Here is a 57206-nt window from a genome sequence, read left to right as displayed (position 1 = left end):
TCGAGGCGACCCTGCTCCGGATCACCGAGGAGGCCCTGTCCAACGCCGCCCGGCACGCCCGCGCCGCCCGCCTCGGCGTGACCCTGTCCTTCATGGCGGGCGAGGTCACCCTCGACGTGCGCGACGACGGCCGCGGCTTCGACCCGCTCGCCCTGCCCGCCAGGACCGGCAGCGCGGGCTTCGGCCTCGACGGCATGCGGGCCCGCGCCGAACGCCTCGCGGGCGACGTCACCATCGAGTCCGAGCCGGGCGGCGGCACGGCGATCTCCGCTCGCGTACCTTTGGTGCCCCATGACCAGTGACAGCAGCGCCATCACCCTCCTGATCGTCGACGACCACCCGGTCGTGCGCGACGGCGTCCGCGGCATGTTCGAGTCCGCCCCCGGCTTCACGGTGCTCGGCGAGGCGGCGAGCGGCGTGGAGGCGGTCGCCCGGGCCGGTGAGCTCGACCCGGACGTCGTCCTGATGGACCTGCGCATGCCGGGCGGCGGCGGGGTCGACGCCATCAGGGAACTGGCCCGCCGCGGCGCCCGCGCCCGCGTCCTGGTCCTGACCACGTACGACACGGACTCCGACACGCTGCCCGCGATCGAGGCGGGCGCCACCGGCTACCTCCTCAAGGACGCCCCGCGCGAGGAGCTGTTCGCGGCCGTGCGCGCCGCCGCCGAGGGCCGCACGGTGCTCTCCCCGGCGGTCGCCTCCCGCCTGGTCACCGCGGTCCGCACACCCGCCGCGCCCGCCGACGAGACGCTGTCCGCCCGCGAGCGCGAGGTCCTCGTCCTCGTCGCCCGGGGCACCTCGAACAAGGAGATCGCGCGCGAGCTGTTCATCAGCGAGGCCACGGTCAAGACCCATCTCACGCACATCTACGGCAAGTTGCGCGTCAAGGACCGCGCGGCGGCGGTCGCGGTGGCGTACGACCGCAAGATCCTCGGCTGAGCCGCGCCGGCCGTTCAGGCGATCTGCTCCGGCGTCACCGTCACCCAGCCCCGCCCGGCCGTCACCGGCAGCCCCAGCGCGCGCTGGCTGCGCTCCGCGTCCGCCGTCAGCCGCGCCAGCTCCGCGCGCGGGCCGTCGCCCCGGTCGACCCACAGCCGGACACCGCCGCGGTCGACGTCCACCGACCGCAGCAGCATCGGCCCGTCGCTCGCGGGCGTGTCCCCAGCGGCGAGCACCGGGCCGCGCCAGGCGTCGATGTGCGTACGGATGGCGGCCGGCTTGCCCTCGTACCAGGTCAGCGGCGCCAGCAGCGTCGACGTCAACTCCCGTCCGGCCAGCGCCCGCCGGTCGTAGGCGCCGGCCGCCAGCTCCTTGCGGGAACTCGTCACGTGCCCGGTCGCCGGGTCCCTGAGCAGGGCGGCGGCCCCGATGACCCGGCCCGGCGGCAGGCCGTACCCGTACCGCGGATCGCACAGCAGCATCCGTACGAGGTCCTCGGAGGCGGCGCTCACCACGTACACCTCGATGCCGTGCGCGCGCAGCGTGCGGTACAGCTCCTGCATGCCGCGCGACACCCGGGGCGGCCGGGCCCCGCCGGGCAGGGCGCCCCCGAACGCCAGCAGCGCGTCGACGTGCTCCTTGAGGCGGCCCAGCGTCAGCCCGGCGAAGATCTGCGCGGCCCACGGATAGGCGACCAGGTCGTCGATGGCGCAGAGCCGCGCGTAGTACGCGGTCAGCGTCTCGCGCCCGTCCGCCGTGTCCCGGAACGGGACCACTTCGAGCGACGGGTCCATCGTGTCCCGGGTCAGCACGCCCCGCAGCTCCAGGAAGGGCAGCAGCGACTCCTCCAGATCGCCGCGGTACGTGGTGTTGTCCGCGTCGAAGGTCGCGTAGGCCCCCGTGTGCGCGTGGGCGGCGACGAGCCGGGCCAGCTCCGCGGCCTGCGGGCGCGGCCAGTGCGGCAGCCCGGCGGCGATCTCGTCGGCTTCGGCGGGGCGCGGGGCGCGGGGTGCGGTACGGGTCACGCCGGACCATCCTAGGCGGGGCCGCACCCGCCCCCGCGGCCGCGTCCGCCCCCGCCCGCCCTCAGGGCCGCACCCGCAGCAGCAGCACCGTCCGGGCCTCCACCGTCACCGTGCCGCCCGCCGGGTGCAGCACCCCGGGCGCCGCCTCCTGCGCCTCCGCGCCGGTGTCGACGACCACCTCGTACCGCGTGGCCCACGGCTCGCCGGGCAGCACGAAGCGCTCCGGGCGGTCGCCCGCGTGCAGCACCGCGAGGAAGCTGTCGTCCTCCACCGGCTCGCCGCGCGCGTCCCGGCCCGGGATGTCCCGCCCGGACAGGTACATGCCGAGCGTCGCCGCCGGGGCGTACCAGTCCCGCTCGGTCATCTCCGTGCCCCGGGACGTGAACCAGGCCAGGTCCCGCAGCCCGTCCGCCGAGTGCGCGCGCCCCGAGAAGAACGCCCGGCGGCGCAGCACCGGATGCGCGTGGCGCAGCGCGATCAGCCGGGACGCCAGGTCGCACAGCGCCCGCCAGCCCGGCTCCTCCAGGAGCCCCCAGTCCACCCAGCTGATCTCGTTGTCCTGGCAGTAGGCGTTGTTGTTGCCGCGCTGGGTGCGGCCGAACTCGTCGCCCGCGACCAGCATCGGCACGCCCGTCGACAGCAGCAGCGTCGTCAGCAGGTTCCGCAGCTGCCGCCTGCGCAGCGCCGTCACCGCCGCCTGCCCGGACTCGCCCTCGGTGCCGCCGTTCCACGACCGGTTGTCGTCCGAGCCGTCCCGGTTGCCCTCGCCGTTCGCCTCGTTGTGCTTGCGCTCGTAGCTCACCAGGTCGCGCAGGGTGAAGCCGTCGTGCGCGGTGACGAAGTTGACCGACGCGTACGGCCGGCGCCCGCCCCACGCGTACAGGTCGCTCGACCCCGACAGGCGATAGCCCAGATCCCGTACGTCGGGCAGCGCGCCGCGCCAGAAGTCCCGCACGGCGTTGCGGTAGCGGTCGTTCCACTCCGTCCACAGCGGGGGGAACGCGCCCACCTGGTAGCCGCCCGAGCCCACGTCCCACGGCTCCGCTATCAGCTTCACGCGGCGCAGCACCGGGTCCTGCGCGATGACGGCGAGGAACGGGGAGAGCATGTCGACGTCGTGCATGGAGCGGGCCAGCGCCGCCGCCAGGTCGAAGCGGAAGCCGTCGACACCCATCTCCGTCACCCAGTACCGCAGCGAGTCGGTGATGAGCCGCAGCACGTGCGGCTGGACGACGTGCAGGGTGTTGCCGCAGCCCGTGTAGTCGCTGTAGCGGCGGGCGTCGTCCTGGAGGCGGTAGTAGCCGCGGTTGTCGATGCCCTTCAGGGACAGCGTCGGACCCAGCTCGCCCGCCTCCGCGGTGTGGTTGTAGACGACGTCGAGGATGACCTCGATGCCCGCGTCGTGCAGCGCCCGCACCATCCGCTTGAACTCGCCGACCTGCTGGCCGGCGGTGCCGGACGCGGCGTACGCGGCGTGCGGGGCGAAGTAGCCGATCGAGTTGTAGCCCCAGTAGTTCTTCAGGCCGCGGCGCAGCAGGTGGTCCTCGTGGGCGAACTGGTGCACCGGCAGCAGCTCCACGGCCGTCACCCCGAGCCGCACCAGGTGCGCGATCGCCGCCGGGTGCGCGAGACCCGCGTACGTGCCGCGCAACTCCTCCGGGACGCCGGGGTGCCGCCGGGTGAAGCCGCGCACGTGCAGCTCGTAGATGACGGAGTCGGCCCACGGCGTCTTCGGCCGCCGGTCGTCCGCCCACTCGTCGTCGGGCGCGTCGTCGTGCACCACGACCCCCTTGGGGACGTGGGGCGCCGAGTCCCGGTCGTCGCGCACGGTGTCCGCGACGTGCTGCTCCGGCCAGTCCCGTACGTGGCCGTAGACCTCCGGCGGCAGCCCGAACTCGCCGTCCACGGCGCGCGCGTACGGATCGAGGAGCAGCTTCGCCGGATTCCAGCGGGCGCCCGTCCACGGGTCCCAGCGGCCGTGCACCCGGAAGCCGTAGCGCTGTCCCGGACGCACCCCCGGCACGAACCCGTGCCAGATCTCGTGCGTCGACTCGGCCAGCGACGACCGGCTCTCGCGCCCCTCCGCGTCGAACAGGCACAGCTCCACCCGCTCGGCGCCGCCCGCCCACAGAGCGAAGTTGGTGCCCGCGACCCCGTCGGGGCCGACCCGGTAGCGGGCCCCCAGCGGCGTCGGCGCCCCCGGCCACACCGGACCGGCCGGGGGCGTGAACTCCCGTTCCCGGAAACGGTCCCGGCCCCGCCCGACCAGCGCGGACGGCACCGGCCGTACCTGACCCGCCGTACCGTCCGGCACGGCTGTCCCCGTGCCGGACTGCACGGCCTCCTGCTCGGCTGCGCTCGACACCTGTCAGCCTCCCGCGGCTCCACGACTGGCGGGCCGGACCGGGGCGCGCGGCGTCCCGGTCGCGCTCCCCTCATGCCCTCCCCCCTGTTCTGCCCAGAGCGCGGCTCGCACTCACGTTTCCCCGGCGGGGTGCCCGTCGTTGGCCTGGCGTGAAAACTGCTGTGAGGCGCGCGCGGCGCGCAGGGGCGACACTGGGCGCCGTACTGGCATGGGCGGGACTCGTCGGCGCGCTCGCCGGCTGCGACTCGGACGAGGTGCTCGGCAAGCCGCGCGCGCCCGAGGACTTGATCCGGGTGACCCCGGACGACGCGAGCAAGGGCGTGAAGGGCGACGGCAGGCTCCGGGTCGAGGTGCCCGAGGGCCGGTTGCAGTCCGTGAAGGTCGTGCGGATCCAGGACGCGCAGGAGGAGGCGGTGCCGGGCCGGCTCGACGCGGACGGCACCCGGTGGCGGCCGACGGGCGCGGACGCCGACGGGCTCGCGCTCGCCGCGCAGTACACGGTCGACGCGGTGGCGGTCGACGGGCACGGGCGGCGCATGGCGCGCCACACCACCTTCGCGACGGCCGTCCCCGACGAGCGGTTCATCGGCTACGTCACGCCGGAGAACCGGGCCACGGTCGGCACCGGCATGATCGTGAAGCTGGCGTTCAACCGCGCGATCGAGAACCGGGCCGCCGTCGAGCGCGCCGTCCGCGTCACGTCCCGGCCGGCCGTGCCGATCGCCCCGCACTGGTTCGGCAGGGAGCGGCTCGACTTCCGGCCGCAGAAGTACTGGAAGCCCGGCACTCAGGTCACCGTCGACCTGAACCTGCGGGACGTGGAGGGCGCGCCGGGCGTCTACGGCCTCCAGCACAAGACGTTCACCTTCACCATCGGGCGCGGCCAGGTGTCCACCGTCGACGCGGCCGCGCACACCATGCGGGTCGTCCGCGACGGGGAGCTGATCGACACCCTGCCGATCACGGCGGGGGCGCCGGGCTCGACCACGTACAACGGCCGGATGGTGGTGACCGAGATGCACGAGGTCACCCGCATGAACAGCCGCACCGTCGGGTTCGGCGGCGAGTACGACATCCCCGACGTGCCGCACGCGATCCGGCTCACCGACTCCGGCACCTTCCTGCACGGCAACTACTGGTCGGGCGGCGCCTTCGGGTCCGCCAACGTCAGCCACGGCTGTGTCGGGCTGCGCGACGTCAAGGGCGGCAGTTCGCTCACGCCCGCCGGCTGGTTCTTCGACCACACGCTCATCGGGGACGTCGTCGAGGTGCGCCACAGCGCCGACAAGAAAGTGGCTCCTGACAACGGGCTCGGAGGATGGAACATGGACTGGGACGCCTGGAGGGCCGGGAGCGCCGCGCACGGGTAGCGGCCCGGCGGCGATCCGGTGCCCCGCGGGCGGGCGGGCGACGGTCCGAAAGGGGGTTCGGCCGACGGTGGTTGGGACTAAACGGTGACATAGTCCGGGGCTCCGTTCTCCCAGGTCGTGTGGTTATCTTTCGCAGTGCGCGCGCGGACGCGCCGGGGTGCAGGCCCTGGACCCGGGCCTGTTGAGGGGAGAGACATCTTGAACGGGCGACGGCCGATATCGGCGGCTCTGCTGGGCGCGGCACTGCTGCTGGTCACCGCTTGCGGTGGCGGCGGGGGTTCGGACGCGGGGAGCGACGACAAGGGGACATCCGACAGGGCGGGGGCGGACACCAGGGAGTCGGCCGCCGTGGTGACCGTGGCGCCCAAGGACGGCGCGGACGACGTGGCGACCAGCGGGGCGCTCAAGGTCACGTCCGCCCGGGGGAGACTGAGCGCGGTCGAGGTCGCGGACAGCAAGGGCAACAAGGTCGACGGGAAGATCACCGGGGCGGGGACCTCCTGGACCCCCGACCACCACCTGGCCTCCTCCACCACGTACAAGGTGCACGCGGTGGCCAAGGACGCGGACGGCCGCGAATCGGCCAAGGACACCAGCTTCACCACGCTCACCCCGAAGAACACCTTCATCGGCACCTTCTCCCCGGAGGACGGCTCGAAGGTCGGCGTGGGCATGCCGTTCTCGATCCGCTTCACGCGGGGCATCACGCATCCCGAGGACGTGGAGAAGGCCATCTCCATCAGGACGGAGCCCGCCGTAGACGTCCAGGGCCACTGGTTCGGCAACGACCGGCTGGACTTCCGCCCCGAGAAGTACTGGGCGGCCGGCACGAAGGTCACCGTCAAGCTCGACCTCGACGGGGTCGAGGGCCGCGACGACGTCTACGGCAAGCAGGTCCGCACGGTGAGGTTCACCGTCGGACGCAGCCAGGTCTCCACCGTCGACGTCAAGACGAAGACGATGACCGTCAAGCGCGACGGCCGGACCATCAAGCGGATCCCGGTGACCACCGGCAAGGCCGGTTACGAGACCTGGAACGGCCAGATGGTCATCAGCGAGCGTCTCCAGGTGACCCGCATGAACGGCGAGACGGTCGGCTACGGCGGCGAGTACGACATCAAGGACGTCCCGCACGCCCAGCGCCTGACCACGTCCGGCACCTTCATCCACGGCAACTACTGGGGCGGCGACGCCTTCGGCAACTACAACGCCAGCCACGGGTGCATCGGGCTGCGCGACGTGCGCGGCGGGTACGACGGCAAGGTCGCGGCCGCCTGGTTCTTCAACCGGTCGATCATCGGCGACGTCGTGGTCGTGAAGCACTCCAAGGACCGCACGGTCTCCCCGGACAACGGCCTGAACGGCTGGAACATGTCCTGGGCCGACTGGAAGAAGTAGCGGGAGCGGGCCGGTGCCCGCGCCCCCCGCCGGGGGCGCGGGCACCGGTGCGACCGGCCCCGGTGGAGGGTGCTCCGGCGGCGGGGCCGGTGGGTACTGTGCGGGCATGACCGTGAATCTGGAAGTCGCCGACCGCGTGGCCACCCTCACCCTGGACCGCCCCCCGATGAACGCCCTGGACATCGCCACCCAGGACCGGATCAAGGAACTCGCCGGGGAGGTCACGGCCCGCGACGACATCCGGGCCGTGGTCGTGCGCGGCAGCGAGAAGGTGTTCGCGGCCGGCGCCGACATCAAGGAGATGCGGGCGATGGACCACGCGGCGATGGTCGCCCGGTCCCGCGCCCTCCAGGACTCGTTCACCGCCGTGGCCCGCATCCCCAAGCCGGTGGTCGCCGCGATCACCGGTTACGCCCTGGGCGGCGGCTGCGAGCTGGCCCTGTGCGCCGACTACCGGATCGCGGGCGAGAACGCCAAGCTGGGCCAGCCGGAGATCCTGCTCGGTCTGATCCCGGGCGCGGGCGGCACCCAGCGCCTGGCCCGTCTGGTCGGCCCGTCCCGCGCCAAGGACCTGATCTTCACCGGCCGTCACGTGCGGGCCGACGAGGCGCTGCGGATCGGTCTTGTCGACCGGGTCGTCCCGGCGGAAGAGGTGTTCGCCGCCGCCCACGCCTGGGCCGCGAAGCTGGCGCAGGGTCCGGCGATCGCGCTTCGCGCCGCGAAGGAGTCCGTGGACGCGGGCCTGGAGACCGACCTCGACACCGGCCTCGCCCTCGAACGGAACTGGTTCGCGGGCCTGTTCGCCACCGCCGACCGGGAGGCCGGAATGCGCAGCTTCGTCGAGGACGGCCCGGGCAAGGCCACCTTCGGCTGACGACCGCGCGGACGGTGCGTCAACTCCCTTGCGGGCCCGTCGAATTGCTCGGGTACCTCGTTGGAGCGCATTATCCCCGCCTTAAGAGAACCTTAAGCAATACGCCCCGGTGACGATCAACAGCCGTCTCCGCGCGGTGGATCGGTGCAGGTCGGACCGGCTGTAAGGGTTCTCTATCTGCCTCCGGCATATGCCGGACGAGCCCCCCGGAATGAGGCGTTCCGGGGGGCTTATTCAGCCGGAACGGTCCCAAGACCCCCGCGGTGCGGCCATCATGGTGGGCATGGCGGGGCTTGAGGGTGTCGAACAACCACGGCGGCACGGCGGGGCGACCGCCGCGCGCTGGTCTCCGGCGGTGGAGGACGAGCACGGGCTGCGGGCGCTGGAGTTGTTCGGAAATCCCACCGAGGCGGAGGTGCCACTGCCGTCGCGCCCGGAATCGGCGGCGACCGCGCGGCGGATCGCGCAGGTCGTCATCCTCCGGCACTGGGGCCTGTCCCCGAAGATGACCGAGGACGCGGTGCTGCTCGTCTCCGAACTCGTCGGCAACGCGGTACGGCACACCGGCGCCCGCCACTTCGGTCTGCGCATGCTGCGCCGGCGCGGCTGGATCCGCATCGAGGTCCGCGACCCGTCCCGCGGCCTGCCCTGCCTCATGCCGGTCCACCCTCTCGACCTCTCCGGGCGCGGCCTCTTCCTCGTCGACAAGATCTCCGACCGCTGGGGCGTGGACCTGCTGCCGCGCGGCAAGACCACCTGGTTCGAGATGCGCGTCGCCGACCGCTGACCCGTCCCCGCTTCCGGGCTCCCCCCTCCCGGAACGCACGAAAGCCCCCGTTCTCGCCGTGGTACGGCGCCGCGGGGGCTTTCGTGTGGTGCGCCGCGGACATGGGGGGTGGGTTCCGCGGCGGCTGTGGACGACCGGCCCGGGTCAATGGAGGTCGTAGCACCGATCATGGCAGATGCGACCAGGAAGGGCCAAATGAATCATTGGTGACAAGGGTCATCAGCCTCGTAAATAAAGGAAATGTGCAGACCGTGTTCAGTAATCGTTAAGGCCCCCGGGTCGGTAGGAGGCTTTCGCCCTGGATCGCCCTTAAATAAGGCGGGTGACTCAGGCAGAACCGATCCGACGCCGCTCGGCCCTGCGCGCGGGAGCCGGACTCACCGCCGCTCTCGCCGCCGGCTGCGCCGCCCCGGCCGAGCAGGCCGCCACCACCACCGCCCCCGCCCCGAAGCCGGACCGCACCGGCCTCACCACCCGCGCCGCACCCGGCCCGCGCCGCTTCCCCGGACAGCCCGGGCAGATCTCCCACGGCCCGCGCTCCGGCGACCGGGTCGCCCTCACCTTCCACGGGCAGGGGGACCCGGACATCGCCCGCGCGATCCTGAGCCGGGCGGAGCGGGCCCACGCCCGCATCACCGTCCTCGCCGTCGGCACCTGGCTCGACGCCCACCCCGAGCTGGCCCGGCGCATCATCGACGGCGGCCACGACCTCGGCAACCACACCATGCGCCACATCGGCATCAGCGACCTGCCCGAGGCCGAGGCCCGCGCCGAGATCACCGGCTGCGCGGACCGCATCCGCCGGCTGACCGGCTCCATCGGCAGCTGGTTCCGCCCCTCGCGCACCAGGACCGCGACCCCGCTCGTCGCCCGCCTCGCCCACGGCGCGGGATACCCGCACGTCCTGTCGTACGACGTCGACTCGCTCGACTACACCTCGCCGGGGGCGGACGCCGTCGTCCAGAACGTCGTCCCGGCCGTGCGGCCCGGCTCCATCGTCAGCCTCCACTTCGGCTACGCGGACACGGTCAGGGCCCTGCCCTCCCTCCTCGACCACCTCGACCGGCGCGGCCTGACCGCGGTGACCTGTACGGAGCTGCTCTCGTGAACCCCACCCGCCGCACCGGCCTCCTGCTGACCGGGGCCCTGGTCCTCGCCGCGCTGACCGGCTGCGGCAGCGGGTCGCCGGCCGGCCACACCTCCCGCGACGCGATCAAGCCCGCCCGACCGGCCGCACCGCAGCGCCAGGCGGTGTACGGGCTGCCCGGCATGCCGCCCGTCCTCGACACCGAGGACGTGTACGCCGCCGACCGCCCCGGCAGGCTCTCGCCCGTGGTCAAGGACTTCCCCTCCCGCGTCTACGTGCCCAACACCGAGTCCGACACCGTCACCGTCATCGACCCCAAGACGTTCCGGGTCACCGAGACGATCAAGGTCGGCCGGCAGCCCCAGCACGTCGTCCCCTCCTGGGACCTGAAGACGCTCTGGGTCAACAACGACAAGGGCAACACCCTCACCCCCATCGACCCGCGCACCGGGAGGGCGGGCGCCCCGGTCGACGTCCACGACCCGTACAACCTCTACTTCACCCCCGACGGCAAGCACGCCGTCGTCATGGCCTCGCTCGACCGCGAACTGGTCTTCCGCGACCCGCACACCATGAGGATCCAGCACACCGAACCCGTCTCCTGCTACGGCGTCAACCACGCCGACTTCTCCCTCGACGGCCGCTACTTCATCGTGAGCTGCGAGTTCAGCGGCGAACTGCTGAAGGTCGACACCGCCCGGATGAAGGTGGTCGCCCACCAGAAGCTGCCCTTCGACGGGGCGATGCCGCAGGACGTCAAGATCTCCCCGGACGGCAAGCGGTTCTACATCGCCGACATGATGGCCAACGGCATGTGGGTGCTCGACGGCGACGCCTTCACCACCCCCGAGCTGCTGCCCACCGGCAAGGGCACCCACGGCCTGTACGTCAGCCGCGACTCCCGGGAGATGTACATCTCCAACCGCGGCGAGGGCACCGTCTCCGTCTTCGACTTCCCGCAGCACCGGCTGACCAAGAAGTGGCGGCTCCCGCAGGGCGGCAGCCCCGACATGGGCGGCGTCTCGGCGGACGGCAACACCCTCTGGCTGTCCGGCCGCTACGACTCCGAGGTCTACGCCATCGACACCCGCACCGGCGTCCAGGTGGCCCGTGTCCCGGTCGGCGACGGCCCGCACGGCCTCGCGGTCTACCCGCAGCCGGGCCGCTACTCGCTCGGGCACACCGGCATCTTCCGCTGACGGACCCGTGACGGACCCGTGACGGACCCGGCCGCGCCCGCTTGAGTCTCCACCCGCTGGAAGGGCCAGACTCCCTCGCATGACCGACGAACGACCCCGGTTGCTCACCATCGGACAGCTGGCCCGCCGCACCGGCCTCACGGTGCGCACCATCCGCTACTGGTCCGACGAGGGTGTGCTGCACCCCGTCGCCCGCAGCGACGGCGGCTACCGGCTCTACGACACCGGGTCCGTGGCCCGGCTGGAGCTGATCCGCACCCTGCGCGAGCTGGGCCTCGGCCTGGACGACGTACGCACCGTCCTGGCCGGGGAGCGGGACATCGCCTCGGTGGCCGCCGCCCACGTGGTGGCCCTCGACGCGCAGATCCGGGTGCTGCGGCTCAACCGCGCGGTCCTGTCGACGGTCGCCCAACGCAGGTCGAGCACCGAGGAGATGGCCCTGATGAACAGACTGGCACGGCAGTCCACCGCCGAACGCAAGCGGATCATGGACGAGTTCGCCGAGGACATGCTGCACGGCCTGGACACCGTCGACCCGGCCGTCCGGGAGCGGATGCGCGGCATGAGCGCCGGACTGCCCGACGACCCCACCCCCGAACAGGTCGACGCCTGGGTGGAACTGGCCGAACTGCTCCAGGACCCCGCGTTCCGGGCCCGGATGCGCCGGGCCGCCGAGTACAACGCCGCCGACCGCGGCCCCGACGAGCAGGCGGGCCGGTCGATGTGGTTCCTGAAGAAGCTCGTCACCCTCGCGGGCGACGCCGTCCGCGCGGGCACCGACCCGGCCGCACCCGAGGCCGACGCCGTCCTGCGCGAGCTGCTCGGCCCGGACGCCGACCGCGCCGCCGTCCTGGACCGGCTGCTCGCCACGGCCGACGACAGGGTCGCCCGCTACCGCGAACTGCTCACCGTGCTGAAGGGCGCGCCCGCGCAGCCCGCGCACCGTCCGGAGTTCGCCTGGGTACTGGCTGCACTGCGCGCCCACCCGGCCGGTTAATCTGACCTCCGTCAGTACGGCAACACGAGCATGATGCAAACGAGGGGTGGTCCCGGTGGCGGACATCGAGGAAGCACGCAAGGCGTTCGACCGGTTCGACGCGGACGGCGACGGCTTCATCACGGCGGCCGAGTACAAGAGCGCGATGGCGCAGATGGGCGACTTCAACGTCACCGAGTCGGTGGCCGAGGTCCTCATCGCCCGGCAGGACACCGACGGCGACAAGGTGCTGTCCTTCGACGAGTTCTGGGCCAACCTGAACAAGGGCTGAGCGCGCGGCCGCGCCCGCCGGGACCCGGGACGACCGGCTCACCCGGCAGCGCGGCCCGGTCCGCCGCGCGCAGGACCGGGCCGGTGCGGAATAGCCGCCCCGCCCGCCGGGTTCGCACTGGATGCACATGCATGAATCTCCGGAAGGGCGAGACATGAAGATCGGCATCATCGGCGCGGGCAACATCGGCGGCAACCTGACCCGGCGGCTCACCGCCGCGGGCCACGACGTGCACGTCGCGAACTCCCGCGGCCCGCACACTCTCACCGGCCTCGCCGAGGAGACCGGCGCCACCCCCGCGACGCCCGAGGACGCGGTGCGCGACGCCCGGGTCGTCGTGGTCACCATCCCCCTGAAGGCGGTCCCCGACCTGCCCGCGGGCCTCCTGGAGACGGCGGCGCCCGACGTCGCCGTCATCGACACCGGCAACTACTACCCGCAGCAGCGCGACGGGAAGATCGCCGGGATCGAGGACGAGGGCCTGACCGAGAGCCGCTGGACCGAGCGCCAGCTCGGCCACGCGGTCGTGAAGGCCTTCAACGGCACCTACGCGGCCGACATCGTCGACAAGGCCCGCCCCGCGGGCGACCCGGACCGCGTCGCCCTGCCCATCGCCGGCGACGACACGGAGGCCAAGCGGACGGTCACCGCCCTCCTGGACGAGATCGGCTTCGACGCCGTCGACGCGGGCGGCCAGGACGAGTCGTGGCGCCAGCAGCCCGGCACCCCGGTCTACGGCCTCGCCGCGGACGCTCCCGCCGTCCGCAAGGCCCTGGCGACGGCGACCCCGGAGCGCACCGCGGAGTGGCGCGCCTGAGCACGCCGGAGCGGCTTCAGGGCGTGGCCCACTCGCGCAGCGCAGCCTTGCTCGCGAAGGCGGCCACGTCCTTGTCGTGCGGGCTCGACGTGTACTGGTGGACGGTCCACTTCGCCTTGATGCGGGGCTTGCCCGCCGTCACGTAGTCCGCGATCCACAGACCGTCCCCCGCGTACGACGTCGTGTCGTGGTTCAGCCAGAAGTCGCGGTTGCAGTAGAGCATGACCCGGTGGTCCGGGCGCAGCCGCTTCACCTCGCGGATGAAGCGGTCCTTGTCCGCGTTGCTCGCGCGGGTGCCGTCGCCCGTCGTCTCCCAGTCGACCGCCAGCAGGTCGCCCGCCTTCTCGGGGGCCTTGCTCAGGAAGTAGGCGGCCTGGGCGGCGATGTTGCCCGGCCACAGGAAGTGGTAGAAGCCGACCACGCACGCGCCGTCGCGGGCCAGCTTCGTCTGGTGGGCCAGGCGCGGGTTGACGTAGCTGCGGCCCTCCGTGGCCTTGATGAAGACGAACGACTGGCCGTCCGTGTCGAACGTGGACTGGTACGAACTGACGTCGATGCCGTGCAGCATGCGGGGCCTCCCGGTCGGTGGGGCGACGTGGGTCGAACTGTCATGGTCCCCGCATGCTCCCCGATCCGAACCCGCCTGCGGGCCGCTTTACGGGGAAGGCTCCTGCTGTGTGACCACGCGGAATCTTGGAACACGCTTTACGTGGTCGTACGCAACTGAGCCCACCCGAACCGGGGTCTCACACAAGGCCGGGCCCCGCATGCGGGAGGGCACGGATCGAGGAGAGTGGGGCAGGTCGTGGGACGGCGCAAGGGCGGCGGAATAGGGATCGCACTGACGACGGTCGCGGTGCTCGTGGGCACCAGTGCCTGTGGCGGGAGCGGCGGGGACAAGACGGACGGGGCCGACGGGAAGGCGTCGGGGAAGCCGAGCGCCAGCGCGTCCCCGTCCCCGGCGAAGCCCAAGGGGCCGCCGATGCTGCTGGAGACGATCATGCCGCAGTCCGGCGCCACGGTCGGTGTGGCGATGCCGGTCTCGGTGGTGTTCACCAACCCGGTCGCGGCGAAGGCCCGCGCCTCGGTCGAGAAGCACATGAAGGTCAGCGCCTCGAAGCCGGTGGAGGGCGCCTGGCACTGGTTCGGCGACAAGCGCGCCGACTGGCGCCCCAAGGACTACTGGCCGTCGGGCACGAAGGTGAAGGTCGTCGCCGACATGAAGGACGTCGGCAACGGAAACGGGCGGTACGGCACCCACAGCTACACCCACACCTTCAAGGTCGGCGACGACGTGCGCGCCGACGTCTCCGTCAGCGGCCACACCATGAAGGTGAGCAGGAACGGGTCGACGCTGCGCACCCTGTCGATCAACGCGGGCAGCGCCCAGTACCCGACCTGGAACGGCACCATGGCCGTCATCGACAAGCAGGAGAAGGTCCACATGACCTCGTGCAGCGTCGGCATCAGCTGCGACAAGGGCAGCGCCGACTACTACGACCTGACCCTGCCCTGGGACGTCCACCTGACCCAGTCCGGCACCTACGTGCACTACTCGACCGGCGACCCGAACCCGGGCAGCGGCAGCGCCCGCGGCTCGCACGGCTGCGTCCACCTGTCGATCTCCGACGCCAAGTGGTTCTACCAGCAGGTCAAGCAGGGCGATCCGGTGACGATCACCGGTTCCCCGCGGGCCAAGGCCCCGGCCGACAACGGCTACGCGTCCTTCAACCTGAGCTGGGACCAGTGGCTCCAGGGCAGCGCCTCCGGCGAGGGGACGACGGCCACCCTGTGACCGGCGTCCCGCGCACGCCCCTCAGCACTCGATGATGTTGACGGCGAGCCCGCCCCTCGCCGTCTCCTTGTACTTGACCGACATGTCCGCACCGGTGTCCCGCATGGTCTTGATGACCTTGTCCAGGGACACCTTGTGCGAGCCGTCGCCGCGCATCGCCATCTTGGCCGCGGTGACCGCCTTCACGGCCGCCATGCCGTTGCGCTCGATGCACGGGATCTGGACCAGGCCGCCGACCGGGTCGCAGGTCAGGCCCAGGTTGTGCTCCATGCCGATCTCCGCCGCGTTCTCCACCTGCTCCGGGGAGCCGCCCAGCACCTCGGCGAGCGCACCCGCCGCCATCGAGCAGGCCGAGCCGACCTCGCCCTGGCAGCCGACCTCGGCGCCGGAGATCGAGGCGTTCTCCTTGAAGAGCATGCCGATGGCGCCCGCGGAGAGCAGGAAGCGGACCACGCCCTCCTCGTCGGCCCCGGGCACGAAGTTCATGTAGTAGTGCAGGACGGCCGGGATGATGCCCGCCGCGCCGTTCGTGGGGGCCGTGACGACCCGGCCGCCCGCCGCGTTCTCCTCGTTCACCGCCATCGCGTAAAGGGTGATCCACTCCATGGAGTGGGCCAGCGGATCGCCCTCGGCGCGCAGCTTGCGGGCCGATCCCGCGGCCCGGCGGCGGACCTTCAGGCCGCCCGGCAGGATGCCCTCGCGGGCCATGCCGCGCGACACGCAGGCCTGCATGACCCGCCAGAGCTCCAGCAGGCCCGCGCGGATCTCGTCCTCGGTGCGCCACGCCTTCTCGTTCTCCAGCATCAGCGCCGGGATCGACAGGCCGGTCTCGCGGGTCAGGCGCAGCAGCTCGTCGCCGGTGCGGAAGGGGTACTTCAGGACCGTGTCGTCCGGGACGATCGGGTTCTCGCCCCCGGCGCCCTCCTGGGGCAGCACGGACTCGTCCACCACGAAACCGCCGCCCACCGAGTAGTACGTCCTGGTGAGCAGCTCCTTGCCGTCGGCGTCGTACGCCCACAGGCTCATGCCGTTCGCGTGGTACGGCAGCGCCTTGCGGCGGTGCAGGACCAGGTCGTCGTCGTAGGCGAAGGCGATCTCGTGCGCGCCGAGGACCTGGAGCCGGCCGGACGCCCTGATCTCCTCGACGCGCTGGTCGGCGTGTTCCACGTCGACGGTGCGCGGGGACTCGCCCTCCAGGCCGAGCAGCACCGCCTTCGGGGTGCCGTGGCCGTGGCCGGTCGCGCCCAGCGAGCCGTACAGCTCGGCGCGTATGGAGGCGGCGTGGGCCAGCAGCCCCTCGTTCTTGAGGCGGCGCGCGAACATGCGGGCCGCGCGCATCGGGCCGACCGTGTGGGAGCTGGACGGGCCGATGCCGATCGAGAACAGGTCGAAGACCGAGATGGCCACGGTAGGACTCCAATGATGGTGGTAGACGCCGTTGTCTGCCGGACAAGCGGGACGTGCGGTGACGTGACACGGGGCACCCCACGCACTGTCCAGTGTGCGGGGTGCCCCGAAAATCCGTACGCCACAAAGCGTACGGAACGACTACAGGCCGGGGTACAGGGGGTGCTTCTCCGCGAGTGCGGTCACCCGGGCCTTCAGCGCCTCGGCGTCGTAGGACGGCTTGAGGGTCTCGGCGATCACGTCGGCGACCTCGCGGAAGTCGTCGGCGTCGAAGCCGCGGGTGGCCAGCGCCGGCGTGCCGATGCGCAGGCCGGAGGTGACCATCGGCGGGCGCGGGTCGTTCGGGACCGCGTTGCGGTTGACCGTGATGCCGACCTCGTGCAGCCGGTCCTCGGCCTGCCGCCCGTCCAGCTCGGAGTCGCGCAGGTCGACGAGGACCAGGTGCACGTCCGTGCCGCCGGAGGCCACGTTCACGCCGTGGGCGCGGGCGTCCTGCGAGGTCAGCCGCTCGGCGAGGATCCGGGCGCCCTCGATCGTGCGCTGCTGGCGCTCCTTGAAGCCCTCGCTCGCCGCGACCTTGAAGGAGACGGCCTTGGCCGCGATCACGTGCTCCAGGGGGCCGCCCTGGAAGCCCGGGAAGACCGCCGAGTTCAGCTTCTTCGCGAAGTCCTTGTTGCGGGCGAGGATGATGCCGCCGCGCGGGCCGCCGAGCGTCTTGTGCGTCGTGGAGGTGACGACGTCGGCGTAGGGCACCGGGTTCGGGTGCAGCCCCGCGGCGACCAGGCCGGCGAAGTGCGCCATGTCGACCCACAGGTACGCCTCGACCTCGTCGGCGATGCGCCGGAACTCGGCGAAGTCCAGCTGGCGCGGGTACGCCGACCAGCCCGCGATGATGACCTTCGGGCGGTGCTCCTTGGCGAGGCGCTCGACCTCGGCCATGTCGACCAGGCCGGCGTCGTCCACGTGGTAGGCGACCACGTCGAACTGCTTGCCGGAGAAGTTCAGGCGCATGCCGTGGGTGAGGTGGCCGCCGTGCGCCAGGTCCAGGCCGAGGATCGTGTCGCCGGGCTGGGCGATGGCGAACAGTGCGGCCTGGTTCGCGGAGGCGCCCGAGTGCGGCTGCACGTTGGCGTACTCGGCGCCGAACAGCGCCTTGACGCGGTCGATCGCGATCTGCTCGGTGACGTCGACGTGCTCGCAGCCGCCGTAGTAGCGGCGGCCGGGGTAGCCCTCCGCGTACTTGTTGGTGAGGACCGAGCCCTGCGCCTCCATGACGGCGACGGGGGCGAAGTTCTCCGACGCGATCATTTCCAGGGTCGACTGCTGCCGCTTGAGCTCGGCGTCGACGGCCTCGGCGACCTCGGGGTCGAGGGCGTGCAGCGACTCGTTGAGCGCGGACTTGTCAGAGGTGTCGGACATGAGGGTGTCAGCTCCCGGAGAACTCGGTGTACTCGTCGGCGGAGAGCAGGTCCTTCGGCTCCTCCGCGATACGGACCTTGAACAGCCAGCCGCCCTCGAAGGGCTCCGAGTTCACGAGCGCCGGGTCGTCGACGACGTCCTGGTTGGCCTCGACGACCTCACCGGTCACGGGGGAGTACAGGTCGGAGACCGACTTGGTGGACTCCAGCTCACCGCAGGTCTCGCCCGCCGTGATGGTGCCGCCGACCTCGGGAAGCTGGACGAACACGATGTCACCGAGGGCGTTGGCCGCGTGCTCGGTGATGCCGACCGTCGCCACGCCGTCCTCGACGGCCGACAGCCACTCGTGCTCCTTGCTGTAACGCAGGTGCTGGGGGTTGCTCATGATGCGAATTCTCCTGTACGCGGGAAGGTGCTGGTGACGGAGGGGGACGGCGCCGGGGGTACGGGTGTCACTTCTGGCGCTTGTAGAACGGCAGGGCCACGACCTCGTAGGGCTCGTGGGTGCCGCGGACGTCGACCCCCACGCCCGGCGTGCCGGGGCCGGCGTGCGCGGCGTCCACGTACGCCATGGCGATCGGCCTGCCGAGCGTCGGCGACGGGGCGCCGGAGGTGACCTCGCCGATCACCTGTCCGTCGCGGACCACGGGCATGCCGGCGCGCGGGACGCGGCGGCCCTCGGCGATCAGCCCGACCAGCCTGCGCGGCGGGGAGGTCTCGGCCCGCTCGGCGGCGGCGACCAGCGCGTCGTGCCCGACGAAGTCGTCGCCGTGGGACGTCTTGTCGAACTTCACGACGCGGCCGAGACCGGCGTCGAAGGGGGTCAGCTCCGTGGTCAGCTCGTGCCCGTACAGCGGCATGCCCGCCTCCAGGCGCAGCGTGTCCCGGCAGGACAGGCCGCAGGGGACCAGCCCGTACTCCGCGCCGGCCGCGGTCAGCGCCTGCCACAGCTTCTCCGCGTCGGCGGGGGCGACGAACAGCTCGAAGCCGTCCTCGCCGGTGTAGCCGGTGCGCGCGATGAGCGCCTCGACGCCCGCGACGGTGCCGGGCAGACCGGCGTAGTACTTGAGGCCGTCCAGGTCGGCGTCCGTGACGGACTTCACGATGGCGGGGGAGTGCGGGCCCTGCACCGCGAGCAGCGCGTAGGCGTCCCGGTCGTCGCGGACCTCGGCGTCGAAGCCGGCGGCGCGCTCGGTCAGCGCGTCGAGGACGGTCTGCGCGTTGCCCGCGTTCGCCACGACCAGGTAGGTGGTGTCGCCGAGGCGGTAGACGATCAGGTCGTCGAGGATGCCGCCGTCCGCACGGCAGATCATCGTGTAGCGGGCGCGGCCGGCGCCGACGGAGCCGATGTTGCCGACGAGCGCGTGGTTGAGCAGGTCCACGGCCTGCGGGCCGGTGACGGTGATCTCGCCCATGTGGGAGAGGTCGAAGAGCCCGGCGCGCGTGCGCACGGCGGTGTGCTCGTCGCGCTCGCTGCCGTAGCGCAGGGGCATGTCCCAGCCCGCGAAGTCGGTCATCGTGGCGCCGAGCGAGCGGTGCAGGGCGTCAAGTGCGGTCAGGCGGGAAGGCGTAGGGCTCATTGCTGCTCCAGGGCATGACGGCGATGGCGAAGTGTCCTCCCCATCTGTCATCGGAACCTGAGAGGTTCGCCCCGAGGGGCTTGCACCTTGGGTGGGGCCGCCGTACGAGACGGGCGGCCCGCTTTTCAGATGTGCCTCGCCCGCGCGGTTCGGGGCCTGAGAGATTCAAGGGAGGGACTTGCTCCTTCGGCGCCCGGACAGCGTGTGCCCGGAACTCTCCCGCGCGGATTCAAGCGGCCTGTATGCAGTTGGCGCGCACATCATTGCATGCCGGGGGAACGGGGAAACAGACCGGAGGGCATTACCTACTCTTTACACTTGGCGGGCAGGAAGTGGCGTGACCGGAGCGGGGAGGACGATCACGGTGCACAAGGAGTGGGCGGGGGCGTACGCGACCACGGCGGGGGCGGTGGCGGGGGTGCGCGTTCCCCGCCAGCGCTCGGTGCGGGACCTGCGCGGGCGCGGCGGCCGCACCCCGCGCCGGATCGGGTTCGCGGCGGGGGACCTGGTCGTGCTGTCGGGGCTGCCGGGCAGCGGGAAGTCCACGCTGATGCGGCGCGTGGTCACGGTGGTGCGGATCGACTCCCAGGACGCCCGGGACCGCTGGGCGGCCCGGGTGCCGCGCTGGGTGCCGTACGCCCTGTACCGGCCGCTGGTCCGCCTCGCGCACTACGCGGGCCTGCGCCGCGCCATGCGCTCCGGCGCCAGCGTCGTCGTGCACGACTGCGGCACCCAGGCCTGGGTGCGCCGCTGGGTGACGCGGACGGCCGGGCGGCGCGGCGCGGCCGTCCACCTGATCCTGCTCGACGTGCCGGCGGACCTGGCGCTCGAGGGCCAGCGCGACCGCGGCCGCGGGGTCTCCCGCTACGCCTTCGCCCGGCACCGCAGGGCGGTGACCGCCCTCGTCACGTCGACGGCGGCCGGAGACCTCCCGGCCGGCGTCGAGTCGGCGGTCCTCCTCGACCGCGCGGCGTCCGACGCCCTCGGCGGCATCACGTTCCTGGAGCGCTGAGCCCGCGGCCGAGGCCCCCGGCGGTACCGCCGAACGGGTTATCGTCGGCCCGGACGACACGGCAGGGGCGGAACAGAGGGTGAACGCAGCTATGGACACGCCGGGCATCCCGGAGCAGGGGCACGAGCGCGACGCGCGGTACGAGGGCGGCGCGCACGGCCACCCCCAGCCGCAGCACGGCTGGCCCGCGAACGAGCTGGAGGAAGTCCTCTCGGCGGCGCTCGGCCGCCCCGAGGGCGGCGGCCGCATCGTCGAGGTGCTCGGCCGCAGCCACCTGTGGATCCCGCTGCCCCGGGGCGGCGGCCCCGCCAGCCGCGACCTCGACCTGCCCTCCTTCGAGATCGAGGGCCAGGCCTACGTCCCGGTCTTCAGCTCGGAGCACGAGTTCATGCGGGTCACCGGCGGCCGGATGGACTGCACGGTGGCCCCGGCCGTGGAGTTCGCGCGTGGCCTGCCGCCACAGGTCGGGCTCGCCGTGAACCCGGACGGGACGATCGGCGTGCCGCTCCCGCCCCCGGCCGTCGCCGAGCTGGCCCGCGGCGGGCGCACCCCGCTGGACGGACCGTCGAGCGGCGGCCGCGTGGTGCTGTCCGAGCCGGACTGGCAGGACGACCCGGTCGACTTCCTGACGGCGGTGCGCGAGGAGTTCGACGCGACCGGCGCCGTGCGCACGGCCCGCCGCTGCCTGGCCGTCGTCGAGGACGGCGCCCCCTCGCTGTTCATCGGCGTGGAGCTGACCGCGTGGGAGGGCCCGGCGCGGGACGTCCCGCTGGACGCGCTCGGCCGCGCGCTGGGCCGGGCCCCGGTGGCCTGGCCGGTGAATCTCGTCTTCCTCGACGTCACCCGGGACCCGGTCGCCGACTGGCTGCGCGTCCAGGTTCGCCCGTTCTATGCACGAGAGGTGTGACACCGTCCGTCAAGTCGGTGTCAGTAACGCCGCTTAAGCTGGTTTCATGACCTGACCGGGCGGTGTCGCGCCTCCCGGTCGGGTCGATCGGGCGGATCGGCGAATCACGGACCGGCAGAGGTCCACGAAGGGGCGGTTACGGGTGAGCGCGTCGGGCACGGCCGCGGCCGGACAGGTCGAGCACATGCTGCGCCAGGTGACCCCCGGGCGCTACGACGCGTACGAGGCGCTGCTGAAGGCACTCGCCGACCCCGCGGCGGGCCAGGTCTGGATGCTGCTCTGGCACGGCCAGGCCGGCTCCCCCGACGCCCAGTACGGGAACATGGAGGTCGACGGCTTCGGCTACGCCCCCTGTGTCACCTCCGCGCAGGAGCTCTCCGCCTCCGGCTGGTCCCGGGCCTACGAGGTGGTCGGCGGCGTCGACGCGGCCCGCACCCTCTACCCCGACCACTACGGCCTCTGGCTCAACCCGCACGCGCCGGGCGGCGGCGTCGGTATCCCCTGGCTCGATCTGCGCCGGATCGCGGGCGGCCTCGACCGGCAGCCGGCCGGCCCGCTGCGGCTGTCCGAGCCGACCATCGAGCTGCCGCAGTTCTACGCGGTCCTCGCGCAGAACGCGCACCGCACGACCGCCGTGCGCGCCCTGCGCCGCGCCTGGGTGCAGCCCGCGCTCGGCGCGCCGTATCTCGCCATCGGCCTCGATGTGTACGACACGTCGCCCGCGTCCGTGGACTCCGTACGCGCGATGATGCAGCAGTCCATCACGGCGGTGCCGGACGGCCTGCCGGTGTCCACCGTCGCCATGTCCGACGGGTACGACCCGGTGGCGATGTGGCTGCGGGCGAACGCCCGGCCGTTCTACGACCGCGAGGCCCACGCGGCCCCCGTCGCGCAGGCAGGCGGCGGATACGGCTACCCGCCGCCGTACGGCGCGTCCTACTGATCCGGCTGCTCCGGCTGCTCCGGCTGTTCCCGCTGTTCCGGCGGGTGCGGCTGATCCGGCCGGTCGGGCCCGGGGCGCCGCGCGAACCTCAGATCATCCTCAACTCCGCGTGTGCAGCGGTCATTTCGGGAAGAGACGGGTTGGGGGAGAGAAGCACCCTCCTGGGCCCAATGTCCGACCTGTCGCCCCTTCCGCCCCAACTGCCCACTGTCCGACCGTCGTTGACCGCCGTCCGGATAACGGAACCTCCCAGACAGCATCACGTTTAGGCATCCTTTCCCCGTCAAGTCTGGCAACAGATCGCACGCAGGTTGAAGACTCCCGCTCCAAGGGGTTCGGCCTTGTGTACGAGCCCCCCGAGAACGACGGACTGAATCACGCCGCCACCAGCGGCAAGTGTGGGCCGGTCACCGCCGGTTGAGAGGGGTCCCTGCCACGATGACGGCACCATTGCACGACACGACCGCGGAGGCGGAGCCGACCGCGTCGGTCGACGCTGCCGCGAGCCAGTCAGGCGGCAAGGTCGAAGGGCGGTCGCTGAAGCAGATCGCCTGGAACCGCCTCAAGCGGGACAAGGTGGCCCTGGCCGGTGGCATCGTTGTCGTCGTCCTGATCCTGGTCGCGGTCTTCGCCCCGCTCATCGTCGGTCTGCTGGGCCACCCGCCCAACGACTTCCACCAGGACAAGCTCGACCCGCTGACGAACCTGCCCACCGGTTCACTGGGCGGCGTCAGCGGCGACTACCTGTTCGGCGTCGAGCCCAACAAGGGCCGCGACGTCTTCAGCCGGATCGTCTACGGCGCCCGGATCTCGCTGCTCGTCGCGTTCCTCGCGGCGATCGTCGCCGTCGTGCTCGGCACGGTCTTCGGCGTCGTCGCGGGCTACTTCGGCGGCTGGGTCGACTCGGTCATCAGCCGCGTCATGGACGTGCTGCTCGCCTTCCCGCAGCTGCTCTTCATCATCTCGCTGGTCTCCGTGCTCCCCGACGACCTCCTCGGTCTGACCGGAACCGGCGTCCGCGTCGCCATCCTCGTCCTGGTCATCGGCTTCTTCGGCTGGCCCTACGTCGGCCGCATCGTCCGGGGCCAGACCCTCTCGCTGCGCGAGCGGGAGTACGTGGAGGCGGCCCGCTCGCTCGGCGGCGGCAGCCGGCACATCCTGCTGCGCGAGCTGCTGCCCAACCTGGTGGCCCCGATCGTCGTCTACATGACGCTGATGATCCCCACCAACATCCTCACCGAGGCCGCCCTCAGCTTCCTCGGCGCGGGTGTGCGACCGCCGACCGCCTCCTGGGGCGGGATGCTCCGCGACGCGCTCGCGACGTACGAGCACGACCCGATGTTCATGGTCTTCCCCGGTGTCACGATCTTCGTCACCGTCCTCGCGTTCAACCTCTTCGGGGACGGGCTGCGCGACGCGCTCGACCCCAAGGGCACCCGCTAGGTCCTCAACAGCCTTCTTTCCCAAGGCCCCTGTCGCACCGTCAGGCGGCGCACCCCACTGGTTCCCCGGCGACTTGCCCGGACCGCGATCTCGGAGGATACGAGAAAATGCCCACAGGTATTCCCAAGCGACGGCTCGCCGCGTGCGCGGCCCTCGTCGTCGGGGCGCTGGCGGCCACTACGGCGTGCGGTGGCGGCGACGGCGACAGCAAGGACGGCGCCAAGGCGCCCGGCTTCAACGCCGCGCTGAACAAGGTCGTCAACACGTCCGCCAAGAAGGGCGGGACGCTGAAGTTCGTCGGCAAGCAGGACTTCGACTCCCTGGACCCGCAGCGCACGTACTACGGCATGACCTGGGACTTCATGCGGTACTACACCCGCACCCTGGTCACCTACGACACCAAGCCGGGCAACGGCTCCAACAAGCTGGTCGGCGACCTCGCCACCGCGCCCGCCACCGTCTCGGACGACGGCAAGACCTACACGTACAAGCTGCGTGACGGCCTGACCTGGGAGGACGGCTCCAAGCTGACCTCCAAGGACGTCAAGTACGGCATCGAGCGCATCTGGGCCACCGACGTCATCACCGGCGGCCCCGGCTACCTGCGCTCCACCCTCGACCCCAAGGGCGCGTACAAGGGCCCGTACAAGGACAAGTCGAAGGACAAGCTGGGCCTGAAGGCGATCGAGACGCCCGACGACCAGACCATCGTCTTCCACCTGCCCAAGGCCAACGGCGACTTCGAGCAGATGCTCGCCATGCCGACCGGCGCCCCGGTGCCGCAGGCCAAGGACACCGCCGCGAAGTACACCCAGAAGCCGGTGTCGTCGGGCCCGTACAAGATCCAGAGCTACAACGCGGGCAAGAGCCTGACGCTGGTGCGCAACACGGCCTGGAAGAAGTCGTCCGACCCGCTCCGCCCGGCCCTGCCGAACAAGATCACGGTCACCATCTCCTCGAACCTGGAGGAGAACGACAAGCGCCTGATGTCCGGCGACTACGACGTCGACGTCAACGGCACCGGCATGACCCAGTCCGGCCGCGTCTCGGCGGTCCAGGACCACCGCGCCAACGTCGACAACATCCAGACGTCCTTCGTGCGCTACGTGGCCCTGGTCACCGCCACCAAGCCGCTGGACAACGTCGAGTGCCGCAAGGCCGTCTTCTACGGCACCGACTTCGCCAGCATCCAGCAGTCGCGCGGCGGCAAGGTGGCCGGTGGCGAGATCGCCAACTCCACCTTCCCCAAGTCCATCCCGGGCTACAGCGACTACGACCCGTACGGCATCCTCGCCCGCAAGGGCAAGCCGGACGTCGCCAAGGCCAAGGACGCGCTGAAGCAGTGCGGCAAGCCGAGCGGCTTCTCCACCAAGATCTCCGCCCGCAGCAACAACCCGGGTGAGGTCGACGCCGCCGAGGCGCTCCAGGCCTCGCTCGGCAAGGTCGGCATCAAGCTGACCATCGACTCGATCGACGGCGCCCAGTCGTCCTCGATCACCGGCTCGCCGAAGGTCGTCAAGTCCCGTGGCTACGGCATGACGATGAGCGGCTGGGGCCCCGACTTCAACTCCGGCCAGGGTTACGCGCAGCCGCTGTTCGACAGCCGCTTCATCTTCCCGACCGGTAACTACAACGAGTCGCAGATCAAGGACAAGAAGGTCGACAAGCTCTTCGACGACGCCATCGGCACCACCGACCTGGCGAAGGCGAAGCAGCTCTACACCGACCTGGACCACGAGATCCTGGACCAGGCCTACTGGATGCCGTTCATCTACGAGAAGAACATCTCGTGGCGCAGCACCCGCCTGACCAACGTGTACTCGTCCGCGGCCTACAGCGGTCGCTACGACTACGTGATGCTCGGCGTCAACAAGTAGTCGTAGTCCTTCCGGTCGATGAGCTGATCCCGCTCATGCCGTCGAAACCCGCCAGTCCGAAGGGCAGGTGATGGCCTCGGCGGCGGGGACCCCGAACGGGTCCCCGCCGCCGGGCCGCGCACAGTGCTTGCTTATCTCATCCGGCGCCTGTTCGCCGTCGTCATCATGGTGCTGATCGTGTTGTTCGCGACCTTCACCATCTTCTTCATGCTGCCCAAATGGGCGGGTCAGGACGTCGCCGTCCTCTTCGCCGGCAAGGCCACCAGCCCCGAGGCGCTGGACGGCATCCGCATCAAGCTGGGCCTCAACGACCCGCTCCTGGTGCAGTTCTGGGACTTCGTCCGGGGCATCCCGCTCGGCCGCGACTACACCAACGGCGCGGACATCACCCACTGCCCCGCCCCCTGCTTCGGATACTCCTTCCGCACGGAGGAGCCCGTCTGGAACACCCTCAAGCAGGACGCGCCCATCACCGGCGCGCTGGCGCTCGGCGCCTGCGTCCTGTGGCTGGTCGGCGGTGTCGCCACCGGTGTCACCTCCGCCCTCAAGCGCGGCACCTTCTGGGACCGCGCCGCGATGACCACCGCCCTCGGCGGCGTCTCGCTCCCCGTCTTCTTCACCGGCATGGTCGCGATGGGCATCTTCGTGCACAGCCTCGGCTGGGTGCACATCGCCGACTCGCTGTCCACGGACGACTCGATCGGCACCTGGCTCCAGACGCTGATCCTGCCGTGGATCGTGCTCGCCTTCCTCAACGCCGCGATGTACGCGAGACTCACCCGCGCCACCATGCTGGAGATCCTCGGCGAGGACTACATCCGCACCGCGCGCGCCAAGGGCCTCGGCGAGTCCGCCGTCATCACCCGGCACGCGCTGCGCTCGGCGATGACCCCGATCCTCACCGTCTTCGGACTCGACCTCGGGGTGCTGCTCGGCGGCGCCGTGCTCACCGAGTCCACGTTCAACCTGCCCGGTCTCGGTCTCGAAGCGGTCCAGGCCATCAGCAACAAGGACCTGCCCGTGATCCTCGGCGTGACGCTGTTCGCGGCCCTCGCGATCGCCGTCGCCAACCTCGTCGTGGACCTTCTCTACGCCGTCATCGACCCGCGAGTGAGGCTGGGATGACCGACCTGCACAAGACCGGAGCGGCGGTCGGCGAACCCGTCACCGCCTCCGGAGCACCCCGCGCCTTCCTGGAGGTCCGCGACCTCAAGGTGCACTTCCCGACCGACGACGGCGTGGTCAAGTCCGTCGACGGCCTCTCCTTCACCCTGGAGAAGGGCCGCACCCTCGGCATCGTCGGCGAGTCCGGATCGGGCAAGTCCGTCACGTCCCTCGGCATCATGGGCCTGCACACCGCGGGCCAGTACGGCCGGCGCAAGGCGCAGATCAGCGGCGAGATCTGGCTGGACGGCACCGAGCTGCTCTCCGGCGACCAGGACGCCGTCCGCCGGCTGCGCGGCCGCGACATGGCGATGATCTTCCAGGACCCGCTCTCCGCGCTGCACCCGTATTACACGATCGGCAAGCAGATCGTGGAGGCGTACCGGGTCCACCACAAGGTCGACAAGAAGACCGCGCGCAAGCGGGCGATCGAGATGCTCGACCGGGTCGGCATCCCGCAGCCCGACAAGCGGGTCGACGCCTACCCGCACGAGTTCTCCGGCGGCATGCGCCAGCGCGCGATGATCGCCATGGCGCTGGTGAATAACCCCGAACTGCTGATCGCCGACGAGCCGACCACGGCCCTCGACGTGACCGTGCAGGCGCAGATCCTCGACCTGATCCGGGACCTCCAGAAGGAGTTCGGCTCCGCGGTCATCATGATCACGCACGATCTCGGGGTCGTCGCGGAGATGGCCGACGAACTGCTCGTCATGTACGGCGGCCGGTGCGTGGAGCGCGGCAGCGCCACCCAGGTCTTCACCGAACCGCAGCACCCCTACACCTGGGGCCTGCTGGGCTCGATGCCGCGCATCGACCGGGAGCAGACCGAGCGCCTCACGCCGGTCAAGGGCTCTCCGCCCAGCCTGATCAACCTGCCGGGCGGCTGCGCCTTCAACCCGCGCTGCCCGTACGCGGACGTCCCCAAGGACAACATCACCCGCACCGAGCGCCCCGAACTGCGCGAGGTCGGCTCCGGCCACTACTCCGCCTGCCACATGTCGGCGGGGGAGCGGGAACGGATCTGGACCGAAGAGATTGCGCCGAAGCTGTGACGGACGCCAAAGGACCCGAGACCGAGATGACGATCCCCCAGCAGCCGGCCGGCTCGCTCCAGACCTCCGCGGACCCGGCGCCCGGTGAACCGCTGCTCAAGGTCGAGAACCTCGTCAAGCACTTCCCGATCAAGAAGGGCCTGCTCAAGCGGCAGGTCGCCGCCGTCCAGGCGGTCGACGGGCTCAGCTTCGACGTCCGCGCGGGGGAGACCCTGGGCGTCGTCGGCGAGTCCGGCTGCGGCAAGTCGACGATGGGCCGGCTCATCACGCGGCTGCTCGAACCGACCTCGGGCCGCGTCGAGTTCGAGGGCCGGGACATCACGCACCTCGGCACCGGCGGCATGCGGCCGCTGCGCCGCGACGTGCAGATGATCTTCCAGGACCCGTACTCCTCGCTGAACCCGCGCCACAACATCGGCACGATCGTCGGCACCCCGTTCAAGCTCCAGGGCGTCAAGCCCGAGGGCGGCGTGCGCAAGACGGTGCAGGAGCTGCTGGAGCGCGTCGGGCTCAACCCCGAGCACTACAACCGCTACCCGCACGAGTTCTCCGGCGGCCAGCGCCAGCGCATCGGCATCGCCCGCGCGCTCGCCCTGCGGCCGAAGCTGGTCGTGGCGGACGAGCCGGTCTCGGCGCTCGACGTCTCCATCCAGGCCCAGGTCGTCAACCTGCTGGACGACCTCCAGAGCGAGCTCGGCCTGACGTATGTGATCATCGCGCACGACCTCTCGGTCATCCGGCACGTCTCGGACCGGATCGCGGTGATGTACCTCGGCAAGATCGTGGAGCTGGCGGACCGCGCCGATCTCTACACGACGCCGATGCACCCCTACACCAAGGCGCTGCTGTCCGCGGTGCCGGTGCCCGACCCGCGGCGGCGCGGCGTCAAGAGCGAGCGGATCCTGCTGCGCGGCGACGTCCCGTCCCCGATCGACCCGCCCACCGGCTGCCGCTTCCACACGCGCTGCTGGAAGGCGACGCAGGTGTGCGCGACGAAGGAGCCGCCGCTGCTCCGGCTCGCGTCCGGCCACCAGGTGGCCTGCCACCACCCGGAGAACGCGCCCGACCAGGCGCCCGAGGACACCCAGCTGCTCTCCGTGGCCAAGGAGGCGATCAGCGTGGTGACGGTGCCGCCGCCGGCGGACGCCGTCGCCACCGAGACGTCGCCTTCGCCTTCGGCGTCGGCGTCGGTGTCGTCGGGGGCGTCGGCGGGGGTGGCCCCTGAGCCGTCCGCGCAGGCTTCGGAGGCGCCGGTGAGCCCGGTGAGTCCGGAGAGCCCGGAGACCCCGGAGACCCCGGTGAGCCCGGTGGTCACGGAAGCCCCGGAGGCTTCGGAGACCACGGAGGCACCGGAGACCGCGACGGGTCCGGAGACCGCGACGGGTCCGGAGACCGCGACGGGTCCGGAGACCGCGACGGGCCCGGAGACCGCGACGGGCCCGGATACCCCGAAGGGTCCGGAGACGGCGAAGGGTCCGGAGACGGCGAAGGGTCCGGAGACGGCGAAAGGGCCGGAGACGGCGAAGGGCCCGGAGGGCGTGTAGCGGTCGGCCCGGTCGTGACCGGCCGCGGCTCTCGCCGTGGCCGGTCGCGCCGTTCCCCCGCGCCCGCGGCGGGACGTCCGGGCTGGGTCGGGCAGCGTGTACATAGCCCAGAAAGAGCATGTACACGCCCACCCTTGAGCGGCAGAGTTCCCGTGTCCGGCACACAGGATCACGCTCGAAGGGACGCCCACATGCTCTCCCGTTCGGCAAAACTGGCCGCGCTCACCGTCGCGGCCGCCTCCTTCACCCTGATCGCCGCCGCCCCGGCCCCCACCCCGGGCTCGGCCGGCATCGGCGACCCGTACTTCCCCGAGCTCGGCAACGGCGGCTTCGACGCCCTCCACTACGACCTGGACGTCGCCTACAGCCCCGACACCGACCGCCTCGACGGCCGTACGACCCTCACCGCGCGCGCCACCCAGAACCTCTCCTCCTTCGACCTCGACCTACAGAAGCTCACGGTCACCCGGATCGAGGTGAACGGCAGACGCGCGGACTTCACCCGCACCGGCGACGAACTCGTCGTCACCCCGCGCACCCCGCTGCGCAAGGGCCACGGCTTCACCACGACCGTCACCTACAACGGCGTCCCCGAACCCCTCAGCGGCCCCATCGTCTTCGGCTCCGACTACGGCTGGATGAAGACCGCCGACGGCGTCTTCGTCGCCTGCGAGCCGAACGCCGCCTCCACCTGGTTCCCCTCCAGCGACCACCCCTCCGACAAGGCGACGTACGACATCCGCATCAAGGCCCCCAAGGGTCTGACCGGTGTCTCGAACGGGCGGCTCGTCGCCACGTACGACACCGACAAGGGCACCCGGACCGTCCACCACTGGCGCGAGTCGCGGCCGATGGCGACCTACCTCGCCACCGCCAGCATCGGGAAGTTCGACGTGCGCAGCGGCCGCACCCCCGCCGGCACCCCCATCTACGTGGCCATCGACCCGGTCCTCGCCGACAGCAACAGCGTGGACGTCTACGCGGTGACCGCCGCGGCCACCGACTACTGGTCGCAGGTCTTCGGCCCCTACCCCTTCGAGGAGACCGGCGCCGTCGTCGACGACATGCCCGAGGCCGGCTTCTCCCTGGAGACCCAGTCCAAGCCCAGCTACTCCGCCGTCCGCAACGAGTCGACGATCGTCCACGAACTCGCCCACCAGTGGTTCGGCGACTCCGTCTCCGTCGAGCAGTGGAAGAACATCTGGCTCAACGAGGGCTTCGCCACCTACGCCCAGTGGCTCTGGTCCGAGCACCAGGGCGTCCGCTCCGCCCACGACTCCTTCCTCGCGGGCTACGACGCGCGCCCGGCCGACTCCGCGTTCTGGCAGACGAAGGTGGGCGACCCGCAGCGCGACACCATGTTCGCCTCCGCCGTGTACCAGCGCGGCGCGATGACCCTCCAGGTGCTGCGCGAGCGCATCGGCGACAGGGCGTTCTTCAAGCTGCTGCCGCTGTGGACGAAGCTGCACCGCTACCAGAACGCCTCGACGGCCGACTTCATCGCGCTCGCCGAGCGGGTCTCGGGCCGGCAGTTGGACGATCTGTTCGACACGTGGCTGTTCACGACGGGCAAGCCGACGCTCTAGGCACGGACCCGGCAGGTAAAAATATCGGGTGATCCAGGAACTGTTCACCCCCTCCGTCCAGCACTGGCTCGACCTCGTCGGCATCTTCGTGTTCGCCATCTCCGGCGCTCTGATGGCCGTACGCAAGAACTGGGACGTCTTCGGTATCGCCGCCCTGGCCGAGGCCACCGCGCTGGGCGGAGGCGTGTTCCGCGACCTGGTCATCGGGGCCGTGCCGCCGTCCGCCTTCACCGACCTGGGCTACTTCATCACCCCGCTGTTTGCCGCCGCCCTCGTCTTCGTCCTGCACCCCGAGGTCGAACGCACCCAGGCCGCGGTGAACGTCTTCGACGCGGCCGGCCTCGGCCTGTTCTGCGTCACCGGCACCACCAAGGCCTACGACTACGGGCTCGGCCTCACCTCGTCCGCCGTGCTCGGCCTGGCCACGGCGGTCGGCGGCGGGGTGCTGCGCGACATCATCGCCAACGAGGTGCCGTCGCTGGTGCGCTGGGACCGCGACCTGTACGCCGTGCCGGCGATCGTCGGCGCCGTCATCGTCGTCCTCTGCATCCGCTTCGACACCCTCAACGCGCTCACCAGCGGCGCCGCCGTCGCGACCGCCTTCATCCTGCGGCTGCTCGCGATGCGCTATCACTGGCGGGCGCCGCGCGCGTGGAACCGCAGGTCCGCGGCGGTGGAGGTGCCGGAGGAGACGCCGTGAGGCCGTGAGCCGAATCTCTAAAGCTACCGCTTAGTAATGAGCTGTCGTACCCTGCCTGCATGGCAGACGCAGCATCCACGCAGGAACGCACCGGCTCCGCCGCGATCGGTGACAGCGAGTTCGACCGGGACACCGCCGTCACGCGGCGCGACCCCGCCGTCCCGGGGGTCTACGACCTCGACCTGTCGGCCGGCTGGACGATCATCAACGCCGTCAACGGCGGCTACCTGCTCGCCGTGCTGGGCCGCGCGCTCGCCGACACCCTGCCGCACAGCGACCCGTTCACGATCTCGGCGCACTATCTGACGGCGTCCGTGGCCGGGCCCGCCGTGGTCCGCACGGAGGTGGCCCGCGCCGGCCGGACGCTCTCCACCGGGCAGGCCTCGCTCTTCCAGTACGCGCAGGACGGCTCCGAGGTCGAGCGGATCCGCGTCCTCGCCTCGTACGGGGACCTGAACGCGCTCCCCGACGACGTCCGCACCAGCGCCAAGCCGCCCGCCATCCCGCCGATCGAGCAGTGCTTCGGCGCCGAGGACGCGCCCGGTGACGCTCCGCGCATCCCCGGCAGCTCGGCCATCACCGACCGGCTCGCCGTCAAGCTGGACCCGGCGACCCTGGGCTGGGCCCTCGGCGCGCCGTCCGGGAAGGGGGAGATGCGGGGCTGGTTCGGGCTGGCCGACGGCCGTGACGCCGATCCGCTGTCGCTGCTCCTCACCGTGGACGCGCTGCCGCCGACCGCCTTCGAGATGGGGCTCAAGGGCTGGGTGCCGACCGTCGAGCTGACCGTCCACGTCCGGTGCCGGCCGGCTCCCGGGCCGCTGCGCGTCGCGATCTCCACCCGGAATCTGGCCGGCGGCTTCCTGGAGGAGGACACCGAGATCTGGGACACCCAGGACCGCCTGGTCGCCCAGTCCCGCCAACTGGCCCGAGTCCGCCTCCCCTGACCCACCCTCAGCACGCACCACCGTCGTGCGGCTGGTCGCGCAGTCCCCCGCGCCATCTCATTCGGAGGGGCGCACCATCGCCCCGCGCTGCGGGAGAGGCGCACCCCCGTCTCGTCCCGGGGGCGCGCGGAGCGCAGCCTCCGGGGGAAGGCTGCGCGTCAGCGCACGCCCCAGGGGCGCGGGGAACGGCGCGAGAAGCGGCCACTGGCCCGCGGCCGAGGAACGACCCAGGGACGCGGGAGGCGGCCACCGGCCCGCGGTCGAAGAACGCCCCAGGGGCGCGGGGAACGGCGCGAGAAGCGGCCACCGGCCCGCAGGCGAAGAACGACCCAGGGGCGCGGGAGGCGGCCACCGGCCTGCGGCCGAGGAACGACCCGGGGGCGCGGGAGGCGGGGCCACCGGCCCGCGGACGGAGAACGACCCAGGGGCGCGGGGAACGGCGCGAGAAGCCCCCACCGGCCCGCAGGCGAACGACAACCCCCGACCCGCACACGCACACCGCCCGAGAAGAGACCCAGCCGCAACGAACCGCCCCCCGACAGCGCGCCCGATCTGCGGCAGGCTGCCCCCGTGAAGTCCGACCGCCTGCTGGCCATCCTCCTGCTCCTACAGACCCGCGGCCGCGTCCCCGCCCACGACCTGGCCACCCGCCTGGAAGTCTCGGTCCGCACGATCTACCGCGACATCGAATCCCTGTCGGCCTCGGGCGTCCCGGTCTACACGGAGCGCGGCCGCCACGGCGGCATCGCCCTCCTCCCCGGCTACCGCACCGACGTCACCGGCCTGACCGCCGACGAGTCCCGCGCCCTGTTCATCCTCGCCTCCCAGGGCGCCCACGCCGCGCTCGGCCTCGATGCGGCCCTCGGCTCGGCCCTGCGCAAGGTGATGGCGGCGCTCCCCGAACCCCACCGCCCCGCGGCCGAACTGACCAGCCGTCGCATCCTGGTCGAACCCTCGCGCTGGATGGGCCCGCCCGCGCTCGAGGTCGACGTCGGCGCGTTGCAGGACGCCGTGTTCGCCGAGCGCCGCCTGCGGATCCGCTACCGCCACAGCGGCACCGACACCCCCCGCACCTACACCGTCGACCCCTACGGCCTCGTCTCCAAGGCGGGCGTCTGGTACCTGGTGGCCGACCGCCGCGCGGTACCCCGCCTTTTCCGCGCCGACCGCACCCAGGCGGTGACCGTCACCGACGCACCCGTCAGGCGCCGCCCCGGCATCGAGCTCGCCGACGCCTGGGCGGTGCTGAAGCGCCGGGTCGAAGAGCGGCCGGGCGGCATCGCGGTCACCGCCCGCGTCCACCGCAGCCGCTACGACCTGTTCCTGAAGATGGCCGGCGCGTCCCTGACCGAGCACCCGGACCCCGACGACCTCCACGACGCCGACGCCGACGACGCCGACGCCGACGAGTGGATCACGGTCCGCCTCGGCTACGGCGTCCTGGGCGCGACCCGCACCCTGCTGCCCTTCGCCGCACACCTGGAGGTCCTCGACCCGCCCGAGGTCCGCGAGGAGCTGGCCCGGTGCGCGGCCGAGATCACCCGGCTCTACGCGGCCCGCCGGTAACCCCCGCGCCCGCGCGGCCCGTCGCTCACGACGCGTCGAGCCAGTGCCTGCGCCCGAGACTGACCAGCCGCAACTGCCGCTCCGCGAGGGCCGCCACGCGGCGCGAGTCCGCGGGGGAGGCGGTGAGGAAGGCGGTGGCGGCCATCATCATGTGGTCCACGTACAGCCCGGCCAGCATCAGCAGGTCGTCCTCGCTCCAGCCCGCCGACTCGGGGTCCTCGCGCAGTGCCGCGCGCACCTCCTCGGCGAACTGCCCGAGCTGCGCGGCGATCTCCTCGCGCACCCGCTGCACCCCGCCGTGCCGCTCCCGCGCGATGAACCGCACGTGCGCCGGGTGGGCGCGCACGTGCGCGGCGATCAGCCCGACGGTGCGCGCGATGCGTTCGTCGCTGTCCCAGGTCGCGGTGAGCAGTGCGGAGACGACCGCGTGCAGGCTGCCGACCGCCTCCTCCACCAGGGCGGCGCCGAGATCGGCGATGGAGTCGAAGTGCCGGTAGAACGCGGTCGGCGCCATGCCCACGGCCCGGGTCACCTCGCGCAGCCCCAGACTGCTCAGGCTCTGCTCCTCCAGCAGCTCGAGCGCCGCATCGAGCAGCGCCTGCCGGGTTCTGCGCTTCTGCGCCTGACGGCTGCCGAGGGTGGTGTGACTCATGTCATCCAGTTAACAACTGTTCTCCGTAATTGAACACCGGACGCGCGGTTAGACTCAATAGTCAGTGAACAGTTGTAACCCAACTCTGAGAGGTCTCCCGTGCTGTTCCTCGTAGCGGCCCTGCTGCTCCTGGGCTTCGCGCTCGGCACCGTGGCCCACGCGCCGCTGTCCTTCACGCTCGTGGCCGCCGCCGTCATCGGCGTCTGGCTGACCGTCTTCGCCGTGCGCGAGCGCGGCCGCCGCCACCAGGGCTGACCGCGCGCCAGGCCGCTCGCACCAGCCCATCGGCCGCACCTGTCGATCCAGTCGATCCAGTCGATTTCAGGGGGTACCACCATGCAGCTCACCGCAGAGGCGCCGGACCGCACCCGCACCCGTACCCGCACTCGGCCCACCGGACGCCGCGACACCGACGGCATGGCCGTCGCCTCGTTCGTCCTCGGCCTCGTCGGCCTGCTCGTCATGAACGTCTTCCTCGGCCCCGTCGCCATCGTCCTCGCGGGCCTCTCCCTGTGGCGCGGCACCGCGCGACGCGGCCGGGCCCTGCTGGGTCTGGGCCTCGGCGTCGCCGACCTCGTCGTGCTCGCCGCCCTGGTCGCGGCGGACGGCACCTTCTCCTGGAGCATCACGGGCTGAGGCTCCCGAGGGGCCGCGCGTGGGAACGGGACCCCATGCGGCGGCCGAAAGGCTCCGGCGGGCTCGTAGAATCGTGCCCACCATGGCTTACCTCGACCACGCCGCGACCACCCCGATGCTTCCGGAAGCGGTCGAGGTGCTGACCGCCCAGCTCGCCGTCACCGGCAACGCCTCGTCCCTGCACGCCGCCGGACGCCGCGCCCGCCGCACGGTCGAGGAGTCCCGCGAGACCCTCGCCGAGTCGCTCGGCGCCCGCCCCAGCGAGGTCGTCTTCACCTCGGGCGGCACCGAGGCCGACAACCTCGCCGTCAAGGGTCTGTACTGGGCCCGGCGCGCCGCCGACCCGGCCCGCACCCGCGTCCTGGCCAGCCCCGTCGAGCATCACGCCGTCCTCGACGCCGTGCACTGGCTCGCCGAGCACGAGGGCGCCACCGTCGAGTACCTGCCGGTCGACGCCCACGGCCGCGTCCACGCCGACGCCTTCCGCGACGCCGTCGAGCGCGACCCGGCCGACGTCGCCCTGGCCACCGTCATGTGGGCCAACAACGAGATCGGCACGATCCAGCCGGTGCGCGAACTCGCCGACGTGGCGCAGGAGTTCGACATCCCGCTGCACGCCGACGCGGTCCAGGCCTACGGCCAGATCCCCGTCGACTTCGCCGCCTCCGGCCTCGCGGCCATGACCGTGTCGGGGCACAAGATCGGCGGCCCCTACGGCATCGGCGCGCTGCTGCTCGGCCGCGCGTACACCCCCGTACCCGTCCTGCACGGCGGCGGCCAGGAGCGGCACGTGCGCTCCGGCACCCTCGACGTGCCCGCCATCGCCTCCTTCGCGACGGCCGGCCGGCTGGCGCACGAGCACCGCGACCGGTTCGCCCGCGACATCGGCGCCCTGCGGGACGACCTCGTCACGGCCGTGCGCGCCGCCGTCCCCGAGGCGATCCTCGGCGGCGACCCGGCCCCCGGCGGGCGGCTGCCCGCCAACGCCCACTTCACCTTCCCCGGCTGCGAGGGCGACTCGCTGCTGCTCCTGCTGGACGCCCAGGGCATCGAGTGCTCCACGGGCTCGGCCTGCACGGCGGGCATCGCCCAGCCCAGCCACGTCCTGCTCGCCACCGGCACCGACCCCGCCCTCGCCCGCGGCACGCTCCGCTTCTCCCTCGGCCACACCTCGACCCGCGCCGACGTCGAGGCGGTCGCCAAGGCGATCGGCCCGGTCGTGGAGCGGGCCCGCTCGGCCGGCCTGAGCTGACCGGGCGGAGCCCTCACGCCTTGGCGGACCCGGCCCGCCGGTGCGCCGCCCGGACGAGTCGCATGTACCGGTCCCAGTCCCAGTGCGGGCCCGGGTCGGTGTGATCGGTGCCCGGCACCTCCGCGTGCCCGATGATGTGCTCACGGTCCACGGGTATGCCGTACCGGCGGCAGATCCCGGCCGTCAGCTTCGCGGAGGCCGCGTACATCGCGGCGGTGAAGTCCTGCGGCCGGTCCACGAACCCCTCGTGCTCGATGCCGATGCTGCGCTGGTTGTAGTCCTTGTTCCCCGCGTGGAACGCGACGTCCAGCTCCCGGATCATCTGCGCGATGTGCCCGTCCTTGCGCACGACGTAGTGCGCCGACGCCCCGTGCCAGGGATCCTTGAACACCCGCAGCGCGCTGCTGTAACTGCCCTGCGTGACATGGATGACGACGAGGTCGATCGGGTAGTCCGCGGGGCGGTCCGCCCGCCGCCAGTTCGCCGAGGCCGCCGCGACCCACTCCGCGCCCTTGAAGTCCACCTCGCCGGCGGTGCGCGCCTTGCCCACGCCGGGCAGCTGCCACCACATCCGGGCGATGTCCCCGCGCGCGAGCAGCCCCACGCCCACGGCCGACGCCGCGCCACCGATGATCAAGGTGCGCCGGCTGATGCCCCGGTCGCGGTCCTTGCCGCCCGACCCCTGCTTCCCCACGCGACGCCCCCGTCCCACCTTTCGCGTACATGTTCCACAACGGATATCGGAGAGATTCGGTTCCCGGCTCCCCGTACTCTGTTAGTGCTATGACTTCCCAGACCTCGCTCGCCGCGCAGCGCCCCGCCCAGGACCGCCCCCTCCGTGTTCTCGCCGCCATGTCCGGCGGCGTCGACTCCGCCGTCGCCGCGGCCCGCGCCGCGGAGGCCGGCCACGACGTGACAGGTGTCCACCTGGCCCTGTCGGCGAATCCGCAGTCGTTCCGCACCGGCGCCCGCGGCTGCTGCACCATCGAGGACTCCCGCGACGCGCGCCGCGCGGCGGACGTCATCGGCATCCCGTTCTACGTCTGGGACCTCGCCGAGCGCTTCCGTGAGGACGTCGTCGAGGACTTCGTCGCCGAGTACGAGGCCGGGCGCACCCCGAACCCCTGCCTGCGCTGCAACGAGAAGATCAAGTTCGCCGCGCTGCTCGACAAGGCGCTCGCCCTCGGCTTCGACGCGGTCTGCACCGGCCACTACGCCCAGGTCCTGGTCAACGACGCGGGCGAGCGCGAGCTGCACCGCGCCACCGACATGGCCAAGGACCAGTCCTACGTGCTGGGCGTCCTGGACGACCGCCAGCTCGCCCACGCGATGTTCCCGCTCGGCGACACGGAGACCACCAAGGACGAGATCCGCGCGGAGGCGGAGCGGCGCGGCCTCGCCGTCGCCAAGAAGCCCGACTCGCACGACATCTGCTTCATCGCCGACGGCGACACCCAGGGCTTCCTGGCGTCCCGCCTCGGCCGCGCCGAGGGCGACATCGTCGACGAGTCCGGCACCCGCCTCGGCACCCACGAGGGCGCCTACGGCTACACCATCGGCCAGCGCAAGGGCCTGCGCATCGGCACCCCCGCTTCCGACGGCAAGCCCCGCTACGTCCTGGACATCTCGCCGGTGGACAACACGGTGACGGTCGGCCCGGCGGAGGCCCTCGACGTCACCGCCCTGACCGCGATCAAGCCCCGCTGGTGCGGTGCGGCCCCCACCGGCCCGGGCACCTACACGGCCCAGCTGCGCGCCCACGGCGGCGAGACCGAGGTCTCGGCGGACCTGGTCGACGGCGAACTGCGGGTCTCCTTCGCCGAGCCGGTCCGCGGTGTCGCCCCCGGCCAGGCCATCGTCCTGTACGACGGCACCCGCGTGGTGGGCTCGGCGACGATCGCGACCACCGCCCGCGCGACGGCCGCCGCCTAGGACCCGCCTAGCCGCGACCCGCCAGATAGTGGTGGAGCACCGCCGCCAGATCGGTGCCCCACTGCGTCGCCAGGGAGCGGCGGCGGGCCCGGACCCGGCACTCGTAGACCGGGCCGTCCGTCAGCACCGCCGTCACGTACAGGCCGTCCGGCGCCGGCTGGAACCGCACGGTGCGCAGCCGCGCCCACGGCAGGTCGATGGCGTGCGGCCCCTGCTCGAAGTGGACGCCGTCCCCGTCGACCACCAGGCCGTTGCGCTCGTCGGCGGCGATGAACTCGGGGCCGGTGCCCGCCGGCGCCGCCGGGGGCACCGACGGCGGCGGCGGGAACGCGGGCGGATGCGCGGGAGGCGGCGGGACGGACGGTGGCGGCGGGCCGAAACCGCCCGCTGGAACGCCCTGCTGTCCGTCTCCGTGGATCATGACGACCTCACCCTCCTCGCGCGCCGTGTCTGCCGGGGTCCCCGTGTCTGCGTATTCGACCACGCCCCCGGAGGCGGTTCAGGCCCTAGGCGTCGTCGACCTGGGTCTCGTAGAAGCACAGGTGGTCCTTGATGGCGGCCACCTCCGGCTTCGGCTCGGCGTACGCCCACACCAGGTCCTGGGCGCCGGGCAGCGACCAGTAGGAGGCGTCCCCCTTGAAGGGACAGTGCGTCGTGGTGCCCGACGGGGTCAACAGCTCGGTCCGCACGTCCTCCGCAGGGATGTAGTGCCGCTCCGGACAACCGGTCTCCTTCAGCAGCAGCGCCCGCCTGCTGTCGGCCAGCACCTCCCCGTCCCGGACGACGCGCACGCGCCGTGCATCCTGTTCGATCGTGATCGTGTGTCCCTTGGTCATGACTGTGTCAGCGCTCACACCGGGCGGGTTCTTCCCGGTGCGGCCGCCCGATCCCGGCGCCGTACCGTGAACACCATGAACATCTGCGTCTTCCTCTCCGCCGCCGACCTCGACGACCGCTACACCGCACCCGCCCGCGCCTTCGCCGAACTGCTCGGCAGGGGCGGGCACACGCTGGTGTGGGGCGGCAGCGAGAGCGGACTGATGAAGGTCGTCGCCGACGGGGTGCACGAGAGCGGCGGGCGGCTGCTCGGCGTCTCCGTGGAGTTCCTGGCCGCCAGGGCCCGCGCCGTGACCGCCCCCGACGAGATGGTCGTCGCCGCCGACCTCGCCGAGCGCAAGCGGCTGCTCCTGGAGAAGTCCGACGCCGTGGTGATCATGGTGGGTGGCACGGGGACGCTCGACGAGGCCACCGAGATCCTGGAACTGAAGAAGCACGGCAAGACCGACAAGCCCGTCGTGCTGCTCAACTCGGCGGGCTTCTACGACGGCCTCAAGGAGCAGTTCCGGCGCATGGAGGACGAGGGCTTCCTGCCGGTGCCCCTCACCGACCTGGTGTTCTTCGCCGAGGAGCCGGTCGGCGCCCTGGCCCACCTCGAGGAGTCGGCCGGTCAGCAGTAGTGCGAGCATGGCGCCCATGACCGATACCGCCACGCATGTGATCACCGGTGCCGGCTCCGGCATCGGCGCCGCCGTCGCCCGTCGTCTGCACGCGCGCGGGGACCGACTCGTCCTCCACGCGCGCGACGCGGGCCGCGCCAAGGAACTCGCCGCCGAGTTCCCCGGCGCCCGCACCCTCGTCGGCGACCTGGCCGACCCGGACAGGCTGTCCTGGGCGTTCTCCCACCAGTCGCTGCCCGACCGGGTCGACTCGCTGCTGCACATCGCGGGCGTCGTCGACCTGGGCCCGGTCGGCGAACTGACCCCGAAGACCTGGCGCCACCAGCTCAATGTCAACCTCATCGCCCCGGCCGAGCTGACCCGCCACCTCCTGCCGCAGCTCCGGCTCGCCCAGGGGCACGTGGTGTTCGTGAACTCCGGCGCGGGCCTGCGGGCGAGCCCCGAATGGTCCGCGTACGCCGCCTCCAAGCACGGCCTGAAGGCGCTCGCCGACTCGCTGCGCCAGGAGGAGCACGACCACGGCGTACGGGTCACGTCCGTCTACCCCGGCCGCACCGCCAGCCCCATGCAGGCCAAGGTGCACCAGCAGGAGGGCAAGGACTACGACGCGTCCCGCTGGATCGACCCCGAGTCGATGGCCACCACGATCCTCATGGCGCTCGACCTCCCGCGCGACGCCGAGGTCAACGACCTGACGGTCCGCCCCGGCCGCTGACGCCCCGCGCCGGACACCCCCGCACCCCGCCCGCACGCGTTACGTACTCTTCCTGAGTGAGCGAAAAGAGCGACTTCAAGTGGGGACCGGCCACCGGCGTCGGGTCGATGCCCGGCGGTGACGCCCGGGAGGCCGCCAAGACCGTCACCGGCAGCTTCGAGGACTTCCCGTTCCTCCCCGAACTGCCCGCGCGCGGACCGGGCGCCGACATGATCGGCAGGACCGCCGGCCTGCTGGTCGACCTGTACGCGCGCGTGGAGCCCAGCGGCTGGCGGATCGGCGACCGGCCGGGCCGCGACACCCGGCGGGCCCGGTCCTGGCTGGGCGAGGACCTCGACGCGCTGGAGGAGTTCACCCAGGGCTACCAAGGACCGCTCAAGGTGCAGGCCGTCGGGCCGTGGACGCTCGCCGCCGCCCTGGAGCTGCGCAACGGCCAGGCCGCGCTCTCCGACCCTGGTGCCTGCCGCGACCTCGCGGGCTCCCTCGCCGAGGGCCTGCGCGGCCACCTCGCCGACGTCCGGCGCCGCGTCCCCGGCGCCCAGGTCGTGCTCCAGCTCGACGAGCCCTCCCTCGTCGCCGTCCTGCGCGGACACGTCAAGACCGCGAGCGAGTACCGCACCCACCGCGCCGTCGACCGGCAGGTCGTCGAGAGCACCCTGCGCGACGTCCTCGGCGTGCACCCCGAGGGGCCCGCCGTCGTCCACTCCTGCGCCCCCGACGTCCCCTTCGCACTGCTGCGCCGGGCCGGCGCCCACGCGGTCTCCTTCGACGCCGCTCTCCTCACCGAGCGTGACGACGAGGCGATCGGCGAGGCCGTCGAGGGGGGCACCAGGCTGTTCGCCGGTGTCGTGCCCGGCGTCGACGGCCCATTGTCGGACCCTGCCGGTAGCGTCATGGGTGTCAGGTCGCTGTGGCGCAGGCTGGGGCTGAATCCGGGGTCGCTCGCGGAGTCGGTCGTGGTCACCCCGGCGTGCGGACTCGCGGGTGCCTCGCCCGCGTACGCCCGCGCGGCGCTCGCCCACTGCGCCCGGGCGGCGAGATCACTCGCGGACAACCCTGAGTGACCGGGGACGAAGGAAAACGGGAGGACGAGAAGGTGGCTGCCGCAAGCGCTGGAAAGAAGCCGGAGACCGAGAGCTCCGTGCCCGGGTCGGCGCGGGACGAGCACGCCCGGCTGGCCGAGCAGATCGAAGAGCACCGCTTCCGGTACTACGTGAAGGACGCGCCGGTCGTCTCCGACGCCGAGTTCGACAAGCTGCTGCGCTCCCTCGAAGCGCTGGAGGACACGTACGCCGAGCTGCGCACCCCGGACTCGCCCACCCAGAAGGTCGCGGGGAACTACGCCACGGAGTTCACGTCCGTGGAGCACCGCGAGCGCATGCTCTCGCTCGACAACGCCTTCGACGACCTGGAGCTCGTGGCCTGGGCCGAGCGCGTCCACAAGGAGGTCGGCCCGTCCGCCCACCACTTCCTGTGCGAGCTGAAGATCGACGGCCTCGCGGTGAACCTGACGTACGAGCACGGCCGGCTCACCCGCGCGGCCACCCGCGGCGACGGCCGCGTCGGCGAGGACATCACACCGAACGTCCGCACGATCGCCGAGATCCCGCACCGCCTGGCGGGCGACCGGATCCCGGAGCTGGTCGAGGTCCGCGGCGAGGTCTTCTTCCCGATGGAGCGCTTCGAGGAGCTGAACGCACGGCTGATCGAGGCCGGTGACAAGCCCTTCGCCAACCCGCGCAACGCGGCGGCCGGTTCGCTCCGCCAGAAGGACCCCCGGGTCACCGCGAGCCGCCCGCTGCACATGGTGGTGCACGGCATCGGCGCCCGCGAGGGCTTCGACATCTCCCGCCTGTCGCAGGCGTACGAGCTGCTCCAGGAGTGGGGCCTGCCCACCGCGAAGTACAACAGGGTGGTCGACGACCTCGACGGCGTACGGGAGTTCATCGCGTACTACGGGGAGAACCGGCACTCCGTCGAGCACGAGATCGACGGCGCCGTGATCAAGCTCGACGAGATCCCGCTCCAGGGCCGGCTCGGCTCCACCGCGCGCGCCCCGCGCTGGGCCATCGCCTGGAAGTTCCCGCCCGAAGAGGTCAACACCAAGCTGGTGAACATCCGGGTCGGCGTGGGCCGCACCGGCCGCGTCACCCCGTACGCGCAGGTCGAGCCGGTGACCGTGGCGGGCTCCGAGGTCGAGTTCGCGACCCTGCACAACCAGGAGGTCGTCAAGAAGAAGGGCGTCCTCATCGGGGACACCGTCGTCATCCGCAAGGCCGGCGACGTCATCCCCGAGATCCTCGGCCCGGTCGTCGACCTGCGCGACGGCAGCGAGTACGAGTTCGAGATGCCCGCCGACTGCCCCGAGTGCGGCACCCCGCTGCGGGCCATGAAAGAGGGGGACATCGACCTGCGGTGTCCCAACGCCCGCACCTGCCCGGCCCAGTTGCGCGAGCGGCTGTTCTATCTCGGCGGCCGGCAGTGCCTGGACATCGAGAACTTCGGCGCGGTCTCCGCCGCCGCGCTCACCGCCCCGCTGGAGCCCGCCGAGCCGCCGCTGACCGACGAGGGCGACCTGTTCGACCTCACCATCGAGCAGCTGCTGCCCATCAAGGCGTACGTCCTCGACCCGGACAGCGGCCTGCCCAAGCGTGACCCGAAGACCGGCGAGGACAAGGTCGTCACCGTCTTCGCCAACCAGAAGGGCGAGCCCCGCAAGAACGCGGTGTCGATGCTGGAGCACATCGCCGCCGCCAAGGACCGCCCGCTCGCGCGCATCATCAACGGCCTGTCCATCCGGCACGTCGGCCCCGTCGCGGCCGCGGCACTGGCCCGCGAGTTCCGCTCCATCGACCGCATCGACCAGGCCACCGAGGAGGAGCTGGCCGCCACCGACGGCGTCGGCGACATCATCGCCGCCTCCGTCAAGCAGTGGTTCGCCGAGGACTGGCACCGCGAGATCCTGCGGAAATGGCGAGAGGCCGGGGTGCGCACGGAGGAGGACGGGGCCGGTGAGGACGAGGGGCCGCGCCCGCTGGAGGGCCTCACCGTCGTCGTCACCGGCACCTTGCAGAACTTCACGCGGGACGGCGCGAAGGACGCCCTCCAGAGCAGAGGCGCCAAAGTGACCGGTTCCGTCTCCAAGAAGACGTCCTTCGTCGTCGTCGGGGACAACCCGGGATCCAAATACGACAAGGCCATGCAGGTGAAGGTTCCGGTTCTGGACGAGGACGGTTTCGCCGTCCTGCTCGACCAGGGTCCCGACGCCGCCGCCGAACTGGCCCTTCCCGCCGAGGAACCGACCGGGCAGTAGCGGTTGAAGGCCACCCGTTCAGCGCATACCAGATGCATACGGGTGGCCGGGCGGCATTCGGTTATCCACGGTCCGGCGCGTCCGTCTGGTGCCCGTGGAAGCCTTCTGCGGCCTACTGTTGAGGATGTGCGCCTGCCGTGTCCTGCTGCGGATGGGGCGACCTCCGCTCCGGCGAGACCAGGGGAGCGGGCTGCGGACATGGGCACCGCCGGCTGTGAGAGGGACGGGAATGGAACCGACCGAGAGCGCCGCTCCCGACTCACCGCTGCGCCCGCGCCGACGGCTGTGGCGCGGTGCGGCACGCCACCCTCAGCAGGGCGGCGGAGGCGGCGGGGGCGGCGACAGCGGTCACGGGGAGAACGAACGCGGTGGTGTGGTGAACTGGCGCAATTGGTGGCGTGCGAACGGTCCGGGCCGGGTCCGGCCCCGAGGCGGTCCCGCGGTCTTCGGCCTGCACGCCCCGCCGGGCGCGGAAGCCGGCGGCGCGGCCGTCGTCCCCACCGAGCGGTACCCCGTCGCCCCGGCCACGGGCCGCACCCCGGCCGCCCCGGTCGCCCCGCCCGCGCTGCCCCCCGGCGGCCACGTCGGCATGGCCACCCCTGCCCGCAACCACCACGGCGGACCGGCCGACGGCGCACGGGCGACGGCGCTCCCGCTGCTGCCCGGCGCCGTCGTCACGCTCGCCGCCGTCGTCCTGGGCGCCGGGTTCTACCGGGCCCTCACCGGCGACCACGCCCTCTTCCCGGCCGGCGCCGTCGGCTGGTCCCTCGCCATCCTGACCGGCATCATCGTCGGCCACCTGGTCGCCCTCGGCCGCGACCGCTGGTGGGGCGGCACCGGCTCCGGCGCCGCCCTGACCCTCGCCGTCCTGCTGCTCTACGGCTGGGTGCCCGCCGGGATGGTCAGCCTCACCGTCGTCGTGCTCGTCGGCGCCGCCCGCAGGCACCGCTGGCGCCAGGGCGTGCTGCACGGCGCCATCGACATCCTCGGCATCGCCGCCGGCGCCCTGGTGCTGGCCGCGTTCGGCCGCGTGCCGTCCGTCGAGACGCCGTGGAGGCCGGAGACCTGGAACTTCCTCACGGCACCCGAGATCGCCCTGGTGGCGGCCGGATACCTGCTGGTCACCCGGCTCCTGCTGTTCTACGTGCACGCGCCGCGCAGCTCCGGCCTGCCTACCGTCACCCGCACCGCGGCCGTCCGGCAGGCCCTGGTCGGGGTCGCCCTGCTCGGCATCGCGCCGCTGGTGTGCGTGGTGGCCGTCGCGCTGCCCGCGCTGCTGCCGCTGTTCTCGATCCCGCTGATCGCGCTCGACTCCACGCTCTGGATCGCCCGCGCCCGCGCCGAGGAGCAGCTGCGCGACCCGCTCACCGGGCTGCCCAACCGGCAGTGGCTGCTGGAGCGCACCTGGACCGCGCTCGACGACGCCGAGCGGATCGGTGCCCGCAGCGCCCTCCTGCTGATCGACCTCGACCGCTTCCGGTCCGTCAACGACACGCTGGGCCACCTCGCCGGCGACCGGCTCCTGCTCCAGATCGCGGACCGGCTCAGAGCGGCGCTGCCGCGCGGGGCGGAGGCCGCGCGGCTGGGCGGGGACGAGTTCGCCGTGCTGCTGCCGGTCGCCGACTCGACGACCTCCGCGTCCCGCGTGGCCCGCGGCCTGGTCGCCGCGCTCGGCTCGCCGCTCGACCTCGACGGGCTGACGCTGGTCCTCGAAGCCAGCGCGGGCCTCGCCGTCTTCCCGGACCACGCCCTCGACGCCGAGGGGCTGCTGCGCCGGGCCGACGTCGCGATGTACCAGGCCAAGCGGGACCGTACGGGCGTCGAGGTCTACGAGTCGAAGCGGGACTCCAACACCCCGGACCGGCTCGGCCTGTTGGGCGATCTGCGGCGCGCGCTCGACGCGGGCGACGTGGAGCTGCACTACCAGCCCAAGGTCCAGTTCGACGGGCAGGTGGCGGGCCTGGAGGCGCTGGTGCGGTGGGTGCACCCCGAGCGGGGGAAGGTCCCGCCGGACGAGTTCATCGCCATCGCCGAGTCGTCCGGCCTGATGCCGCACCTGACCGAGTACGTGCTGGAGACGGCGCTGGCGCAGGTCGCGCGCTGGCGGGCCCAGGGACTGTTCGTCCCCGTCGCGGTGAACGTGTCACCGCGTGACGTGCACACCCCCGGCTTCGCGGGCGCGGTCGCCGCGCGGCTGGCCCGGCACGGGGTCCCGGCCGGGTCGCTCCAGCTGGAGATAACGGAACACGTGCTGCTGGAGGACCCGCAGCGGGCCGCCGACACCCTGGCCGGGCTGACCGGGCACGGGGTGAAGATGTCGCTGGACGACTTCGGCACCGGGTACTCCTCGCTGGTGCACCTGCGGCGCCTGCCCGTCAGCGAGCTGAAGATCGACCGGTCCTTCGTGGCGCGGCTGGCGGTGGACAACGAGGACGCGGAGATCGTGCGGTGCACGGTCGACCTGGCGCACTCGCTGGGGCTGCTCGTGGTCGCCGAGGGCGTGGAGGACGACGAGACCTGGGAGCGGCTGCGGGACCTGGGGTGCGACGCGGTGCAGGGGTGGCTGGTCGCCGCCGCGATGCCGCCCGACGAGACCACCGCGTGGCTCCGGGCCCGGGGCGACCGCGGCTGGCAGCGGGCCGCCACCGCCGTACTGCCGGGCGCCGACGACGTGTGACCTCCCGCGTGTCCCCGGGGCGACGCCCGCGCCGGGGCTCCACGCGCGCTTCCCCGTGCCCCGCGCGCCCGTCCCGGGGGCGCGGTGGACCCGGCGCGAAGCCCCGCGGGACCGCGGCCGGAAAAGACATCGGACAGTCGCCCGCATATCCGTTTACCAGGCACAGGCCGGGCACCCATAGGATTGAGGCCAAACCAACACTCTCACCCCAGAGGATCGCTGCATGCCTGGCATCACGCGCGAGGAGGTCGCCCACCTCGCCCGGCTGGCGCGTCTGGAGCTGAAGCCCGAAGAGCTCGACCACTTCGCAGGCCAGCTCGACGACATCATCGGCGCGGTCGCCCGCGTCAGCGAGGTCGCCGACCAAGACGTACCGCCGACCTCCCACCCGCTGCCGCTGACGAACGTCATGCGCGCGGACGAGGTCCGTCCGTCGCTCACCCCCGAGCAGGCGCTCTCCGGCGCCCCGGCCCAGGAGCAGCAGCGTTTCAAGGTGCCGCAGATCCTGGGGGAGGACTAAACACCCATGACGGACATCAACCTCATCAAGCTCAGCGCCGCCGAGATCGCCGGGAAGATCGCTTCCGGTGACCTCACGGCCGTCGAGGTCACCGAGGCCCACCTGGCCCGGATCGAGGCCGTCGACGAGAAGGTGCACGCCTTCCTGCACGTCGACCGCGAGGGCGCCCTGAAGCAGGCCGCCGCCGTGGACGCCAAGCGCGCCGCGGGCGAGAAGCTCGGCCCGCTCGCCGGGGTGCCGCTCGCGCTGAAGGACATCTTCACCACCGAGGGCATCCCGACCACGGTCGGCTCCAAGATCCTCGAAGGCTGGATCCCGCCGTACGACGCCACACTGGTCCAGAAGCTGAAGGCCGCCGACGTCGTCATCCTCGGCAAGACCAACATGGACGAGTTCGCCATGGGGTCCTCCACCGAGAACAGCGCGTACGGCCCGACGGGCAACCCGTGGGACCTGACCCGCATCCCCGGCGGCTCCGGCGGCGGCTCCTCGGCCGCGCTCGCCTCGTACGAGGCCCCGCTGGCCATCGGCACGGACACCGGCGGGTCCATCCGCCAGCCCGCCGCCGTCACCGGCACCGTCGGCGTGAAGCCCACGTACGGCGGCGTCTCGCGCTACGGCATGGTCGCGTTCTCGTCCTCCCTCGACCAGGGCGGGCCCTGTGCCCGCACGGTCCTGGACGCGGCGCTGCTGCACGAGGCGATCGCCGGGCACGACCCGCTCGACTCCACGTCCATCGACGCCCCGGTCCCGCCGGTCGTCGAGGCCGCGCGCAACGGCTCGGTGCGGGGCATGCGCGTCGGCATCGTCAAGCAGTTCCGCGGCGAGGGCTACCAGGCCGGCGTCGTGCAGCGCTTCGACGAGTCGGTCGAGCTGCTGAAGTCGCTGGGCGCCGAGATCGTCGAGCTGGACTGCCCGAGCTTCGACCTGGCGCTGTCCGCGTATTACCTGATCGCCCCCTCGGAGTGCTCCTCGAACCTCGCCCGGTTCGACGCCATGCGGTACGGCCTGCGGGTCGGCGACGACGGCACGCACTCCGCCGAGGAGGTCACCGCGCTGACCCGTGAGGCCGGTTTCGGCGACGAGGTCAAGCGCCGCATCATCCTGGGCACGTACGCACTCAGCTCCGGCTACTACGACGCGTACTACGGCAGCGCCCAGAAGGTCCGCACTCTCATCACCCGCGAGTTCGAGGCGGCCTTCGAGAGCGTCGACGTCATCGTCTCCCCGACGACGCCGACCACCGCCTTCCCGATCGGCGAGCGCGCCGACGACCCGATGGCGATGTATCTCGCGGACCTGTGCACGATCCCGACCAACCTGGCCGGCAACTCCGCCATGTCGCTGCCCTGCGGCCTCGCGCCGGAGGACGGACTGCCGGTCGGACTCCAGATCATCGCCCCCGCCATGAAGGACGACCGTCTTTACAAGGTCGGCGCTGCCGTCGAGGCCGCCTTCGTGGAAAAGTGGGGGCACCCGCTGCTCGAGGAGGCTCCGTCGCTGTGAGTGCCATGGCAAAGAAGGCCAAGAACTTCAAGAAGTCCAAGACCGGCGTGTACGTGTCGGCCGCCAGCACCGCCTTCGGCGCGATCAGCGTCGCGAAGCAGGCGCGGATGGCCCGTGACGACAACGACACCCTGCGTCTGATCGACGCCGCCGTGTCCGCCGCCGCCATCGTCACCGGCCTGGCGATCCTCTACCGGGAGCTCAAGCGCCTGGGCGACGACGACGTCCTGCTGGGCTGAGAGGGAAAGTTTCACCGTGACTGCCACGACTGACCTGGAGTCGTACGAGGATGCCCTCGCGACGTACGACCCCGTCATGGGCCTGGAGGTCCATGTCGAACTCGGCACCAAGACCAAGATGTTCTGCGGCTGCTCCACCGAGCTGAAGCAGGACGCCAACAGTCAGACCTGCCCGACCTGTCTCGGTCTGCCCGGCGCGCTGCCGGTCGTCAACGAGATCGGCGTCGAGTCGGCCATCAAGATCGGCCTCGCGCTGCACTGCGAGATCGCCGAATGGTGCCGTTTCGCCCGGAAGAACTACTTCTATCCGGACATGCCGAAGAACTTCCAGACCTCCCAGTACGACGAGCCCATCGCCTTCAACGGCTACCTCGACGTGCAGCTGGAGGACGGCGAGGTCTTCCGGGTGGAGATCGAGCGCGCCCACATGGAGGAGGACACCGGCAAGTCGACGCACGTCGGCGGTGCCACCGGCCGCATCCAGGGCGCCTCCCACTCGCTGCTCGACTACAACCGCGCGGGCATCCCGCTCATCGAGATCGTCACCAAGCCCATCGAGGGCGCGGGCGAGCGGGCCCCCGAGGTCGCCAAGGCGTACGTCGCCGAGCTGCGCGAGGTCATCAAGGCCCTGGACGTCTCCGAGGCCCGGATGGACAAGGGCCAGATGCGCTGCGACGTGAACCTGTCGCTGCGTCCGCACGGCACCGAGAAGTTCGGCACCCGCTCCGAGACGAAGAACGTGAACTCGCTGCGTTCCGTCGAGCGGGCCGCCCGCTTCGAGATCCAGCGGCACGCCGCCGTCCTGAACTCGGGCGGCACCATCGTGCAGGAGACCCGTCACTTCCACGAGGAGGACGGCTCCACCACGTCGGGCCGCATCAAGGACAACGCCGAGGACTACCGGTACTTCCCGGAGCCCGACCTGGTCCCGGTCGCCCCGTCCCGCGACTGGGTCGAGGCGCTCCGGTCCGAGCTGCCCGAGCTGCCGCTCGCGCAGCGCAACCGGCTGATCGAGGAGTGGGCCGTCAGCGCCCACGACATGCAGTCGATCCGCAACGCCGGCGCCATCGGCCCGATCGTCGCGACGATCAACGCCGGTGCCGACCCGGCCTCCGCCCGCAAGTGGTGGATGGGCGAGCTGGCGCGCAACGCCAACGAGCAGGGCGTCGAGCTCGGCGAACTGCCCATCACGCCCGAGTACGTGGCCCGCGTGTCCGAGCTGGTCGCCAAGGGCGACCTGAACGACAAGCTGGCCCGTCAGGTCATCGACGGCGTCCTCAAGGGCGAGGGCACCCCGGACGAGGTCGTCGACCGGCGCGGCCTCAAGGTCGTCTCCGACGAGGGCGCGCTGAACACGGCCGTGGACGAGGCGATCGCGGGCAACGCCGGCATCGTCGCCAAGATCCGCTCCGGCAAGGTCGCCGCCGCCGGAGCCCTCGTGGGCGCCGTCATGAAGGCGACCCGGGGCCAGGCCGACGCGGCCCGCGTCAAGGAACTGATCCTGGAGAAGCTGGACGTCAGCGAGGGCTGAGTCCGGGTTCTTCGCGGAGGGGCTGGAGATCTCCAGCCCCTCCGGCATATATCCAGGCCCTCCGGCGTCCGGGGAGCGGGATCGGGGCGCGGCCCTGTGGAACGGAGCAGCACGCTGAGCACGACGTCGGCCGAGATCCTGGCCATCATTCTCCTGCTGGCCACCCTGACCTTCGCGGTCGTGCGCCCCCGCAGGCTGCCGGAGGCCGTCGCCGCCGTGCCCGCCGCCGCGGTCCTGGTGGCCGTCGGCGCCGTCAGCCCCGCCCACGCCTGGTCCGAGACCAGGGACCTGCTCCCCGTCGTCGGTTTCCTCGCCGCGATCCTGCTGCTGGCCCAGCTCTGCGCCGACGAGGGCCTGTTCAGGGCCGCCGGCGACGCCGTGGCCCGCGCCTGCCACGGCAGCCCCACCCGGATGCTCGGCGGGGTCTTCGCGGTCGCCGCCGCCGTCACCGCCGTGCTGAGCCTGGACGCCACCGTCGTCCTGCTCACCCCGGTCGTGTTCGCCACCGCCGCCCGGATCGGCGCCCGCCCGCGCCCGCATGTCTACGCGAGCGCCCACCTGGCCAACTCCGCGTCGCTGCTGCTCCCGGTCTCCAACCTCACCAATCTGCTGGCGCTCGGCGCGAGCGGGCTCACCTTCACCCGCTTCGCCGGGCTGATGGCCCTGCCGTGGCTGGTGGCCATCGGCATCGAGTACGCCGTGTTCCGCCGCTACTTCGCCGCCGACCTGGCCGCCCCCGCGCACGCCCCCGACGCCGCGGAGCGGGCCGGCGTCCCGGTGTTCACGCTGACCGTGCTCGCCCTGACCCTGGCCGGGTTCGCCGTCACCTCCTTCGCCGGGATCGAGCCGGTGTGGGCGGCGCTCGCCGGCGCCGTCGTGCTCGGCGCCCGGGCCCTCGCCCGCCGCGACTCCTCCCCGGGCGAGCTGCTGAGGTCGGCGAACCTGCCCTTCTGCCTGTTCGTCCTCGCGCTCGGCGTCGTGGTGAAGGCGGTCGTCGACAACGGGCTCGGCGACGTCATCGGCCGCGTCCTGCCCGACGGCTCCTCGCTGCCCGCGCTGCTCGCCGTCACCGGCGTCGCGGCGCTCCTCGCGAACCTGATCAACAACCTGCCCGCGACCCTCGCGGTGCTCCCGGCCGTCGCCCCGGCGGGCCCGGGCCCGGTCCTCGCCGCGCTCATCGGCGTCAACGTCGGCCCCAACCTCAGTTACGTCGGCTCCCTCGCCACCCTGCTGTGGCGGCGCATCGTGCACGCCCACGGGACCGAGCCCGAACTGGGCGACTTCACCCGGCTGGGGCTGCTGACCGTCCCCGCGACCCTCCTGCTGTCCACCACGGCGCTGTGGGCGGGGCTCCAACTCCTCGGCTGAGCAGGGGCTGTGACCTCTTATGTGACCTTGTGACTAAGGACACGAAAGCGACAAACGATCACGTTTGCCTGTAAGAGTGACTGGCCCTTGCTCACGCGTTCTTTGCGGGCTCGTCCCTTTTGTGCGACTGCTCCCTGACAAAGATCCATGAACCACCCTGGGAGCACGCCCGTGGCTACTCTCGCCCGCTGGTGCGTCCGGCACCGGCTCGCCGTCGTGCTGCTGTGGTTGCTGGCGCTCGGCGGGACGGGGGCCGCCGCCGCGGTCGCCGGGTCCGCGTACTCCAACGACTACGAGGCGCCCGGCACCGAGTCCGGCCGCGCCACCCGGCTCCTGGCCGAGAACTTCACCGGGCTCGGCGGCGACACCGACACCGTCGTCTGGCACATCGAGGGCTCGACCGTGCGGGCCGCCGACGTCGAGAAGACCATGAGCAACACCCTCGACGAGATCGCCGGGCTGCCCGGCGTCGCCTCCGTCGTCTCGCCGTACGACAGCCGGGGCGCCGACCTGATCAGCGCCGACGGGCACACCGCGTACGCGACCGTCACCTTCGACGAGCAGGCCGACGACCTGCCCGTCGCCCGGGCGCGCGCGGTCGTCGACACGGCCCGGGACGCCGCGACGCACGGGCCGGACGGCCTCCAGGTGCAGCTCGGCGGCAGCGCCGTCGCCCTCACCGAGTCCTCCTCGGCCCACCTGTCCGAGGTGATCGGCGTCGTGGTCGCCGCCGTCGTCCTCCTCCTGGCCTTCGGCTCGCCCGCCGCGGCGGCCCTGCCCATCGCCACCGCCCTGACCGGCGTGGGCACCGCCTACGCCGGGATCGTGCTGCTCGGGCACGCCATGACCGTCGCCGACTTCGCCCCCATGCTCGGCATGCTGGTCGGGCTCGGCGTCGGCATCGACTACGCGCTGTTCATCGTGACCCGGCACCGCAGGGGCCTCAAGCGCGGACTGCCGGTTCCGGTCGCCGCCGAGCGGGCCGTCGCCACCACCGGACGGGCCGTCGTCTTCGCGGGCGCGACCGTCTGCGTCGCCCTGCTCGGCATGCTGCTGCTGAACCTGAGCTTCCTCAACGGCGTCGCCGTCGCCGCCTCCGTCACCGTGCTGCTCACCGTCGCCGCGTCCGTGACCCTGCTGCCCGCCCTGCTCTCGTTCATCGGCCCCCGCGCGCTGTCCCGGCGCGAGCGGCGCCGGCTCGCCGCGCACGGGCCCGCACCGGAACCGCCGACGGGGCTCGCCGCGCGCTGGGCCGCGTTCGTCGAGCGCCACCCCAAGCTGCTCGGCGGCATCGCGCTCGCCGTGATCACGGTGCTCGCGCTGCCCACCCTCTCCCTCCACCTCGGCACCTCCGACCAGGGCAACGGCCCGCGGACCGCGACGACCCGGCAGGCCTACGACCTGCTCGCCGACGGCTTCGGCCCCGGGGTCAACGGCCCGCTCACCCTGGTCACCGAGGTCGACGGCGCCCAGGACAAGGCCGCCCTCCAGTCGCTGGCCGGCGAGCTGCGGACCACCGAGGACGTCGCGGCCGTCTCCCCGATCACCTACAACGGCGACGACTCCGCCGCGTACCTCACCGTGCTGCCCGCCTCCGCCCCCCAGTCGCGGGCGACCAGCGACCTCGTCGACGACCTGCGCACCGACGTCGTGCCCCGGTCCGGGCTCGACGCGCGGATCGGCGGCGTCACCGCGAGCTACGACGACTTCGCCGAGGTCGTCGTCGGGAAACTGCCGCTGTTCGTGGGCGCCGTGGTCGGGCTCGGCTGCCTCCTGCTGCTGCTCGCGTTCCGGTCCGTCGGCATCCCGCTGAAGGCGGCGGCCATGAACATCGCCGCCGTCTGCGCCGCCTTCGGCGTCGTGGTCGTGATCTTCCAGTGGGGGTGGGGGAGCGAGCTGCTGGGGCTCGGCGCGGCCGGGCCGGTCGAACCCTTCCTGCCCGTGATCATGGTGTCGGTCCTCTTCGGGCTCTCCATGGACTACCAGGTCTTCCTGGTCAGCCGGATGTACGAGGAGTGGCTGGAGACCGGCGACAACCGGCGGGCCGTCCGGGTCGGACTCGCCGAGACCAGCCGCGTGATCAACTCGGCCGCCGTGATCATGATTTCGGTCTTCCTCGCCTTCGTGCTCAGCGGCGACCGGGTGATCGCCATGTTCGGCATCGCGCTCGCGGTGGCCGTCGCCGTGGACGCCTTCATCCTGCGCACCCTGCTGGTGCCCGCCCTGATGCACCTGCTCGGCGGCGCCAACTGGTGGCTGCCCCGCTGGCTCGGCAGGATCCTGCCCCGCATCAGCATCGAGCCGCCGGAGTGCCGCACCGCCCATGAGAAGGTGACCGTGCCCGGACAGCGACAGGTGAAGGAGTCCGATGTACGCGATCCCGCTCGGTGACGAGGGCGCCGAACTGCGGCCCCTGGAGACCTGGTACGCCGAGGAGTTCCTCGCGAACCTGGAGCGCGGACGGGAGTTCATCGGCGAGTTCATCCCGTTCGGCTCCCAGGTCACGGACGTGGACTCGGCGCGGAGCACCCTCCAGCGCTACGCCGACATGCGGGCCGCGGACACCGGCTCGTATCACGGCATCTGGCTGGACGGCCGGCTGGTCGGCGGGGTGCTCGCGCTCAACTTCGACGCCGCCACGGGCAACGCCGAGGTGGGCTGCTGGCTGGAACCGGCGGCGACCGGGCGCGGCCTGGTCACCCGGGCGATGCGCGTCCTGCTGGAGTGGGTCGTCGAGGAGCGCGGCATCCACCGGGTGGAATGGGTCGCCGCGTCCGGGAACACCGCGAGCCTGAAGGTGGCCGAGCGGCTCGGTTTCCGCAGGGACGGCGTGCGGCGCGAGGCCCACGAATGGCGCGGCAAGCGCCACGACCTGGAGGTCTGGTCGCTGCTCGCCCCGGAGTGGCGCAGCGCACGCGACGCGCGCAAGGAACGTTAAGACGCCTCTCAGACAGCGTCCGTACGGTGCGCAGCATGACTACGAAGACTGATGCGCAGCGCGATGCAGAGCTCCGGGAGGAGGACGCCCTCTCCCCGGACACCACCGACGCCACCGGGGCCGGGGCCACCGAGGACGACGATGCCGCCGCCGAGGCGGCGGCCGGGGCCGAGCCGGCCCGGCCGGCCGAGGAGAACACCGCGGCGGACCGTCCGTCCGGAGCCGGTCAGGGCGCGGCGGCCGTCGTCTCCGTCGCCCTCGGTGTCGTCGCGATGAGCGGCAGCTGGCTCGGCACCGTCGCCTCCGCCCGCGAGTCCCTCATCGGCCAGCTCAACACCTCGCAGTCCGCAGGCGTCGCCACCCAGGTCTCCGAGGTCTACGGGGACTCCTGGCACGCCGCGGCCCTGGTCGGCGGCGTCTTCTCCCTGGTCGCCCTGCTCGTCGGCGCGTTCGTCCTGGTCAGGCCCGCCTTCGGGGTGCCCGGCCGGCCGCAGGCGGTGTGGATCAAGTCCGTGGCGTGGGCCGGGGTCTCGCTCGGCGTCCTGGGCCTGCTGCTCGCCGTCGCCAAGTACTCGGACCTCCTGCTGGGGCTGCCCAAGACCAGTTGAGCCCCGTCCTAAGGCCCTTACGCGGGACCTAAGGCCCTCGGGGGCCCGGATAAGGCATCCCCGTCACCCGGACATGCGGCACTCTCCCGATGTGCCGCACCCCCCTGGGAAACGAGAGTGGAGACATCGCGGAAGACACCGCGAACGTCACGGCGATCGTCACCAGGGAGACCAGATGTTCGAGTATGAGATGCACCAGATCCGCTCCGCCGAACTGATCCGGCAGGCCGACGAGCACCGCCGGCTGCGCGCCGCCCGTGCGGCCCGCAAGGCCCGCGAGGCCCGGCGCGATTCGCTCATCAGGGACAGCGAGGGGCCGGTGAGTACCGACGGCCCGCGCCGCTCCCGCTTCGCCCGTACGGCGTGACCACGGTGAGCGGCGCGGTGGACAGCGGGAGAGGGGAGGACGGCGCCGCCGTCCTCCCCTTCTCCTCGCCCGGGGCGGGTGGGCCGCTCCCCGCGGAATCAGCGAAAACGACTGCCGGGCTGTCGGACGCGTGTGCGATGCTCAGCGCTGTGGAGACCAGGTCCGTCAGCCCGGTGTTCGTCGGCCGCGCCGACGAACTGGGCACATTGCACACCGCCCTCGTCCGCGCCGCCGCCGGCGAGCCGCAGGCCCTCCTGCTCGGCGGGGAGGCCGGCGTCGGCAAGACCCGGCTCGTCGAGGAGTTCGCCGCGACCGCCTGCGAGCGCGGCGCCGTCGTCGTCACCGGCGGCTGCGTCGAGATCGGCGCCGACGGCCTGCCGTTCGCCCCCTTCTCCACCGCGCTGCGCGCCCTGCGCCGGCTGCTGCCCGAGGAACTGGACGGGGCCGCGGCCGGACGCGAGGACGAACTGGCCCGCGTCCTGCCGGAGCTGGGCGACGGCCTGGCCCGGGGACACGACGCGCGCGGCGACGAGAGCGCCACCGCGCTGCTCTTCGAACTGACCGCCCGCCTGCTGGAGCAGGTAGCCGCCGAGCGCACCGTCGTGGTCGTCCTGGAGGACCTGCACTGGGCCGACGCCTCCACCCGCCACCTCCTGTCGTACCTCTTCCGCACCCTGCGCAGCGGCCGCCTCGCCGTCGTCGCCACCTACCGCGCGGACGACGTGCACCGCCGCCACCCGCTGCGCCCGCTGCTCGCCGAACTCGACCGGCTGCGCACCGTCACCCGCATCGAACTGAACCGGCTCACCCGGGACGAGGTGGCCCGCCAGATCGCCGGGATCATCGCCGCCGAACCGGACCGCGCCCTGGTCGACGACATCTACCGCCGCTCCGACGGCAACGCCTTCTTCGTCGAGGAGCTGGCCGTCTCCGCCGCCGAGGGCTGCGCCACCGGCCTCACCGACTCCCTGCGCGACGTCCTGCTCGTCCGCGTCGAATCGCTGTCCGAGTCCGCCCAGCGCATCGCCCGGATCTGCGCCGAGGGCGGCTCCACCGTCGAGTACCCGCTGCTCGAAGCCGTCGCCGGGCTCGGCGCCGACGAACTCATCGACGCGCTCCGCGCCGCCGTCGGCGCCAACATCCTGCTCGCGACGACGGACGGCGACGGCTACCGCTTCCGCCACTCGCTGGTCCGCGAGGCGGTCAGCGACGACCTGCTGCCCGGCGAGCGCTCCCGCATCAACCGCCGCTACGCCGAAGCCCTGGAGGCCGAGCCCGCGCTGGTCCCCGCCGACTCCCGCGCGATGCGGCTCGCCAGCTACTGGTACCACGCCCACGACGCCGCCAAGGCGCTGCCCGCCGTCCTCGACGCCTCCGTCGAGGCCCGCCGCCGGCACGCCTACTCCGAGCAACTGCGGCTCCTG

The 57206-nt window shown here is 72.2% G+C and carries 54 protein-coding genes and 1 riboswitch (2 of these 55 cut by a window edge); of the genes, 43 read left to right on the top strand and 11 right to left on the bottom strand.

Features of this window, described 5'->3' with window-relative positions; all coding sequences use genetic code 11:
- Both ACIP5K_RS34120 and ACIP5K_RS34115 read left to right on the top strand, forming a co-directional pair.
- Nucleotides 1-302 carry the 3' end of a sensor histidine kinase gene (locus ACIP5K_RS34120; protein ID WP_401416018.1) on the top strand. It extends 997 nt beyond the left edge of the window, so the window shows 302 of its 1299 coding nt (coding positions 998-1299); its start codon lies beyond the left edge, outside the window; the stop codon is at nucleotides 300-302.
- Nucleotides 292-939, top strand: a complete 648-nt coding sequence (locus ACIP5K_RS34115; RefSeq protein ID WP_401416016.1) for a response regulator — start codon at nucleotides 292-294, stop codon at nucleotides 937-939. The genes ACIP5K_RS34120 and ACIP5K_RS34115 overlap by 11 nt, the downstream gene beginning before the upstream one ends.
- Before the next feature lie 14 nt (nucleotides 940-953).
- Here the strand turns inward: ACIP5K_RS34115 and ACIP5K_RS34110 are convergent, their stop codons facing one another.
- Together ACIP5K_RS34110 and glgX are read right to left on the bottom strand one after the other, a co-directional pair.
- Nucleotides 954-1964, bottom strand: a complete 1011-nt coding sequence (locus ACIP5K_RS34110) for a haloacid dehalogenase-like hydrolase (RefSeq protein WP_401416014.1) — start codon at nucleotides 1962-1964, stop codon at nucleotides 954-956.
- Between the two features lie 61 nt (nucleotides 1965-2025).
- Entirely contained in the window at nucleotides 2026-4329 is a 2304-nt protein-coding gene (gene glgX, locus ACIP5K_RS34105) for a glycogen debranching protein GlgX (RefSeq protein WP_401416012.1), read from the bottom strand.
- 161 nt (nucleotides 4330-4490) lie between these two features.
- On the opposite strand from glgX, the gene ACIP5K_RS34100 reads away from it, so the two are divergent.
- The 9 genes from ACIP5K_RS34100 to ACIP5K_RS34060 all read left to right on the top strand — a co-directional run bounded on the left by ACIP5K_RS34100 (nucleotide 4491) and on the right by ACIP5K_RS34060 (nucleotide 13129).
- Nucleotides 4491-5699, top strand: a complete 1209-nt coding sequence (locus tag ACIP5K_RS34100; RefSeq protein WP_401416009.1) for an Ig-like domain-containing protein — start codon at nucleotides 4491-4493, stop codon at nucleotides 5697-5699.
- Nucleotides 5700-5897: 198 nt separating this feature from the next.
- Complete coding sequence (locus tag ACIP5K_RS34095; RefSeq protein ID WP_401416008.1) at nucleotides 5898-7097, top strand: Ig-like domain-containing protein; 1200 nt, start codon at nucleotides 5898-5900, stop codon at nucleotides 7095-7097.
- Between the two features lie 106 nt (nucleotides 7098-7203).
- Entirely contained in the window at nucleotides 7204-7971 is a 768-nt protein-coding gene (locus ACIP5K_RS34090; RefSeq protein ID WP_401416006.1) for an enoyl-CoA hydratase/isomerase family protein, read from the top strand.
- Nucleotides 7972-8254: 283 nt separating this feature from the next.
- The gene (locus ACIP5K_RS34085; RefSeq protein WP_401416004.1) at nucleotides 8255-8758 is read left to right on the top strand and encodes an ATP-binding protein; all 504 of its coding nucleotides are present in this window, start codon (nucleotides 8255-8257) and stop codon (nucleotides 8756-8758) included.
- 313 nt (nucleotides 8759-9071) lie between these two features.
- Nucleotides 9072-9866, top strand: a complete 795-nt coding sequence (locus ACIP5K_RS34080; RefSeq protein WP_401416064.1) for a polysaccharide deacetylase family protein — start codon at nucleotides 9072-9074, stop codon at nucleotides 9864-9866.
- The gene (locus ACIP5K_RS34075; RefSeq protein WP_401416001.1) at nucleotides 9863-11044 is read left to right on the top strand and encodes a PQQ-binding-like beta-propeller repeat protein; all 1182 of its coding nucleotides are present in this window, start codon (nucleotides 9863-9865) and stop codon (nucleotides 11042-11044) included. The genes ACIP5K_RS34080 and ACIP5K_RS34075 overlap by 4 nt, the downstream gene beginning before the upstream one ends.
- Before the next feature lie 79 nt (nucleotides 11045-11123).
- Nucleotides 11124-12041, top strand: coding sequence for a MerR family transcriptional regulator (locus tag ACIP5K_RS34070; RefSeq protein WP_401415998.1), 918 nt, complete (start codon nucleotides 11124-11126; stop codon nucleotides 12039-12041).
- Nucleotides 12042-12096: 55 nt separating this feature from the next.
- Entirely contained in the window at nucleotides 12097-12312 is a 216-nt protein-coding gene (locus tag ACIP5K_RS34065; protein WP_401415996.1) for an EF-hand domain-containing protein, read from the top strand.
- A gap of 127 nt (nucleotides 12313-12439) precedes the next feature.
- Nucleotides 12440-13129 carry an NADPH-dependent F420 reductase gene (locus ACIP5K_RS34060; protein WP_401415994.1) on the top strand — a complete coding sequence of 230 codons (690 nt, stop codon included), beginning with the start codon at nucleotides 12440-12442 and terminating at the stop codon, nucleotides 13127-13129.
- 16 nt (nucleotides 13130-13145) lie between these two features.
- Here ACIP5K_RS34060 and ACIP5K_RS34055 read toward each other — a convergent pair whose 3' ends face one another.
- Nucleotides 13146-13697 carry a glycoside hydrolase family 25 protein gene (locus tag ACIP5K_RS34055; RefSeq protein WP_401415992.1) on the bottom strand — a complete coding sequence of 184 codons (552 nt, stop codon included), beginning with the start codon at nucleotides 13695-13697 and terminating at the stop codon, nucleotides 13146-13148.
- A 237-nt stretch (nucleotides 13698-13934) separates the two neighbouring features.
- Between ACIP5K_RS34055 and ACIP5K_RS34050 the strand changes: the two genes are divergently transcribed.
- Nucleotides 13935-14924, top strand: coding sequence for an Ig-like domain-containing protein (locus tag ACIP5K_RS34050; RefSeq protein ID WP_401415990.1), 990 nt, complete (start codon nucleotides 13935-13937; stop codon nucleotides 14922-14924).
- 21 nt (nucleotides 14925-14945) lie between these two features.
- On the opposite strand, the gene ACIP5K_RS34045 is transcribed toward ACIP5K_RS34050, so the two are convergent.
- The 4 genes from ACIP5K_RS34045 to gcvT form a co-directional block, all read right to left on the bottom strand.
- Complete coding sequence (locus ACIP5K_RS34045) at nucleotides 14946-16331, bottom strand: L-serine ammonia-lyase (protein ID WP_401415988.1); 1386 nt, start codon at nucleotides 16329-16331, stop codon at nucleotides 14946-14948.
- Nucleotides 16332-16472: 141 nt separating this feature from the next.
- Nucleotides 16473-17750, bottom strand: a complete 1278-nt coding sequence (gene glyA, locus ACIP5K_RS34040) for a serine hydroxymethyltransferase (protein ID WP_401415986.1) — start codon at nucleotides 17748-17750, stop codon at nucleotides 16473-16475.
- A 7-nt stretch (nucleotides 17751-17757) separates the two neighbouring features.
- Complete coding sequence (gene gcvH, locus ACIP5K_RS34035) at nucleotides 17758-18135, bottom strand: glycine cleavage system protein GcvH (protein WP_401415985.1); 378 nt, start codon at nucleotides 18133-18135, stop codon at nucleotides 17758-17760.
- Between the two features lie 67 nt (nucleotides 18136-18202).
- Nucleotides 18203-19330, bottom strand: coding sequence for a glycine cleavage system aminomethyltransferase GcvT (gene gcvT, locus ACIP5K_RS34030; RefSeq protein ID WP_401415983.1), 1128 nt, complete (start codon nucleotides 19328-19330; stop codon nucleotides 18203-18205).
- 135 nt (nucleotides 19331-19465) lie between these two features.
- A riboswitch (glycine riboswitch) is annotated at nucleotides 19466-19562 on the bottom strand.
- Between the two features lie 105 nt (nucleotides 19563-19667).
- Between gcvT and ACIP5K_RS34025 the strand changes: the two genes are divergently transcribed.
- The 12 genes from ACIP5K_RS34025 (at nucleotide 19668) to ACIP5K_RS33970 (ending at nucleotide 34071) form a co-directional block, all read left to right on the top strand.
- Nucleotides 19668-20342 (top strand): AAA family ATPase, encoded by a 675-nt coding sequence (locus ACIP5K_RS34025; RefSeq protein WP_401415980.1) that lies wholly within the window; start codon nucleotides 19668-19670, stop codon nucleotides 20340-20342.
- Between the two features lie 91 nt (nucleotides 20343-20433).
- Complete coding sequence (locus ACIP5K_RS34020; protein ID WP_401415977.1) at nucleotides 20434-21249, top strand: enhanced serine sensitivity protein SseB; 816 nt, start codon at nucleotides 20434-20436, stop codon at nucleotides 21247-21249.
- Nucleotides 21250-21391: 142 nt separating this feature from the next.
- Nucleotides 21392-22192 (top strand): enhanced serine sensitivity protein SseB C-terminal domain-containing protein, encoded by an 801-nt coding sequence (locus ACIP5K_RS34015; RefSeq protein ID WP_401415975.1) that lies wholly within the window; start codon nucleotides 21392-21394, stop codon nucleotides 22190-22192.
- Between the two features lie 438 nt (nucleotides 22193-22630).
- Nucleotides 22631-23635, top strand: coding sequence for an ABC transporter permease (locus ACIP5K_RS34010; protein WP_401415972.1), 1005 nt, complete (start codon nucleotides 22631-22633; stop codon nucleotides 23633-23635).
- A gap of 107 nt (nucleotides 23636-23742) precedes the next feature.
- Nucleotides 23743-25512 carry an ABC transporter substrate-binding protein gene (locus ACIP5K_RS34005; protein WP_401415970.1) on the top strand — a complete coding sequence of 590 codons (1770 nt, stop codon included), beginning with the start codon at nucleotides 23743-23745 and terminating at the stop codon, nucleotides 25510-25512.
- 123 nt (nucleotides 25513-25635) lie between these two features.
- The gene (locus ACIP5K_RS34000; protein WP_401415968.1) at nucleotides 25636-26637 is read left to right on the top strand and encodes an ABC transporter permease; all 1002 of its coding nucleotides are present in this window, start codon (nucleotides 25636-25638) and stop codon (nucleotides 26635-26637) included.
- Nucleotides 26634-27731, top strand: a complete 1098-nt coding sequence (locus tag ACIP5K_RS33995; RefSeq protein ID WP_401415967.1) for an ABC transporter ATP-binding protein — start codon at nucleotides 26634-26636, stop codon at nucleotides 27729-27731. Before ACIP5K_RS34000 ends, ACIP5K_RS33995 begins: the two co-directional genes overlap by 4 nt.
- 26 nt (nucleotides 27732-27757) lie before the next feature.
- Nucleotides 27758-29275: a dipeptide ABC transporter ATP-binding protein gene (locus ACIP5K_RS33990; RefSeq protein WP_401415965.1), complete on the top strand. Its 1518-nt coding sequence runs from the start codon at nucleotides 27758-27760 to the stop codon at nucleotides 29273-29275.
- Nucleotides 29276-29466: 191 nt separating this feature from the next.
- Nucleotides 29467-30861 (top strand): M1 family metallopeptidase, encoded by a 1395-nt coding sequence (locus ACIP5K_RS33985; RefSeq protein ID WP_401415963.1) that lies wholly within the window; start codon nucleotides 29467-29469, stop codon nucleotides 30859-30861.
- Between the two features lie 28 nt (nucleotides 30862-30889).
- Entirely contained in the window at nucleotides 30890-31561 is a 672-nt protein-coding gene (locus ACIP5K_RS33980; protein WP_401415960.1) for a trimeric intracellular cation channel family protein, read from the top strand.
- Nucleotides 31562-31620: 59 nt separating this feature from the next.
- Nucleotides 31621-32505 (top strand): thioesterase family protein, encoded by an 885-nt coding sequence (locus tag ACIP5K_RS33975; RefSeq protein WP_401415957.1) that lies wholly within the window; start codon nucleotides 31621-31623, stop codon nucleotides 32503-32505.
- A 570-nt stretch (nucleotides 32506-33075) separates the two neighbouring features.
- A complete protein-coding gene (locus tag ACIP5K_RS33970) occupies nucleotides 33076-34071 on the top strand; it encodes a helix-turn-helix transcriptional regulator (RefSeq protein WP_401415955.1) in 996 nt (331 codons plus the stop codon).
- Nucleotides 34072-34096: 25 nt separating this feature from the next.
- Here ACIP5K_RS33970 and ACIP5K_RS33965 read toward each other — a convergent pair whose 3' ends face one another.
- Complete coding sequence (locus tag ACIP5K_RS33965) at nucleotides 34097-34723, bottom strand: TetR family transcriptional regulator (protein WP_401415953.1); 627 nt, start codon at nucleotides 34721-34723, stop codon at nucleotides 34097-34099.
- 99 nt (nucleotides 34724-34822) lie between these two features.
- Here ACIP5K_RS33965 and ACIP5K_RS33960 point away from each other — a divergent pair, with 99 nt between their 5' ends.
- From ACIP5K_RS33960 to ACIP5K_RS33950, 3 genes are all read left to right on the top strand, one after another.
- Entirely contained in the window at nucleotides 34823-34978 is a 156-nt protein-coding gene (locus ACIP5K_RS33960) for a hypothetical protein (RefSeq protein ID WP_401415951.1), read from the top strand.
- Nucleotides 34979-35059: 81 nt separating this feature from the next.
- Entirely contained in the window at nucleotides 35060-35359 is a 300-nt protein-coding gene (locus tag ACIP5K_RS33955) for a hypothetical protein (RefSeq protein ID WP_401415949.1), read from the top strand.
- An 82-nt stretch (nucleotides 35360-35441) separates the two neighbouring features.
- Complete coding sequence (locus tag ACIP5K_RS33950) at nucleotides 35442-36611, top strand: cysteine desulfurase family protein (RefSeq protein WP_401415947.1); 1170 nt, start codon at nucleotides 35442-35444, stop codon at nucleotides 36609-36611.
- Nucleotides 36612-36624: 13 nt separating this feature from the next.
- On the opposite strand, the gene ACIP5K_RS33945 is transcribed toward ACIP5K_RS33950, so the two are convergent.
- On the bottom strand, nucleotides 36625-37305 hold the full coding sequence (locus ACIP5K_RS33945) for an N-acetylmuramoyl-L-alanine amidase (protein WP_401415945.1): 681 nt from the start codon (nucleotides 37303-37305) through the stop codon (nucleotides 36625-36627).
- Between the two features lie 89 nt (nucleotides 37306-37394).
- Here ACIP5K_RS33945 and mnmA point away from each other — a divergent pair, with 89 nt between their 5' ends.
- Nucleotides 37395-38543, top strand: coding sequence for a tRNA 2-thiouridine(34) synthase MnmA (gene mnmA / locus ACIP5K_RS33940; RefSeq protein WP_401415942.1), 1149 nt, complete (start codon nucleotides 37395-37397; stop codon nucleotides 38541-38543).
- A 7-nt stretch (nucleotides 38544-38550) separates the two neighbouring features.
- Here the strand turns inward: mnmA and ACIP5K_RS33935 are convergent, their stop codons facing one another.
- Nucleotides 38551-38964 (bottom strand): hypothetical protein, encoded by a 414-nt coding sequence (locus ACIP5K_RS33935; protein WP_401415940.1) that lies wholly within the window; start codon nucleotides 38962-38964, stop codon nucleotides 38551-38553.
- 85 nt (nucleotides 38965-39049) lie between these two features.
- Nucleotides 39050-39379 (bottom strand): DUF427 domain-containing protein, encoded by a 330-nt coding sequence (locus ACIP5K_RS33930; protein WP_401416062.1) that lies wholly within the window; start codon nucleotides 39377-39379, stop codon nucleotides 39050-39052.
- A 75-nt stretch (nucleotides 39380-39454) separates the two neighbouring features.
- On the opposite strand from ACIP5K_RS33930, the gene ACIP5K_RS33925 reads away from it, so the two are divergent.
- The 15 genes from ACIP5K_RS33925 to ACIP5K_RS33855 form a co-directional block, all read left to right on the top strand.
- Nucleotides 39455-40000 carry a TIGR00730 family Rossman fold protein gene (locus ACIP5K_RS33925; protein WP_401415938.1) on the top strand — a complete coding sequence of 182 codons (546 nt, stop codon included), beginning with the start codon at nucleotides 39455-39457 and terminating at the stop codon, nucleotides 39998-40000.
- A gap of 16 nt (nucleotides 40001-40016) precedes the next feature.
- Entirely contained in the window at nucleotides 40017-40715 is a 699-nt protein-coding gene (locus ACIP5K_RS33920; protein WP_401415935.1) for an SDR family oxidoreductase, read from the top strand.
- Between the two features lie 56 nt (nucleotides 40716-40771).
- On the top strand, nucleotides 40772-41779 hold the full coding sequence (locus ACIP5K_RS33915) for a methionine synthase (protein ID WP_401415933.1): 1008 nt from the start codon (nucleotides 40772-40774) through the stop codon (nucleotides 41777-41779).
- Between the two features lie 32 nt (nucleotides 41780-41811).
- On the top strand, nucleotides 41812-44028 hold the full coding sequence (gene ligA / locus ACIP5K_RS33910; protein ID WP_401415931.1) for an NAD-dependent DNA ligase LigA: 2217 nt from the start codon (nucleotides 41812-41814) through the stop codon (nucleotides 44026-44028).
- 229 nt (nucleotides 44029-44257) lie between these two features.
- Nucleotides 44258-46705: a putative bifunctional diguanylate cyclase/phosphodiesterase gene (locus ACIP5K_RS33905; RefSeq protein ID WP_401415929.1), complete on the top strand. Its 2448-nt coding sequence runs from the start codon at nucleotides 44258-44260 to the stop codon at nucleotides 46703-46705.
- A 223-nt stretch (nucleotides 46706-46928) separates the two neighbouring features.
- A complete protein-coding gene (gatC, locus tag ACIP5K_RS33900; RefSeq protein ID WP_018531282.1) occupies nucleotides 46929-47225 on the top strand; it encodes an Asp-tRNA(Asn)/Glu-tRNA(Gln) amidotransferase subunit GatC in 297 nt (98 codons plus the stop codon).
- Between the two features lie 6 nt (nucleotides 47226-47231).
- Nucleotides 47232-48731, top strand: a complete 1500-nt coding sequence (gene gatA / locus ACIP5K_RS33895) for an Asp-tRNA(Asn)/Glu-tRNA(Gln) amidotransferase subunit GatA (RefSeq protein WP_401415926.1) — start codon at nucleotides 47232-47234, stop codon at nucleotides 48729-48731.
- 5 nt (nucleotides 48732-48736) lie between these two features.
- Nucleotides 48737-48970 carry a hypothetical protein gene (locus ACIP5K_RS33890; protein ID WP_401416059.1) on the top strand — a complete coding sequence of 78 codons (234 nt, stop codon included), beginning with the start codon at nucleotides 48737-48739 and terminating at the stop codon, nucleotides 48968-48970.
- 16 nt (nucleotides 48971-48986) lie between these two features.
- On the top strand, nucleotides 48987-50501 hold the full coding sequence (gene gatB / locus ACIP5K_RS33885; RefSeq protein WP_401415923.1) for an Asp-tRNA(Asn)/Glu-tRNA(Gln) amidotransferase subunit GatB: 1515 nt from the start codon (nucleotides 48987-48989) through the stop codon (nucleotides 50499-50501).
- A gap of 96 nt (nucleotides 50502-50597) precedes the next feature.
- A complete protein-coding gene (locus ACIP5K_RS33880) occupies nucleotides 50598-51869 on the top strand; it encodes an SLC13 family permease (RefSeq protein ID WP_401415920.1) in 1272 nt (423 codons plus the stop codon).
- Between the two features lie 171 nt (nucleotides 51870-52040).
- Nucleotides 52041-54260: an MMPL family transporter gene (locus tag ACIP5K_RS33875; protein ID WP_401415918.1), complete on the top strand. Its 2220-nt coding sequence runs from the start codon at nucleotides 52041-52043 to the stop codon at nucleotides 54258-54260.
- Nucleotides 54238-54807 carry a GNAT family N-acetyltransferase gene (locus ACIP5K_RS33870; protein ID WP_401415916.1) on the top strand — a complete coding sequence of 190 codons (570 nt, stop codon included), beginning with the start codon at nucleotides 54238-54240 and terminating at the stop codon, nucleotides 54805-54807. Before ACIP5K_RS33875 ends, ACIP5K_RS33870 begins: the two co-directional genes overlap by 23 nt.
- A 35-nt stretch (nucleotides 54808-54842) precedes the next feature.
- Nucleotides 54843-55415, top strand: a complete 573-nt coding sequence (locus ACIP5K_RS33865) for a hypothetical protein (RefSeq protein ID WP_401415913.1) — start codon at nucleotides 54843-54845, stop codon at nucleotides 55413-55415.
- A 175-nt stretch (nucleotides 55416-55590) separates the two neighbouring features.
- Entirely contained in the window at nucleotides 55591-55782 is a 192-nt protein-coding gene (locus ACIP5K_RS33860; RefSeq protein WP_401415910.1) for a hypothetical protein, read from the top strand.
- A 137-nt stretch (nucleotides 55783-55919) separates the two neighbouring features.
- Nucleotides 55920-57206, top strand: the beginning of a protein-coding gene (locus ACIP5K_RS33855) for an ATP-binding protein (RefSeq protein WP_401415908.1). Its footprint extends 1767 nt past the window's final position; the window shows 1287 of its 3054 coding nt (coding positions 1-1287); its start codon is at nucleotides 55920-55922; the stop codon falls past the right edge of the window.

It is taken from the genome of Streptomyces sp. NPDC088785, from assembly GCF_044750685.1.
Taxonomy (GTDB): Bacteria; Actinomycetota; Actinomycetes; order Streptomycetales; family Streptomycetaceae; genus Streptomyces.
The sequence above is the reverse complement of the archived record's forward strand: the minus strand, read 5'-3'. Positions and strand labels throughout refer to the sequence as shown.

Excerpts from the sequence above, each read along its gene's own strand:
- ACIP5K_RS34055 (WP_401415992.1), bottom strand. The coding sequence starts at position 13,697 with ATGCTGCACGGCATCGACGTCAGTTCGTACCAGTCCACGTTCGACACG.
- gatA (WP_401415926.1), top strand. The coding sequence starts at position 47,232 with ATGACGGACATCAACCTCATCAAGCTCAGCGCCGCCGAGATCGCCGGG.
- ACIP5K_RS33975 (WP_401415957.1), top strand. The coding sequence starts at position 31,621 with ATGGCAGACGCAGCATCCACGCAGGAACGCACCGGCTCCGCCGCGATC.
- ACIP5K_RS33860 (WP_401415910.1), top strand. The coding sequence starts at position 55,591 with ATGTTCGAGTATGAGATGCACCAGATCCGCTCCGCCGAACTGATCCGG.
- gcvT (WP_401415983.1), bottom strand. The coding sequence starts at position 19,330 with ATGAGCCCTACGCCTTCCCGCCTGACCGCACTTGACGCCCTGCACCGC.
- ACIP5K_RS33950 (WP_401415947.1), top strand. The coding sequence starts at position 35,442 with ATGGCTTACCTCGACCACGCCGCGACCACCCCGATGCTTCCGGAAGCG.
- ACIP5K_RS33925 (WP_401415938.1), top strand. The coding sequence starts at position 39,455 with ATGAACATCTGCGTCTTCCTCTCCGCCGCCGACCTCGACGACCGCTAC.
- gatC (WP_018531282.1), top strand. The coding sequence starts at position 46,929 with ATGCCTGGCATCACGCGCGAGGAGGTCGCCCACCTCGCCCGGCTGGCG.
- ACIP5K_RS33930 (WP_401416062.1), bottom strand. The coding sequence starts at position 39,379 with ATGACCAAGGGACACACGATCACGATCGAACAGGATGCACGGCGCGTG.
- ACIP5K_RS34115 (WP_401416016.1), top strand. The coding sequence starts at position 292 with ATGACCAGTGACAGCAGCGCCATCACCCTCCTGATCGTCGACGACCAC.
- ACIP5K_RS33865 (WP_401415913.1), top strand. The coding sequence starts at position 54,843 with ATGACTACGAAGACTGATGCGCAGCGCGATGCAGAGCTCCGGGAGGAG.
- ACIP5K_RS33905 (WP_401415929.1), top strand. The coding sequence starts at position 44,258 with ATGGAACCGACCGAGAGCGCCGCTCCCGACTCACCGCTGCGCCCGCGC.
- ACIP5K_RS33890 (WP_401416059.1), top strand. The coding sequence starts at position 48,737 with ATGGCAAAGAAGGCCAAGAACTTCAAGAAGTCCAAGACCGGCGTGTAC.
- gcvH (WP_401415985.1), bottom strand. The coding sequence starts at position 18,135 with ATGAGCAACCCCCAGCACCTGCGTTACAGCAAGGAGCACGAGTGGCTG.
- ACIP5K_RS34070 (WP_401415998.1), top strand. The coding sequence starts at position 11,124 with ATGACCGACGAACGACCCCGGTTGCTCACCATCGGACAGCTGGCCCGC.
- ACIP5K_RS33955 (WP_401415949.1), top strand. The coding sequence starts at position 35,060 with ATGCAGCTCACCGCAGAGGCGCCGGACCGCACCCGCACCCGTACCCGC.
- ACIP5K_RS33985 (WP_401415963.1), top strand. The coding sequence starts at position 29,467 with ATGCTCTCCCGTTCGGCAAAACTGGCCGCGCTCACCGTCGCGGCCGCC.
- ACIP5K_RS34010 (WP_401415972.1), top strand. The coding sequence starts at position 22,631 with ATGACGGCACCATTGCACGACACGACCGCGGAGGCGGAGCCGACCGCG.
- ACIP5K_RS34020 (WP_401415977.1), top strand. The coding sequence starts at position 20,434 with ATGGACACGCCGGGCATCCCGGAGCAGGGGCACGAGCGCGACGCGCGG.
- ACIP5K_RS33935 (WP_401415940.1), bottom strand. The coding sequence starts at position 38,964 with ATGATCCACGGAGACGGACAGCAGGGCGTTCCAGCGGGCGGTTTCGGC.
- ACIP5K_RS33990 (WP_401415965.1), top strand. The coding sequence starts at position 27,758 with ATGACGATCCCCCAGCAGCCGGCCGGCTCGCTCCAGACCTCCGCGGAC.
- ACIP5K_RS33995 (WP_401415967.1), top strand. The coding sequence starts at position 26,634 with ATGACCGACCTGCACAAGACCGGAGCGGCGGTCGGCGAACCCGTCACC.
- ACIP5K_RS34060 (WP_401415994.1), top strand. The coding sequence starts at position 12,440 with ATGCATGAATCTCCGGAAGGGCGAGACATGAAGATCGGCATCATCGGC.
- ACIP5K_RS33965 (WP_401415953.1), bottom strand. The coding sequence starts at position 34,723 with ATGAGTCACACCACCCTCGGCAGCCGTCAGGCGCAGAAGCGCAGAACC.
- ACIP5K_RS33870 (WP_401415916.1), top strand. The coding sequence starts at position 54,238 with ATGTACGCGATCCCGCTCGGTGACGAGGGCGCCGAACTGCGGCCCCTG.
- mnmA (WP_401415942.1), top strand. The coding sequence starts at position 37,395 with ATGACTTCCCAGACCTCGCTCGCCGCGCAGCGCCCCGCCCAGGACCGC.
- ACIP5K_RS34090 (WP_401416006.1), top strand. The coding sequence starts at position 7,204 with ATGACCGTGAATCTGGAAGTCGCCGACCGCGTGGCCACCCTCACCCTG.
- ACIP5K_RS34085 (WP_401416004.1), top strand. The coding sequence starts at position 8,255 with ATGGCGGGGCTTGAGGGTGTCGAACAACCACGGCGGCACGGCGGGGCG.
- glyA (WP_401415986.1), bottom strand. The coding sequence starts at position 17,750 with ATGTCCGACACCTCTGACAAGTCCGCGCTCAACGAGTCGCTGCACGCC.
- ACIP5K_RS34005 (WP_401415970.1), top strand. The coding sequence starts at position 23,743 with ATGCCCACAGGTATTCCCAAGCGACGGCTCGCCGCGTGCGCGGCCCTC.
- ACIP5K_RS33920 (WP_401415935.1), top strand. The coding sequence starts at position 40,017 with ATGACCGATACCGCCACGCATGTGATCACCGGTGCCGGCTCCGGCATC.